The organism is Streptomyces sp. NPDC058157, from assembly GCF_042884105.1.
GTDB lineage: Bacteria > Actinomycetota > Actinomycetes > Streptomycetales > Streptomycetaceae > Streptomyces.
In genome coordinates this window covers 1-57,671 of sequence record NZ_JBHVUQ010000016.1, presented here as the reverse complement: position 1 = coordinate 57,671, position 57,671 = coordinate 1, and the positions used below count along the sequence as shown (strand labels likewise).

At 75.8% G+C, this 57,671-nt stretch carries 25 protein-coding genes and 2 pseudogenes (1 of these 27 running past the window's edge); 16 read left to right on the top strand and 11 right to left on the bottom strand.

Going from position 1 to position 57,671, the window contains the following annotated elements; translation table 11 throughout:
* The 5 genes and pseudogenes from ACFVXK_RS06540 to ACFVXK_RS06520 form a co-directional block, all read right to left on the bottom strand.
* Window positions 1-4,702: the 5' portion of an SDR family NAD(P)-dependent oxidoreductase gene (locus ACFVXK_RS06540; RefSeq protein ID WP_389610402.1), read on the bottom strand. 7,079 nt of this gene lie to the left of the window's left edge; only the first 4,702 of its 11,781 coding nucleotides appear in the window; its start codon is at window positions 4,700-4,702; its stop codon lies beyond the left edge, outside the window.
* 138 nt (window positions 4,703-4,840) lie between these two features.
* Complete coding sequence (locus ACFVXK_RS06535; protein WP_389610401.1) at window positions 4,841-15,475, bottom strand: SDR family NAD(P)-dependent oxidoreductase; 10,635 nt, start codon at window positions 15,473-15,475, stop codon at window positions 4,841-4,843.
* Between the two features lie 127 nt (window positions 15,476-15,602).
* Window positions 15,603-20,504: pseudogene (locus ACFVXK_RS06530) on the bottom strand (type I polyketide synthase); the annotation flags it as partial.
* A gap of 51 nt (window positions 20,505-20,555) precedes the next feature.
* Complete coding sequence (locus ACFVXK_RS06525) at window positions 20,556-34,169, bottom strand: type I polyketide synthase (protein WP_389610400.1); 13,614 nt, start codon at window positions 34,167-34,169, stop codon at window positions 20,556-20,558.
* A 98-nt stretch (window positions 34,170-34,267) separates the two neighbouring features.
* The gene (locus tag ACFVXK_RS06520) at window positions 34,268-36,025 is read right to left on the bottom strand and encodes an acyl-CoA dehydrogenase (protein ID WP_389610399.1); all 1,758 of its coding nucleotides are present in this window, start codon (window positions 36,023-36,025) and stop codon (window positions 34,268-34,270) included.
* Window positions 36,026-36,385: 360 nt separating this feature from the next.
* On the opposite strand from ACFVXK_RS06520, the gene lpdA reads away from it, so the two are divergent.
* Both lpdA and ACFVXK_RS06510 read left to right on the top strand, forming a co-directional pair.
* The gene (lpdA, locus tag ACFVXK_RS06515) at window positions 36,386-37,777 is read left to right on the top strand and encodes a dihydrolipoyl dehydrogenase (protein ID WP_389610398.1); all 1,392 of its coding nucleotides are present in this window, start codon (window positions 36,386-36,388) and stop codon (window positions 37,775-37,777) included.
* Window positions 37,778-37,934: 157 nt separating this feature from the next.
* Window positions 37,935-38,501 (top strand): DUF1772 domain-containing protein, encoded by a 567-nt coding sequence (locus ACFVXK_RS06510; RefSeq protein ID WP_389610397.1) that lies wholly within the window; start codon window positions 37,935-37,937, stop codon window positions 38,499-38,501.
* 19 nt (window positions 38,502-38,520) lie between these two features.
* Here the strand turns inward: ACFVXK_RS06510 and ACFVXK_RS06505 are convergent, their stop codons facing one another.
* On the bottom strand, window positions 38,521-39,018 hold the full coding sequence (locus ACFVXK_RS06505; protein ID WP_389610396.1) for a DUF1772 domain-containing protein: 498 nt from the start codon (window positions 39,016-39,018) through the stop codon (window positions 38,521-38,523).
* A 188-nt stretch (window positions 39,019-39,206) separates the two neighbouring features.
* Between ACFVXK_RS06505 and gdhA the strand changes: the two genes are divergently transcribed.
* Window positions 39,207-40,556 (top strand): NADP-specific glutamate dehydrogenase, encoded by a 1,350-nt coding sequence (gdhA, locus tag ACFVXK_RS06500; RefSeq protein WP_389610395.1) that lies wholly within the window; start codon window positions 39,207-39,209, stop codon window positions 40,554-40,556.
* Between the two features lie 69 nt (window positions 40,557-40,625).
* Here gdhA and ACFVXK_RS06495 read toward each other — a convergent pair whose 3' ends face one another.
* On the bottom strand, window positions 40,626-41,294 hold the full coding sequence (locus tag ACFVXK_RS06495; RefSeq protein ID WP_389610394.1) for a hypothetical protein: 669 nt from the start codon (window positions 41,292-41,294) through the stop codon (window positions 40,626-40,628).
* Window positions 41,295-41,454: 160 nt separating this feature from the next.
* Here ACFVXK_RS06495 and ACFVXK_RS06490 point away from each other — a divergent pair, with 160 nt between their 5' ends.
* The 3 genes from ACFVXK_RS06490 to ACFVXK_RS06480 all read left to right on the top strand — a co-directional run bounded on the left by ACFVXK_RS06490 (window position 41,455) and on the right by ACFVXK_RS06480 (window position 44,554).
* Window positions 41,455-42,810 carry an AMP-binding protein gene (locus ACFVXK_RS06490; RefSeq protein ID WP_389610393.1) on the top strand — a complete coding sequence of 452 codons (1,356 nt, stop codon included), beginning with the start codon at window positions 41,455-41,457 and terminating at the stop codon, window positions 42,808-42,810.
* The gene (locus ACFVXK_RS06485) at window positions 42,807-43,556 is read left to right on the top strand and encodes a thioesterase II family protein (protein WP_389610392.1); all 750 of its coding nucleotides are present in this window, start codon (window positions 42,807-42,809) and stop codon (window positions 43,554-43,556) included. The genes ACFVXK_RS06490 and ACFVXK_RS06485 overlap by 4 nt, the downstream gene beginning before the upstream one ends.
* Window positions 43,557-43,630: 74 nt before the next feature.
* Window positions 43,631-44,554 (top strand): DMT family transporter, encoded by a 924-nt coding sequence (locus ACFVXK_RS06480; RefSeq protein ID WP_389610391.1) that lies wholly within the window; start codon window positions 43,631-43,633, stop codon window positions 44,552-44,554.
* Window positions 44,555-44,579: 25 nt separating this feature from the next.
* Here ACFVXK_RS06480 and ACFVXK_RS06475 read toward each other — a convergent pair whose 3' ends face one another.
* Complete coding sequence (locus ACFVXK_RS06475; RefSeq protein WP_389610390.1) at window positions 44,580-45,179, bottom strand: DinB family protein; 600 nt, start codon at window positions 45,177-45,179, stop codon at window positions 44,580-44,582.
* 98 nt (window positions 45,180-45,277) lie between these two features.
* Between ACFVXK_RS06475 and ACFVXK_RS06470 the strand changes: the two genes are divergently transcribed.
* Window positions 45,278-45,673, top strand: a complete 396-nt coding sequence (locus ACFVXK_RS06470; protein ID WP_389610389.1) for a VOC family protein — start codon at window positions 45,278-45,280, stop codon at window positions 45,671-45,673.
* 45 nt (window positions 45,674-45,718) lie between these two features.
* On the opposite strand, the gene ACFVXK_RS06465 is transcribed toward ACFVXK_RS06470, so the two are convergent.
* Window positions 45,719-46,180, bottom strand: coding sequence for a hypothetical protein (locus ACFVXK_RS06465; RefSeq protein ID WP_389610388.1), 462 nt, complete (start codon window positions 46,178-46,180; stop codon window positions 45,719-45,721).
* A 157-nt stretch (window positions 46,181-46,337) separates the two neighbouring features.
* Here ACFVXK_RS06465 and ACFVXK_RS06460 point away from each other — a divergent pair, with 157 nt between their 5' ends.
* Window positions 46,338-47,624 carry a sensor histidine kinase gene (locus tag ACFVXK_RS06460; protein WP_389610387.1) on the top strand — a complete coding sequence of 429 codons (1,287 nt, stop codon included), beginning with the start codon at window positions 46,338-46,340 and terminating at the stop codon, window positions 47,622-47,624.
* On the top strand, window positions 47,615-48,262 hold the full coding sequence (locus ACFVXK_RS06455; protein WP_389610386.1) for a LuxR C-terminal-related transcriptional regulator: 648 nt from the start codon (window positions 47,615-47,617) through the stop codon (window positions 48,260-48,262). Before ACFVXK_RS06460 ends, ACFVXK_RS06455 begins: the two co-directional genes overlap by 10 nt.
* Before the next feature lie 74 nt (window positions 48,263-48,336).
* Here the strand turns inward: ACFVXK_RS06455 and ACFVXK_RS06450 are convergent, their stop codons facing one another.
* Together ACFVXK_RS06450 and ACFVXK_RS06445 are read right to left on the bottom strand one after the other, a co-directional pair.
* Window positions 48,337-48,900: a hypothetical protein gene (locus ACFVXK_RS06450; RefSeq protein WP_389610385.1), complete on the bottom strand. Its 564-nt coding sequence runs from the start codon at window positions 48,898-48,900 to the stop codon at window positions 48,337-48,339.
* A 59-nt stretch (window positions 48,901-48,959) separates the two neighbouring features.
* Entirely contained in the window at window positions 48,960-49,820 is an 861-nt protein-coding gene (locus ACFVXK_RS06445; RefSeq protein WP_389610384.1) for a LuxR C-terminal-related transcriptional regulator, read from the bottom strand.
* A gap of 304 nt (window positions 49,821-50,124) precedes the next feature.
* On the opposite strand from ACFVXK_RS06445, the gene ACFVXK_RS06440 reads away from it, so the two are divergent.
* From ACFVXK_RS06440 to ACFVXK_RS06410, 7 genes and pseudogenes are all read left to right on the top strand, one after another.
* Window positions 50,125-50,382 (top strand): hypothetical protein, encoded by a 258-nt coding sequence (locus ACFVXK_RS06440; protein WP_389610383.1) that lies wholly within the window; start codon window positions 50,125-50,127, stop codon window positions 50,380-50,382.
* Between the two features lie 75 nt (window positions 50,383-50,457).
* A complete protein-coding gene (locus tag ACFVXK_RS06435) occupies window positions 50,458-51,312 on the top strand; it encodes a thioesterase II family protein (RefSeq protein ID WP_389610382.1) in 855 nt (284 codons plus the stop codon).
* A 43-nt stretch (window positions 51,313-51,355) separates the two neighbouring features.
* The gene (locus tag ACFVXK_RS06430) at window positions 51,356-52,270 is read left to right on the top strand and encodes an isocitrate lyase/phosphoenolpyruvate mutase family protein (RefSeq protein ID WP_389610381.1); all 915 of its coding nucleotides are present in this window, start codon (window positions 51,356-51,358) and stop codon (window positions 52,268-52,270) included.
* Window positions 52,267-53,469 carry a 3-oxoacyl-ACP synthase gene (locus tag ACFVXK_RS06425; protein ID WP_389610380.1) on the top strand — a complete coding sequence of 401 codons (1,203 nt, stop codon included), beginning with the start codon at window positions 52,267-52,269 and terminating at the stop codon, window positions 53,467-53,469. The genes ACFVXK_RS06430 and ACFVXK_RS06425 overlap by 4 nt, the downstream gene beginning before the upstream one ends.
* Window positions 53,466-55,748 (top strand): iron-containing redox enzyme family protein, encoded by a 2,283-nt coding sequence (locus ACFVXK_RS06420; RefSeq protein WP_389610379.1) that lies wholly within the window; start codon window positions 53,466-53,468, stop codon window positions 55,746-55,748. Before ACFVXK_RS06425 ends, ACFVXK_RS06420 begins: the two co-directional genes overlap by 4 nt.
* A gap of 11 nt (window positions 55,749-55,759) precedes the next feature.
* Window positions 55,760-56,950: an acyl-CoA dehydrogenase family protein gene (locus ACFVXK_RS06415; protein ID WP_389610378.1), complete on the top strand. Its 1,191-nt coding sequence runs from the start codon at window positions 55,760-55,762 to the stop codon at window positions 56,948-56,950.
* Between the two features lie 53 nt (window positions 56,951-57,003).
* Window positions 57,004-57,671: pseudogene (locus tag ACFVXK_RS06410) on the top strand (hypothetical protein); the annotation flags it as partial.

Sequence of the window (57,671 nt, the reverse complement as noted above, 5' to 3'; positions counted from 1 at the left end):
GGGTGTCGCCCATACCGCCGACCCCGGCCCACAGGCCCCAGGCCAGCGAAAGTCCCGGCAGTCCGGCCGCCCGGCGCTCGGCCATGAGGGCGTCGAGGTAGCTGTTCGCGGCCGCGTAGCCGGCCTGCCCCGCACCGCCGAAGACACCGGCGACGGAGGAGAAGACCACGAAGGCGGAGAGCCCGGCGTCCCGGGTCAGCTCGTGCAGGTGGTGGGCCGCGTCCGCCTTGGGCCGCAGGACGGCGGTCACGCGCTCGGGGGTCAGCGCCCCGATCACCCCGTCGTCCAGTACCCCGGCGGAGTGCAGGACGGCGGTCAGGGGCCGGTCGAGGGAGTCCAGGAGCGTGGACAGCGCCTCGCGGTCGGCGGCGTCGCAGCCGGCGATCCGGACCCGGGCGCCCAACTCCGCCAGTTCCGAAGCGAGTTCGGTGGCGCCGGGGGCATCCTGGCCGCGTCGGCTGGTGAGCAGCAGGTCGCGCACGCCGTGCTCGGTGACCAGGTGGCGGGCGAACAGGGCGCCCAGTCCGCCCGTGCCGCCGGTGATCAGCACGGTGCCGTCCCCGAACGCGGCTTCCCCGGCCGGGGCGGTGGAGGCCCGGGCCAGGCGCGGTACGAGGACCCGGCCGTCCCGCAGGGCGAGCTGCTCCTCACCGGCCGCCAGCGCGGCGGAGATCCGCTCCCAGGCGGCCTCGACGTCGGCGGCCTCGACCAGGGCGAACCGGCCGGGGTTCTCGGCCTGCGCGGACCGCACCAGCCCCCACACCGCAGCCGTGGCCGGGTCCTGCCGCTCGGCGGTGAACACCAGGCGGGACCCGGCGAACCGCTCCTCGGCCAGCCAGGACCGCACCAGCCTCAGGGCCTCGGCGACGGCGGAGTGCACCTCGCCGGCCGGGGTAGGCGTGACCACGTACGGGGGGACGCCGTCCCCCTCCTCGTCCAGCCAGGCCCAGTCACCGCGGCTGCTCTCCCCGAGCACGGGCTCGACCCACTCCACCCGGAACAGGGCGTCGCGCAGGGAGCCGTCCTCCAGCTGCTCGGCGGTGACGGCGCGCAGGGCGAGGGACTCGACGGCGGCGACGGGGGCGCCCGTCTGGTCGGCGAGGGTCAGCGTGACGGAGTCCGTCCCGGCGGGGGCGATGCGCACGCGCAGGGCGGTGGCCCCGGCAGCGTGCAGGGACACCCCGGTCCAGGCGAAGGGCAGGCGTGCTCCGCCGTCGCCGGTGACGAAGGATCCCAGCCCGATGCCGTGCAGGGCGGCGTCCAGCAGGGCCGGGTGCAGGCCGTAACGGCCCGCGTCGGCGGTGGCCTCCTCGGGCAGGGCGACCTCGGCGTAGACCTCCCCGCCCAGCTTCCAGGCGGCTTTCAGCCCCTGGAAGACCGGTCCGTAGGCGAGTCCGGCCGTGCCGAGGGCCTCGTACAGGCCGTCCGTGCCGAGCGCTTCGGCCCCGGCCGGCGGCCAGACCGCCAGGCCCTCCCCCGCGGCCGACCCGCCGGGGGAGAGCGTGCCTTCGGCGTGCCGGGTCCACGGTTCGGCGGTGTCGGCGTCCTCCGGACGGGAGAACAGGCTCAACGCGCGCCGCCCCTGCCCGTCCGGCTCGGAGACCGACAGCCGCAGCTGGACCCCGCCGTCCTCGGGCAGCACCAGGGGCGCGGCCAGGGTCAGTTCGTCGAGGCTGCCGCAGCCGGCCTCGTCACCGGCCCGTACGGCCAGTTCCACGAGGGCCGCGCCGGGCACGACCGCCCGGTCCAGCACCCGGTGGTCCGCCAGCCAGCCGTGCGAGCGCAGCGACAGCCGGGCGGTGAACAGGAAGCCCCCGGAGTCGGCCAGGGAGATCGCGGTACCGAGTAGCGGGTGCCCGGCCAGGCTGAGCCCCAGCTCCGCGGCGGCCGCACCGGCCCCCAGCGCGCCCGGGGTGCCGGCGGACTTCAGCCAGTACCGCTCGCGCTGGAAGGCGTACGTCGGCAGGCCCGTCACCGCCGGGCGGGTGTCGGCGTGGAAGCGTTCCCAGTCCACCCGTACGCCCCGCACGTGCAGCTGGGCGACGGCGTGCACCAGCGACCACACCTCGGGCCGGTCCCGGCGCAGCGACGGGACCAGCGCGGCCCCGGACTCGGCGGTCAGGCAGGCGCGGGCCATCAGGCTCTGCATGGCGAGCGGCCCGACCTCCAGGTACGTGGTCACCCCCTCGGACTCCAGGGTGCGGACGGCGTCGACGAAGCGCACGGCCTCGCGGACGTGCCGCACCCAGTACTCGGGGTCGCACATCCGGTCGGCGTCCATCAGCTCGCCGGTCAGCGCGTCGACCATCGGGACGCGCGGCGCCCGGAAGGTGAGCGAGCGGGCGACCTCCCGGAAGGCGTCGAGCATCGGGTCCATGTGCGGGGAGTGGAAGGCGTGCCCGACGGTCAGCCGCTTGATCCGGTACCCCTCGGCCTTCCAGCGGTCGCCGAGCCCGGCGATCAGGTCCTCGTCACCGGAGACCACGAACGCCTCCGGCCCGTTGACCAGCGCGACGCAGACGCGGCCGCCGAGCTCGTCCAGGGCCTCCCGCACGACCTGCTCGGGGGCCTCGACGGCGACCATGCCGCCGCCCGCGGGCAGCTCGTTCATCAGGCGGCTGCGCGCGGTCACCAGGGTCGCGGCGTCGGCGAGGGAGAGCACGCCGGTGACGTGGACGGCCGCCGAGTCGCCGATCGAGCCGCCCGAGACCAGGTCGGGGCGGATCCCCCAGTGCTCCAGCAGCCGGTACAGGGCGACTTCGAGGGCGAAGATGGCCGGCGAGGAGTACAGGGTGCGGTCGATGAGCGCGGCCTCGGGGGTGCCTTCGGCGGCGAAGACGATCTCGCGGATCGGCCGGTCCAGGTGCCGGTCGAGTTCGGCGCAGACCTCGTCGAAGGCGGCGGCGAACACCGGGAACGCCTCGTAGAGCTCGCGGCCCATGCCGGGACGCTGGCTGCCCTGGAAGGTGAACAGGAAGGCCGTACGGCCCTTCTCGGCCGTGCCCCGCACCAGCCCGGGCGCGGCTCCGGCGCCCCCGGCCAGCGCGTCGAGGGCGCCGAGCAGCTCCGCGCGGTCGTCGGCGACGACGGCGGCCCGGTGCTCCCAGGTGGAGCGGGAGGCGGCCAGCGAGTACGCGAGGTCGACGGGGGCGGCCTCCGCCGCCTCCGGGGACTCCCGCAGGAACGCGGCCAGCCGCCCGGCCTGGGCCCGCAGGGCCTCGGGGGTGCGGCCGGAGACGAGGAACGGGAGGGTGGCGGGCGGGACGACGGGAGCGGCGGCGGCCTGCGGGTGCGGCTCGCCGCCCTCGGGCTCCGCGTCGGCGGGGGCGGCTTCGGGAGCGGCTGCGGGGGCCTGCTCCAGGATGATGTGCGCGTTGGTGCCGCTGATGCCGAACGAGGAGACGCCCGCGCGGCGCGGCCGCCCGGTCTCGGGCCAGGCCCGGTCCTCGGTCAGCAGCTCCACCGCGCCCGCCGACCAGTCGATGTGGCTGGACGGGGCGTCCACGTGCAGGGTGCGCGGGAGCGAGCCGTGGCGCATGGCCTGCACCATCTTGATGACGCCCGCGACACCGGCGGCGGCCTGGGTGTGCCCGATGTTGGACTTCACCGAGCCCAGCCACAGCGGTGCGGCGTCCGCCGCCCGGTCCTGGCCGTAGGTGGCGAGGAGGGCCTGGGCTTCGATGGGGTCGCCGAGCTTCGTCCCGGTGCCGTGGGCTTCGACGGCGTCGACGTCGGCGGTGGTCAGGCCCGCGCTGTCGAGGGCCTGGCGGATGACGCGCTGCTGGGAGGGCCCGTTGGGGGCGGTCAGCCCGTTGCTCGCGCCGTCCTGGTTGACGGCGGAGCCGCGGACGACGGCCAGCACGCGGTGCCCGTTCGCCACCGCGTCCGAGAGGCGTTCCACGAGGAGCATGCCGACGCCTTCGCCCCAGCCGGTGCCGTCCGCGCCCTCGGCGAAGGACTTGCAGCGGCCGTCCGCGGACAGGCCCCGCTGCCGGCTGAACTCCACGAAGGTCGCGGGCGTCGCCATGACGGTGACCCCGCCCGCGAGGGCCATCGTGCACTCCCCGCGCCGCAGCGCCTGCGCCGCCAGGTGCAGGGCGACGAGGGAGGAGGAGCAGGCGGTGTCGACCGTCACCGCCGGGCCCTCCAGGCCCAGGGTGTACGAGACGCGGCCGGAGGCGATGCTGCCCGCGCTGCCGTTGCCGAGGTAGCCCTCCAGCTCCTCGGGCACCTCCGCCACGCTCGTCCCGTAGTCGTGGTACATCAGCCCGGCGAAGACGCCGACCCGCTGCCCCTTCACCGACAGCGGGTCGATGCCCGCCCGTTCGAACGCCTCCCACGAGGTCTCCAGCAGCAGCCGGTGCTGCGGGTCCATCGCTTGCGCCTCACGCGGGGACACCCCGAAGAACCCCGCGTCGAACTCCGCGGCGCCGTCGAGGAAACCGCCCTCCCGGGTGTACGAGGTCCCCCGCCGCTCCGGGTCCTCGTCGTACAGCGCCTCCACGTCCCAGCCCCGGTCGGAGGGGAAGGCGCTGATGCCGTCCCGGCCGCCCGACACCAGCTCCCACAGGTCCTCCGGCGTCCGCACCCCGCCGGGGTAGCGGCAGCTCATCCCGACGATGGCGATCGGCTCGGTGGCCTCCGCCTCCACCTCGCGAAGCCGTCGAGTCGTCTGACGCAGGTCGGCGGTGACCCGCTTCAGGTAGTCAACGAGCTTCGTTTCGTCCGACATCGGTGTATCGCCTTTCGGGGAATCTCTGTGCTTCGGAGCTTCGGATCGGTGCGGGAGGAACGGGGGCGGGACGCGGGGAGGGGGAAGGGGCGGCGGGGACGGTCGTGGCTACAGGGATCCGAATTCCTTGTCGATCAGGTCGAAGAGTTCGTCGGTGGTGGCCGATTCGATCTCACGCTCCTCGGACGCGGCACGAGCGGCGCTCGTGGCGTCCACGGGCTGGGACACCGCCGCGCCGGAGGCGCCGAGCCGCTCCAGGAGGGCGCGCAGCCGGGCCTCCGCCTTCCCGCGCAGCACGTCGTCCTGCGCGAGGGAGGCCAGGACGGGCTCCAGGGAGTCCAGCCGTTCGGCGAGCGCGTGCTCCGCGTACGCGTCGACCAGCTCGGCCCGCAGGTACCCGGCGAGCGCGGCCGGCGTCGGGTAGTCGAACACCACCGTCGCGGGCAGGGCCAGACCCGTCACCGGGCCCAGCCCGTTGCGCAGTTCGAGCGCGGTGAGGGAGTCGAAGCCCAGCTCGCGGAACTGCCGTTCGCCGTCCACCGCCGAGGCCCGCGCGTGCCCGAGGACCAGCGCCACCTGAGCGCACACGAGGTCCAGCAGCACGGTGTCCCGCTCCTCGGCGGGCAGCGCCAGCAGCCGCTCGCGCAGCGACGGCCCGGCGGTGGCCGTGGCCCCGGCGGGCTCCGCCGCGCGGGCGACGGCCCGGCGGGCCGGTCCGGCGGTCAGGGTGCGCAGGAGGGCGGGGACCTGGTCGCGGGTGCGCAGGGTGCGCAGGTCGAGGGGGACGGGGACGAGGAGGGGCTCGTCGGTGCCGAGGGCGGCGTCGAAGAGGGCGAGTCCCTGGTCGACGGTGAGCACCTGGACGCCGGAGCGGCCGATGCGTTCGACGTCCTCGTCGGTGAGGGTGTCGCCCATGCCGCCGACCCCGGCCCACAGGCCCCAGGCGAGGGACAGGCCGGGCAGTCCGGCCGCCCGGCGCTCGGCCATGAGGGCGTCGAGGTGGCTGTTCGCGGCCGCGTAGGCGCCCTGGCCGGCACTGCCGAAGACACCGGCGACGGAGGAGAAGACCACGAACGCCGACAGGTCGGCGCCCGCGTCCCGGGTCAGCTCGTGCAGGTTGACCACCGCGTCCGCCTTGGGCCGCATGACCGCGGCCACCCGCTCGGGGGTCAGCGCCCCGATCACCCCGTCGTCCAGCACCCCGGCGGAGTGCAGGACACCGGTCAGGGGCCGGTCGAGGGAGCCCAGGAGCGCGGACAGCGCCTCGCGGTCGGCGGCGTCGCAGCCGGCGATCCGGACCCGCGCCCCCAACTGTTCGAGGTCTGCGGCGAGTTCGGTGGCGCCGGGGGCATCCTGGCCGCGTCGGCTGGTCAGCAGCAGGTCGCGTACCCCGTGTTCGGTGACCAGGTGGCGGGCGAACAGGGCGCCCAGCCCGCCCGTTCCACCGGTGACCAGGACCGTGCCGTCCCCGAACGCGGGCCCCGAGGCCGGGGTGGCCGCGGCCCGTGCCAGCCGCGGTACGAGGACCAGGCCGTCCCGGAGGGCGAACTGCGCCTCGTCCGTGCCGAGGGCCCGCGGCAGCAGGTTCCAGCCCGAGTCCACGTCCGCCGCCTCCACGAGCACGAACCGGCCCGGGTTCTCGGCCTGCGCCGAACGCACCAGACCCCACACCGCCGCCGTGTCCGGGGTCCGCCGCGTGGCGGTGAACACCAGCCGGGACGCGGCGTACCGGGCGTCGGCCGACCAGAGCTGGAGCACCTCCAGCGCCCCGGCCACCGTCCCCGGCACGGGCAGCACCACCACGTCGGGCACCGACCGGCCCGCGTCCACCGCCGCCCGCAGCCCGGCCAGGTCCGGGTACGCGGCGAACGCGACGCCCGCACCCTCCAGACCCCGCCCGGCGGGCGACCCCTCGGCGTCGACCACCGCCCAGTCGAGGACCGACTCGACGGCCTCGGCGCAGGAGGACTCCGCCCACTCCAGGCGGAACAGCGCGTCCCGCAGCGCGGCGTCCCCGAACTGCTCCGCCGACACGGCGCGCAGCGCGAGCGCCTCGACGGCCGCGACGGGCGCCCCGGCCGGGTCGGTGAGCGTCAGCGTCACGGAGTCCGGGCCGGCGGGGGCGATCCGCACCCGCAGGGCGCAGGCCCCGGCCGCGTACAGGGACACCCCGGTCCAGACGAAGGGCAGCCGCGCCCCGTTCCCGTCGGAGAGGAACGCGCCCAGGCCGATGCCGTGCAGGGCGGCGTCGAGGAGGGCGGGGTGGATGCCGTAGCGGGCGGCGTCGGTGGCGGCCTCCGCGGGGAGGGCGACCTCGGCGTAGACCTCCCCGCCCAGCGTCCAGGCGGCGTCGAGCCCCTGGAACACCGGCCCGTAGTCGAGGCCCACCTCGGACATGGCGGTGTACAGCCCCTCCACGTCCAGGGGTTCGGCCCCGGCCGGCGGCCACTCGGCCGGGCCGCCCTCGGGGGAGCGGGCGGCGAAGGACAGGGTCCCGTCGGCGTGCCGCGTCCAGGGCTCCCCGGCGGGGGCGTCCTCGGCCCGCGAGTAGACCCGTACGGACCGCCGCTCCTGCGCGTCGGGCCCGCCGACCACCACCCTGACCTGGACCCCGCCGTCCTCGGGCAGCACCAGGGGGGCCTCCAGGGTCAGTTCGTCCAGCGCGTTGCAGCCGGCCTCGTCGCCGGCCCGCACGGCCAGCTCGACCAGCGCGGCGCCCGGTACGACGGCCTGCCCCATGACCCGGTGGTCGTCCAGCCAGCGGTGGGTGCGCAGGGACAGCCGGGCGGTGAGCAGGAACTCCTCGGACTCGGGCAGTGTGACCGCGGCCCCGAGCAGCGGGTGGTCCGCCGCGTCGAGCCCGGCCTGCCCGGCGTCGGCGGAGGCCTCGGCCGTGTCGTGGATCCAGAAGGTCTCGTGCTGGAAGGCGTAGCCGGGGAGGCCGACACGGGTGACGTCCGCCCCGGTGAAGAAGGCGGCGCGGTCGGCGGTGCCGCCGCCGGTGAGGAGGTGGGCGAGGGCGGTGACGGCGGACTCGGCCTCGTCGCGGCCCCGGCGGAGGGTGGGGACGAGAGCGGTGCTCTCGTGGGTGAGGCAGGGGCGGGCCATGGCGGTCAGGACGGCGTCGGGTCCCAGCTCCAGGAGGGTGGTGGCGCCTTCGGCTTCCAGGGTGCGGATCGCGTCGTGGAAGCGGACGGCTTCACGGACGTGGCTGACCCAGTAGTCGGGGTGGGCGATCTCGTCGGTGACGAGGCCGCCGGTGAGGGCGGAGACGAACGGGATGGCCGGCTGGTGGAAGTCCAGGCCGGTGATGGCCGCGCGGAACTCCTCCAGCATCGGGTCCATCAGCGGGGAGTGGAAAGCGTGGCTGACCCGCAGGGCCTTCGCCTTCACGTCCTGCGCCGCGAGCAGTGCGACCACGCCCTCGACGGCCTCGCGGGCGCCCGAGAGGACGACGGTGTCCGGCCCGTTGACGGCGGCGATGGCCGCGCCGGGGACCAGCAGCGGGACGACCTGTTCCTCGCCCGCCTGGACGGAGACCATGATCCCGCCCTCGGGGAGGGCTTCCATGAGGCGTCCGCGTGCGTTGACGAGTACGGCTGCGTCCGCGAGCGACAGCACCCCGGCCACGTGCGCGGCGGCGATTTCGCCGACCGAGTGGCCGCCGACGAACTTCGGGGTGACGCCCCAGGACTCCACCAGCCGGTACAGCGCGACCTCGACGGCGAAGAGTGCGGGCTGGGTGGTTCCGGTGCGGTCCAGGGCGTCGGCGTCCTCGCCGAAGACGAGCTCCTTGAGCCCGCCGCCCAGTTCCGCGCATACGGCGTCGAAGGCGGCGGCGAACACCGGGAAGGCCTCGTAGAGCTCGCGGCCCATGCCGGTCCGCTGGCTGCCCTGGCCGGTGAACAGCACCGCGAGCCGTCCGCGTCCCGTCGTCGCCTGGCCGGTGACGACGGCCGGGTCCGGCTCGCCCGCGGCCAGCGCCGTCAGGCCCCGGACCAGCGTCTCGCGGTCCCGGCCCACGACCACCGCCCGGTGCTCCAGCTCGGACCGCCCCGTCAGGGAATACGCCACGTCGGCGACGTCGAGTTCGGGCCGCCGCTCCAGGTGGTCGGCCAGCCGGGCCGCCTGGGCGCGCAGGGCCTCCGGCGAACGGGCGGACAGCGCCGCCGGTACCGGTCCGCAGACCGGTCCGCCGCGACGCCTGGGGGCCGGTTCGGGGGCGGCCTCCAGGATGACGTGGGCGTTGGTGCCGCTGATGCCGAACGAGGAGACGCCCGCGCGGCGCGGCCGCCCGGTCTCGGGCCAGGGCCGGGTCTCGGTGACCAGTTCGACGGCTCCGGCCGACCAGTCGATGTGGCTGGACGGGGCGTCCACGTGCAGGGTGGGCGGCAGTACGCCGTGGCGCATCGCCTGCACCATCTTGATGACCCCCGCCGCACCGGCGGCGGCCTGGGTGTGCCCGATGTTGGACTTGACGGAGCCCAGCCACAGGGGCTCGTCGGTGTCCCGGTCCTGGCCGTAGGTGGCGAGGAGGGCCTGGGCTTCGATGGGGTCGCCGAGCTTGGTCCCCGTGCCGTGCGCCTCCACCGCGTCGACGTCGGCGGTGGTCAGGCCCGCGCTGTCGAGGGCTTGGCGGATGACGCGTTGCTGGGAGGGGCCGTTGGGGGCGGTGAGGCCGTTGCTGGCGCCGTCCTGGTTGACCGCGGAGCCGCGGACGACGGCCAGTACCGGATGCCCGTTCGCGACCGCGTCCGAGAGGCGTTCCACGAGGAGCATGCCGACGCCTTCGCCCCAGCCGGTGCCGTCCGCGCCCTCGGCGAAGGACTTGCAGCGGCCGTCCGCGGCGAGCCCGCGCTGCCGGCTGAAGTCCACGAAGGTCTCCGGGGTCGACATGACGGCCACGCCGCCCGCGAGGGCCATCGTGCACTCCCCGCGCCGTAGCGCCTGCACGGCCAGATGCAGGGCGACGAGGGAGGAGGAGCAGGCGGTGTCGACCGTCACCGCTGGGCCCTCCAGGCCCAGGGTGTACGAGACGCGGCCCGAGGCCACACTGCCCGCCCCCGCCGTGCCGCGGAAGCCCTCCAGGCCGTCCGGGATCGCCGAGAGCCGGGCGAGGTAGTCGTGGTACATCAGGCCGGTGAAGACGCCGGTCCGTGTGCCCCGGACGCGCTCCGGGTCGATCCCCGCGTCCTCGAAGGCCTCCCACGCCGTCTCCAGCAGCAGCCGCTGCTGCGGGTCCATCGCGAGGGCCTCGCGCGGGGAGACGCCGAAGAAGCCCGCGTCGAACTCCGCCGCGCCGTGCAGGAAGCCGCCCTGGTCGGCGTACGAGGTCCCCGGGTGGTCCGGGTCCGGGTCGAAGAGGTGGTCGAGGTCCCAGCCGCGGTTGTCGGGGAAGCCGGTGATGCCGTCCCGGCCCTCGGCGACCAGCCGCCACAGGTCCTCGGGGGTCTCGACGCCGCCCGGGTAGCGGCAGCTCATGCCGATGACGGCGATCGGCTCGTCGTCCGCAACCCCGGCCGCGGGCGCCTGCGCGTCCGGTACGCCGGAGTCCTCGCCGACCAGCTCGGTCCGCAGGAACTCGGCGAGGGCGGCCGGGTTGGGGTGGTCGAAGACCAGGGTGGCCGAGAGCCGGATCCCGGTCTGCGCGATCAGCGCGTTGCGGAACTCGACGGCGGTGAGGGAGTCGAAACCCAGCTCGCGGAAGGCCCGCTCGGGCTCCACGACGGCCGGGTCGTCGTGCCCCAGCACTGCCGCGGCCTGCGCACTGACCAGGTCGAACAGGAGGGACCGCTGCTCGGCGACCGCGAGGCCGGCCAGCCGGTCCGACCAGGCCGACCCGCCCGGTGCGGCGGAACCGGCGGAACCGGCGGCGGCCGCGGCGGTCCGGCGGCGCGGGGCGGGCACCAGGGCGCGCAGCAGGGCCGGGACACGGCTCTGGCGGCGCAGGGTGCGCAGGTCGAGGGGGACGGGGACGAGGAGGGGCTCGTCGGTGCCGAGGGCGGCGTCGAAGAGGGCGAGTCCCTGGTCGACGGCCAGGGGGCGGACGCCGGAGCGGCCGATGCGTTCGATGTCCTCGTCGGTGAGGGTGTCGCCCATGCCGCCGACACCCGCCCACAGGCCCCAGGCCAGCGAAAGTCCCGGCAGCCCGGCCGCCCGGCGCTCGGCCATGAGGGCGTCGAGGTAGCTGTTCGCGGCCGCGTAGCCAGCCTGCCCCGCACCGCCGAAGACACCGGCGGCCGAGGAGAAGACCACGAACGCGGAGAGGTCCGCGCCCGCGTCCAGGGTCAGCTCGTGCAGGTGGTGGGCCGCGTCCGCCTTGGGCCGCAGCACGTCGGACACGCGCTCGGCGGTCAGGGAGGAGACCACGCCGTCGTCGATGATCCCGGCGCAGTGGAGGACGGCGGTCAGGGGCCGGTCGAGGGAGTCCAGGAGCGCGGACAGCGCCTCGCGGTCGGCGGCGTCGCAGCCGGCGATCCGGACCCGGGCGCCCAACGCCGTCAGCTCCGAGGCGAGTTCGGTGGCGCCGGGGGCATCCTGGCCGCGTCGGCTGGTGAGCAGCAGGTCGCGCACGCCGTGCTCGGTGACCAGGTGGCGGGCGAACAGGGCACCCAGCCCGCCCGTGCCGCCGGTGATCAGCACGGTGCCGTCCCCGAACGCGGCTTCCCCGGCCGGGGTGGCGGCGGCCCGGGTGAGGCGGGGCACGAGGACCCGGCCGTCCCGGAGGGTGAGCTGCTCCTCACCGGCCGCCAGCGCGGCGGAGATCCGCTCCCAGGAGGCCTCGACGTCGGCGGCCTCGACCAGGGCGAACCGGCCGGGGTTCTCCGTCTGCGCGGAGCGCACCAGCCCCCACACGGCCGCCGTCGCCACGTCCTGCCGCTCGGCGGTGAACACCAGCCGGGAGGCGGCGTACCGCTCCTCGGCCAGCCAGGACCGCACCAGCCTCAGGGCCTCGGCGACGGCGGAGTGCACCTCGCCGCCCGGAGTGGGCGTGACCACGTACGCGGGGACGGTCTCCCCCTCCTCGCCCAGCCGCGCCCACGCCCCCGGCTCCCCGCCGCCGACGGTCGCCTCGGCCCACTCCACCCGGAACAGGGCGTCGCGCAGGGAGCCGTCTTCGAGCTGTTCGGCGGTGACGGCGCGCAGGGCGAGGGATTCGACGGTGGCGACGGGGGCGCCGGTCTGGTCGGCGAGGGTGAGGGTGACGGAGTCCGTCCCGGCGGGGGCGATGCGCACGCGCAGGGCCGCGGCCCCGGTGGCGTGGAGCGAGACCCCCGACCAGTTGAACGGAAGCCGGGCACGGCCGGGTTCCTCGGGGACGAAGGATCCGAGCCCGATGCCGTGCAGGGCGGCGTCCAGCAGGGCCGGGTGCAGGCCGAAGCGACCCGCGTCGGCGGTGGCCTCCTCGGGCAGGGCGACCTCGGCGTAGACCTCCTCCCCGAGCCCCCAGGCGGCCTTGAGCCCCTGGAAGGCGGGCCCGTAGCCGAAGCCCAGCCCGCCCAGCACCTCGTACAGCCCGTCGGTGTCGAGCGCGGTGGCTCCGGCGGGCGGCCAGGCCGTCAGCGGCGCATCCGGCGCATTCAGCGCAGCCGGCGCACCCGGAGCACCCGGCGCGTCCGGGCCGGCGACGACAGCACCGGCGGCGTGGCGGACCCACGGCTCGCCGGTGTCGGCGTCTTCCGGGCGGGAGAACAGGCTCAGCGCGCGCCGGCCGTGGGCGTCCGGCTCGGCCAGCATCAGCCGCAACTGCACCCCGCCGGACGGTGGGAGCACGAGCGGGGCCTCGATGGTCAGGTCGTCGAGCAGTCCGTGGCCGACCTCCTCACCGGCCCGTACGGCCAGCTCCACCATGGCCGCTCCGGGGAAGACGACCTGGCCGTGCACCTGGTGGTCGCGCAGCCACGGGTGGGAGTGGAGCGACAGCCGGCCGGTGAACAGCATCCCGAACGCACCGGGGAGGGTGACGGCGGCACCGAGGAGGGGGTGGTCGGCGGCGGCGACACCGGCCGAGGCCACGTCCCCGACCGAGCCGACGGAGGTGGACACCCAGAACGTCCGGTGCCGGAACGCGTACGTGGGCAGGTCCACGCGGGCGGCACGGGAACCGGCGAAGAACGCCGCACGATCGGCGACGGCCCCGGCGGTGAGCAGCCGCCCCAGGGCGGTGACGGCCGCCCCGGCCTCTTCGCGGCCCCGGCGGAGGGTGGGGACGAGAGCGGTGTTCTCGTCGGCGAGGCAGGGGCGGGCCATGGCCGTCAGGACGGCGTCCGGACCCAGCTCCAGCAGGGTGGTGGCGCCTTCGGCCTCCAGCGTCCGGACGGCGTCGTGGAAGCGGACGGCTTCACGGACGTGGCTCACCCAGTAGTCCGGGTGGGCGATCTCCTCCGTCACCATCCCGCCGGTCAGGGCGGAGACGAACGGGATGGCCGGTGGCCGGAAGTCCAGGCCGGCGATGGCGGCGCGGAACTCCTCCAGCATGGGGTCCATGAGCGGAGAGTGGAAGGCGTGGCTGACGCGCAGGGCCTTCGCCTTCACGTCCTGCGCCGCGAGCAGTGCGACCACGCCCTCGACGGCTTCCCGGGCGCCGGAGAGGACGACGGCCTCGGGCCCGTTGACGGCCGCGATGGCCGCGCCGGGGACCAGCAGCGGGGCGACCCGCTCCTCGGAGGCCTGGACGGAGACCATGACCCCGCCGTCCGGCAGGGCCTCCATGAGCCGTCCGCGGGCCCCGACCAGCACCGCCGCGTCCGCGAGCGACAGCACCCCGGCCACGTGCGCGGCGGCGATCTCACCCACCGAGTGCCCGCCGACGAAGCCCGGGACGACACCCCAGGACTCCACCAGCCGGTACAGCGCGACTTCGACGGCGAAGAGGGCGGGCTGCGTGGTCCCGGTGCGGTCCAGCACCTCCGCGTCCTCGCCGAAGACGACCTCCTTGAGCCCGCCGCCCAGCTCCGCGCACACCGCGTCGAAGGCGGCGGCGAACACCGGGAACGCCTCGTACAGCCCCCGGCCCATACCCGGCCGCTGGCTCCCCTGCCCCGTGAACAGCACCGCCGGCCCGCCTCCCGGCCCGGCCGGCGAGCCGCCGCCGTCGCGCTCCAGGGTGCGCAGACCGGCCAGGACCTCCGCACGGTCCCGCCCCACGACCACGGCGCGGTGCTCCAGAGCCGTACGCCCCGTCAGGGAGTACGCCACGTCGGCGACGTCGAGTTCGGGCCGCCGCTCCAGGTGGTCGGCCAGCCGGGCCGCCTGCGCCCGCAGGGCCTCCGGGGAACGGGCGGACAGCGCCACCGGTACCGGTCCGCAGACCGGTTCGCCGCCCGGCGCGGGAGCCGGTTCGGGGGCGGCCTCCAGGATGACGTGGGCGTTGGTCCCGCTGATGCCGAACGAGGAGACGCCCGCGCGCCGCGGCCGCCCCGTCTCCGGCCAGGGCCGCTGCTCCGCGAGCACCTCCACCGCGCCCGCCGACCAGTCCACCTCCGCCGACGGCGCGTCCACGTGCAGGGTGCGCGGGAGTACCCCGTGCCGCATGGCCTGCACCATCTTGATGATCCCCGCGACACCGGCGGCGGCCTGGGTGTGCCCGATGTTGGACTTCACCGACCCGAGCCACAGCGGTTCGCCGTCCCCCCGCCCCTGCCCGTAGGTGGCCAGCAGCGCCTGGGCCTCGATCGGGTCGCCCAGCCTGGTGCCCGTGCCGTGCGCCTCCACCGCGTCCACGTCGGCGGTGCCCAGCCCGGCGCTCTCCAGGGCCTGGCGGATGACCCGCTGCTGCGAGGGCCCGTTGGGGGCGGTCAGCCCGTTGCTCGCGCCGTCCTGGTTGACCGCCGAGCCGCGGACGACGGCCAGCACCGGATGCCCGTGGCGCACGGCGTCCGACAGCCGCTCCACCAGCAGCATGCCGACGCCCTCGGCGAAGCCCGTGCCGTCCGCGCCGTCCGCGAAGGACTTGCAGCGGCCGTCCGGGGCCAGCCCGCGCTGGCGGCTGAACTCCACGAACGTCGACGGGGTGGACATCACGGTCACCCCGCCCGCCAGGGCCAGCGCGCACTCCCCGCGCCGCAGCGCCTCGGCCGCCAGGTGCAGGGCCACCAGGGACGCCGAGCAGGCCGTGTCCACGGTCACCGCCGGGCCCTCCAGGCCCAGGACGTACGAGATGCGGCCCGACACCACGCTCGCCGCGCTGCCCGTCCCCACGTACCCGCCGAGGTCGTCGGCGGAGGCGGCGGCCAGCGTCCCGTAGTCCTGCCCGTTCGTGCCGATGAACACCCCGGTGGACGATCCGCGCAGCGGCGCCGCGTCCAGCCCGGCCCGCTCCACGGCCTCCCAGGCCGTCTCCAGCAGCAGCCGCTGCTGCGGGTCCATCGCGAGGGCCTCGCGCGGGGAGATGCCGAAGAAGGCGGCGTCGAACTCGGCCGCGCCGCGCAGGAACCCGCCCTCGCGGACGTACGAGGTGCCCGTCCGCTCGGGGTCCTCGTCGACGAGCCGGTCGAGGTCCCAGCCGCGGTCGGCGGGGAACGGGGTGATCCCGTCGGCCCCGGACTCCAGCAGCTCCCAGAACTCCTCCGGAGACTCCACCCCGCCCGGGAAACGGCAGCTCATCCCGACGATGGCGATCGGCTCGCCGGCGGCGGCCTCCACCTCCCGCAGGCGGTCGTTCGCCTTGTCCAGGTCGGAGGTGACGCGCTTCAGGTACTGGAGCAGCTTCGCTTCGTTGGAGGTCTGGGGCGTGTTGGACATGCTGGAAGGTCACCCGGTTCGTGTGGTGGTGCGTGGCGGGCAGGCGTGGTCAGGGAAGGGGGAGGGGGAGGGGGAGGGGACGGGGGAGGCGCGGGGAAGGCGCGGGGAGGACGGGGCCCGAACGGGGCTAGAGGGCGCCGTACTTCTGGTCGATGTAGGCGAACACGTCCCCGGCGTCGGCCTCGTCGAGCTCCAGGGCCGCGGGCTCCTCCTCCGCCCCGGCCGGGTCGATCTTCCCCAGCAGGACGCGCAGCCGGTCGGCGATCTCCGTACGGGCGTCGTCCGCGTCGTCCAGGGCGAGGGCCGCGCGTTCCAGCCGCTCCACGTCCGCGATCAGCGCGGCCGCCGGGTCCGCGGCCAGCTTCAGCTCGGAGAGGAGCTGTTCGGCGAGGGCGAGCGGCGTCGGGTGGTCGAAGACCATCGTGGGGCTGAGCCGCATCCCGGTGGCGGAGCCGAGCCGGTTGCGGAACTCGACGGCGGTCAGGGAGGCGAAGCCCAGCTCGCGGAAGGTGCGGTGCGGCTGGACCGTCCGCTTGTCCGCGTGGCCCAGGACGACCGCGGTGTGCACGCACACCAGGTCCACCAGGGCGGCCGTCCGCTTCTCGGGGTCCAGCGCGGCGATCCGCTCGCGCAGCCCGGCCCCGGCCGGCTCCCCGCCCGCCGCGCCGGCCCGCTCGGCCGCCAGGGCGTCCAGCACCCGGGCGGCCTCGGGGACGCCGCGGAGGAGGGCGCTCGGGCGGCCGGCGGTGAAGTCCCGGGTGAACCGCTCCCAGTCGAGGTCGCCGATCACGGCCGTCGGCGCGCCCGCGGCGACGGCCCGGGCGACCGCCGGGACCACGTGCTCGGGGCGCATCGGCACCACCCCGCCCCGGGCCAGCCGGTCGTCCACCTCCCCCGTGCCGTCGGTGGCCATGCCGCCGCCCGCCCAGGCGCCGAACGCGATCGACACGGCCGGGAGGCCGAGGCCCCGGCGCCGCTCGGCGAGCGCGTCCAGACCGGCGTTGGCGGCGGCGTAGTTGGCCTGCCCGGGCGAGCCCAGGGTGCCCGCGACGGAGGAGAACAGCACGAAGGCGTCCAGGTCCACGTCCCGGGTGAGCTCGTCCAGGTGGCGGGCCGCGAGGACCTTGGAGCGCAGGACCGGCTCGAACCGCTCCGGCGTCAGGGTCTCCACCAGGCCGTCGTCGAGGGTGCCCGCGGTGTGCAGGACCGCGGTCAGCGGCTCGTGGGCCGGGACGGCCGCGAGGAGCGCCTCCAGGGCGGCGCGGTCGGCCGCGTCGCAGGCGGCGATGGTGGTGGGCACGCCCAGCGCGGTGAGCTCCGTGAGGAGTTCGGGCGCTCCGGGGGCCTGGAGGCCGCGCCGGCTGGTCAGCAGGAGCCGGGAGGCGCCGTTCGCGGCGAGCCAGCGGGCGAAGCGGGCGCCGAGGGCGCCGGTCCCGCCGGTGACGAGCACGGTCCCGCGCGGCGTCCACGCCCCGGCGGGAGCGGCCGTACGGGTGAGGCGGCGCCCGAGGAGGCCCGAGGCCCGTACCGCGGCCTGGTCCTCGCCGCCGTCCGCCGCGAGCAGGGCGGCCAGCCGCTCCTGGGAGCGCGGGTCGGCGGGCTCGGCCGGCAGGTCCACCAGACCGCCCCACGACTGCGGGCACTCCAGCGCCGCGACCCGGCCCAGCCCCCACACCTGCGCCTGCCGGGCGTCGGCCGGCCGCTCGCCGGGCCCGGCCGCGACCGCGCCCCGGGTGACCGTCCACAGCGGGGCCGGTGAGGAGGCGTCACCGAGCGCCTGGAGCAGCAGCAGCGTCCCGGCGAGCCCGCCGGAGACGGCGGAGCCGTCCGTCCGGTCCCGGGTGTCGAGGGCGAGCAGCGACAGCACCCCGGCGAGGTCCGCGGCGTCCCGCTCCGCCTCCGCGAGGAAGGCCCGGTACTCCGCCCGGCCGGCGGGGTGCGCGGGCACGGTCCGCACGAGGGCCTCGGCCCCGTGCCGGGTCAGCGCCCCGACCACCGCGTCCGTCCAGGCGTCCGCCGTGTGCCCGGCGGGCACGGCCACCAGCCAGGTCCCCGTCAGGGCGGGCCGGGCCGGCTCGTCCGCGAGCCGGGTCCACGTCGCCTCGTACGTCCACTCCGCCGCGGCCGAACGCTCCCGTTCCCGGGCCCGCCAGGAGGTGAGCAGCGGGAGTGCGGCGCGCAACGCGTCCAGGGAGGCCTCGTCCCCGGCGTCGCCGAGCTCCAGCGCCGAGGCCAGGGAGGCGGCGTCGGCCTCCTCGACGGCGGCCCAGAAGCGGGCGTCGCCCGCGTCCCGGGCTGCCGGGAGGGCGGCCGTGGCGTCGAGCCAGTACGGGGCGCGCTGGAAGGCGTAGGTGGGGAGGTCGACGGCGGCGGCGGGCGTGCCGGTGAAGAAGGCGGCGCGGTCGGCGAGGCCGCCGGCGGTGAGGAGCTGGGCGAGGGCGGTGACGGCGGACTCGGCCTCGTCGCGGTCCCGGCGGAGGGCGGGGACGAGGACGGTGTTCTCGTCGGCGAGGCACGGGCGGGCCATGGCGGTCAGCACCCCGTCGGGCCCCAACTCCAGCAGGGTGGTGGCGCCTTGGGCCTTCAGCGTCCGGACGGCGTCGTGGAAGCGGACGGTGTCGCGGACGTGGCTGACCCAGTAGTCGGGGTGGGCGATCTCGTCGGTGACGAGGCCGCCGGTGAGGGCGGAGACGAACGGGATGGCCGGTGGCCGGAAGTCCAGGCCGGAGATGGCGGCGCGGAACTCCTCCAGCATGGGGTCCATGAGCGGGGAGTGGAAGGCGTGGCTGACCCGCAGGGCCTTGGACTTGACGCCCAGGGCGCTGAGCAGCGTGACGACCTCCTCGACGGCTTCCCGTGCACCGGAGAGGACGACGGCCTCGGGGCCGTTGACGGCGGCGACGGCCGCGCCGGGGACCAGCAGCGGGACGATCTGCTCCTCGGAGGCCTGGACGGAGACCATGACCCCGCCGTCCGGCAGGGCCTCCATGAGCCGTCCGCGGGCCCCGACCAGCACGGCCGCGTCCGCGAGCGACAGCACCCCGGCGACGTGCGCGGCGGCGATCTCGCCGACCGAGTGCCCGCCGACGAACTTCGGGGTGACGCCCCACGACTCGACGAGCCGGTACAGCGCGACCTCGACGGCGAACAGCGCGGGCTGCGTGGTCCCGGTGCGGTCCAGCGCGTCGGCGTCCTGCCCGAAGACGACCTCCTTGAGGCCCTCCCCGAGTTCCGCGCACACCGCGTCGAAGGCGGCGGCGAAGACCGGGAACGCCTCGTAGAGCTCGCGACCCATGCCGGTCCGCTGGCTGCCCTGGCCGGTGAACAGCACCGCGAGCCGCCCCCGCCCGGTCGCCTGCCCGGTGACCACGGCCGGGTCCGGCTCGCCCGCGGCCAGCGCCGTCAGGCCCCGGACCAGCGTCTCGCGGTCCCGGCCCACGACCACCGCCCGGTGCTCCAGCTCGGAGCGGCGGGTCAGCGCGTGCGCCACCTCGCCCGTGCCCAGCTCGGGGCGGCCCTCCAGGAACGACAGCAGCCGCCCGGCCTGCGCCCGCAGCGCCTCGGCCGAGCGCCCCGACAGCGCCACCGGGACCGGGACCGAGCCCGAGACCGAGACCGAGACCGGTTCCGCGACCGGCTTCACGGCCCCGTCCCCGGCGGGGGGCTCGGGGGCCTGCTCCAGGATCACGTGGGCGTTCGTGCCGCTCGCGCCGAAGGAGGAGACCCCCGCACGGCGGGCCCGGCCGGTCTCCGGCCACGGCCGCTCCCGCGTCAGCAGCTCCACCGCGCCCGCCGACCAGTCGATGCCGGAGGAGGGCACGTCGGCGTGCAGGGTGCGCGGCAGGACGCCGTGCCGCAGCGCCTGCACCATCTTGATCACCCCGCCGACGCCGGCGGCGGCCTGCGCGTGACCGATGTTGGACTTGAGCGAGCCCAGCCACAGCGGCAGGCCCGCCTCGCGGTCCTGGCCGTACGCGGCGAGCAGCGCCTGCGCCTCGATCGGGTCGCCCAGCGTGGTCCCCGTGCCGTGCGCCTCGACGGCGTCCACGTCGGCGGCGCCCAGCCCGGCGCTGTCGAGGGCCTGGCGGATGACGCGCCGCTGGGCCGGGCCGTTGGGGGCGGTGAGGCCGTTGCTGGCGCCGTCCTGGTTGACGGCGGAGCCGCGGACCACGGCCAGCACCCGGTGGCCGCTCCGCACGGCGTCCGACAGGCGCTCCACGAGCAGCATGCCGACGCCCTCGGCGAAGCCGGTGCCGTCCGCGCCCTCGGCGAAGGACTTGCAGCGGCCGTCGACGGCCAGCCCGCCCTGCTTCATGAAGTCGAGGAACATCACGGGGGTGGACATGACCGTCGCACCGCCCGCGAGGGCCATCGTGCACTCCCCGCGCCGCAGCGCCTGCACCGCCAGGTGCAGGGCCACCAGCGACGAGGAGCAGGCGGTGTCCACCGTCACCGCCGGGCCCTCCAGGCCCAGCGTGTAGGAGATCCGGCCCGTGGCCACGCTGCCCGCGCTGCCGTTGACCAGGTAGCCCCGGAGCTCCTCGGGGACCTCGCCGGCGCCCGTCCCGTAGTCGTGGTACATCAGCCCGGCGAAGACGCCGATCCGCTGCCCCTTCACCGACAGCGGGTCGATGCCCGCCCGTTCGAACGCCTCCCACGAGGTCTCCAGCAGCAGCCGCTGCTGGGGGTCCATGGCCTGCGCCTCGCGCGGGGAGATCCCGAAGAAGTCGGCGTCGAAACGGTCCGCGTCGTACAGGAACCCGCCCACCGGGTCGTGCCCGGTGGGCGCGTAGGCCGCGCCGACGTTCCAGCCGCGGTCGGCGGGGAAGGCCGACATCCCGTCCGCGCCGGAGGCGACGAGCTCCCAGAGCTCCTCGGGCGAGGTCACCCCGCCGGGGAAGCGGCAGCCCATCCCCACGATGGCGACCGGCTCGCCCGCGGCGGCCTCCGCCTCCCGCAGGCGCCGCCGGGTCTCCTGGAGGTCGGCGGTCGCCTTGCGGAGGTAACTGCGGAGCTTCTCCTCGGTGTCTGCCATCGCGGAGCCGATCCCCGTTCCTGTAGTAGCCGTCGTCCGGGCCGGCTACACGTCACTGTCGATCAGGGCGAACAGCTCGTCGTCGCTGGCGGATTCGATGCTCACCGGGGTGTCTGGATTCTCACTTGAATCGACCGGGAGGAACGGGCCGGAAGCGGTCGGGACCGCCGTGGGATCCGCTCCGGATCCGGCGTACTTCGCCGCCAGCTCCCGCAGCCGGGCCACGACCAGCGACCGCTCCCCTTCCGCACCGGAGGCGCAGGACAGCAGGTCATCGACCAGGCCGAGGCCGGCCAGCACCCGGTCGGCGGAGGGCCGCCGGCTGCGGGCCAGCTCCTCGCCCAGGTGCGCGGCCAGCGCCAGCGGTGTCGGGTGGTCGAAGGCGAGGGTCGCCGACAGCCGCAGCCCCGTGGCTCGATTCATGCGGTTGCGGAGCTCCACGGCGCTCAGCGAGTCGAACCCGAGGGCCTTGAAGGCCTGTTCCGGTTCGACCTGCGCCGCCGAGGCGTGCCCGAGGACGGCGGCGACCTGCCCGACGACCAGCTCCACGAGCCGCTCCGTCCGCTCGGCCTCCGGGAGCCCCGCCAGCCGGTCGGCCAGCGTGGGACCGGCCGTCTCCGCCGCGGCCCCGTCGCCGCCCTGCGCGGCCTGCCCGGCCGGCACCCCGTCGGCCGCCGCCCGGCGGGCCGGGACGCGCACCAGCCCGCGCAGCAGCGCCGGCAGGGTGCCGGCCGCCGCCCGCTCCCGCAGCGCCGCCGTCTCCAGCTTCAGGGCGAGCACCAGGGGCTCCGCGGCGTCGTGGGCGGCGTCGAAGAAGGCGAGGCCCTGCGCGGAGGACATCTCGGCGATCCCGGCCCGGCCGAGCCGGCGCACGGCCGTCTCGTCCAGGTGCCCCGTCATCGCGCTGCGTTCCGCCCAGAAGCCCCAGGCCACCGCCGTGCCGGGGAGGCCCGAGGCCCGCCGGTGCGCGGCGAGGGCGTCGAGGAAGACGTTCGCCGCCGCGTAGTGCGCCTGCCCGGAGGTGCCGAAGGTGCCCGCGGCCCCGGAGAACAGGACGAACTCCGCCAGGTCCAGGTCGCGGGTGAGCTCGTGCAGGTGCAGCGCCGCGTCCACCTTGGGGCGCAGCACGGCGTCCGCGCGCTCCCCGGTGAGGGAGGTCAGCACCCCGTCGTCGAGGACCCCGGCGGCGTGGATCACCGCCGTCAGCGGGCGCGGCGCCGGTACGGAGGCCAGCACGGCCGCCAGTGCGGCCCGGTCGGCGGTGTCGCAGGCCACGACGGTGGCCGTGGCCCCCGCCCCGGCGAGCTCGGCGACCAGTTCGCGGGCGCCGGGCGCGTCCGGGCCCGTCCGGGTGGTCAGCAGCAGGTGCCGGACCCCGTACGAGGCCACCAGGTGGCGGGCGACGAGCCGGCCGAGGGTGCCGGTGCCGCCGGTGATCAGGACGGTGCCGTCGGGGCCGTAGCCGGCGCCCGAGGCTCCGCCGGCCGGGCCGTCGAGCCGGGCCAGGCGGGCGGCCCGCACCGCGTCCCCGCGCACCGCGAGCTGCGGTTCGTCTCCGCCGGCCGCCGTGGCGAGGGCGGCGGACAGGGCGTCGGGGGAGGCCCCGGTGGTGTCCAGGAGGACGAACCGGCCCGGGTTCTCGGTCTGCGCGGAGCGCAGCAGCCCCCACACCGGGGCGTGCACGAGGTCCCGTACGGGCTCGTCCGCGGCGGCCGCCACGGCCCCGGCGGTGACGACCACCAGCCGGGCCCCGCCCAGCCGTTCCTCCGCCAGCCAGTCCTGCACCAGCCCGAGGACCCCGCGGAGCGCCGCCCGTACGGCGTCCGCCGTCACCGGCCCCTCCACGGCGGGCAGCGGCAGCAGCACCGCGTCCGGTACGGGCGCACCCGCGCCGAGCGCCTCCCGCAGGGCGGGCAGGCCGGAGTACCGGGCGGGCCGGGCGGCGCCGGTGGCGGCGACCGCCCCGGCCAGGGCCCCGGCGGCGTCCCCGCCCCCGTCCCCGCCCCCGTTCCCGTCCGAGTCACCGTCCCCGTTCCCGTCCCCGAGCAGCGCCCAGGCCGTGCCGGGCGCCGCCTGCGCGGGGCCGGACGGCGTCCAGTCCAGCCGGTACAGCGGGTCGGCGGTGCGCTCGTCGCGCAGCTGGGCGTCCGTCACCTCGCGCAGCACCAGGGAGTCCACGGAGGCGACGAGCCGCCCGTCCCGGTCGGTGAGGGTCACCTTCACCCCGTCCTGCCCGGTGGGGGTGAGGCGGGCCCGGACGGCGCCGGCCCCGGTGCGGGCCAGCCGTACGCCCGTCCAGGCGAAGGGCAGCCGGCGGCGCCCCCCGCCCTGCAGGAACGTGCCGTGCAGGGCCGCGTCGAACAGCGCCGGGTGCAGGCCGAACGCGCCCGCGCCACCGGGCAGTTCCGCCGGGAGCTCCACCTCGGCGAAGACCTCCTCGCCGCTGCGCCAGGCGGCGCGCAGCCCCCGGAAGGCGGGACCGTAGTGGTAGCCGGCCCCGTCGAAGGCCCCGTACAGGGCGTCGAGGTCCACCGGCTCGGCGTCGGCCGGCAGCCACCCCGTGTCGGGGGCTTCGCCGCCCTCCGCGTCCGGGGTGAGGACGCCGGCGGCGTGCCGCAGCCACGGCCCGTCCGGGTCCGCGCCGAGGCGCGAGTACACCCCGAGGGTGCGCCGGCCCTCCCCGTCGGGGGCGCCGACCGCCAGGTGCAGTTCCACGGAGCCCTGCTCGGGCAGCAGCAGCGGGTTCTCCAGGGTGAGTTCCTCCACGGCCGGGCAGCCCGCCTGCTCACCGGCGTGCAGCGCCAGCTCCACGAACGCCGTCCCCGGCAGCAGCAGCGTCCCGGAGACCCCGTGGTCGGCCAGCCAGCCGTGCGTACGGGTCGACAGCCGGCCGGTCAGGACCAGCCCGCCCGACTCCGGCAGGGCGCCGCGCGCGCCCAGCAGCGGGTGCCCGGCCGGGGCCAGGCCCAGCGCGGCGGCCGCCTCGGCGGGGGAGCCGCCGCGGGAGGTGTCCAGCCACAGCCGCTGCCGCTGGAACGGGTAGGTCGGCAGCCCGGCGTGCGCGGCCCCGGCGGCACCGGCCGGGAACAGGCTCGCCCGGTCGACGGCGCCGCCCTGCACGTGGAGTTCGGCCAGCGAGGCCAGCAGCCGGGCCCGGCCGCCCTCGCCCCGGCGCAGCGAGCCCACCGCGACGACGGGGGCGTCCGCGTCGGCGGCGGTGTCCTGCACCCCGGAGACCAGCACCGGGTGCGGGCTGACCTCGACGAAGAACCGGTGGCCGTGCTCCAGCAGCAGCCGGGTGGCCCGTTCGAACTGCACGGTGCCGCGCAGGTTCTCGTACCAGTAGTCGCCGGTCAGCCGGGTGGTGTCGACGGGCTCGCCGGTGACCGTCGAGTAGAACGGGACCTCGGCCGCCCGCGCGGTGACCGGGGCCAGCAGCCCGGCGAGCTCCTCGCGGATCTCCTCCACGTAGTGCGAGTGGGAGGCGTAGTCGACGGGGATGCGGCGGGCCCGCACACCGTCCCGTTCGCACGCCGCCAGCAGCTCCTCCAGGGCCCCGGTCTCACCCGCGACGACCGTCGACGCCGGGCCGTTGACCGTGGCCACCGCCAGCACCTCGGAGCGGTCCGCGATCAGCGCGGCCACCTCGGCGGCCGGGCGGGCCACCGACACCATGCCGCCGCGCCCGGCGATCGCGCCCAGGGCCCGGCTGCGCAGGGCCACCACCCGGGCGGCGTCCTCCAGCGAGAGCGCGCCCGCCACGCAGGCGGCGGCGATCTCCCCCTGCGAGTGGCCGACCACCGCGTCCGGGTGGACGCCGTGGGAGCGCCACAGCGCGGCCAGGGAGACCATCACCGCGAACAGCACGGGCTGGACCACGTCCACCCGCTCCGGTGACGGCGCCCCCTCGGCCCCGCGCAGCACCGCCGTCAGGGACCAGTCGGTGAAGGCGCCCAGCGCCTCCTCGCACTCCGCGATCCGCGCGGCGAACACCGCGGACTCCTCCAGCAGCCGCGCCGCCATGCCCGCCCACTGGGAGCCCTGCCCGGGGAAGACGAACACGGTCCCGCCGTCGGCGGCCTGACCGCGCAGCAGCCCGGGCGCGTCGTCGGCGCCCCCGGCCAGGGCCGCCAGCGCGCCCCGGATCCCCTCCGGGTCCGCGGCCGTGACCGCCGCCCGGTGCTCGAACGCGGTGCGCGCCGTCGCCAGCGCGTGCGCCACCTCGGACCCGTGCTGTCCCGGGTGCGCGTCGACGTGCGCCGACAGCCGGGCCGCCTGCTCGCGCAGGGCCGCCTCGGTGCGCCCGTACAGCAGCCACGGCACCCCGTCGCCCCCGACGGGCTCCGCCGGGGCGGCGGGCACGTACTGCTCCAGGACGGCGTGCGCGTTGGTGCCGCTGATGCCGAACGCCGACACCCCGGCCCGGCGCGGGCCCGCGCCCTCCGGCCAGGCGATGGTCCGCGCCAGCGGGCGGACCGCGCCCGAGGACCAGTCCACGTGCGAGGAGGGCGCGTCGTGGTGCAGGATCGCGGGCAGCAACCCGTGCTCCATCGCCAGCACCGTCTTGATCACCCCGGCCACGCCGGCCGCGGCCTGCGGGTGCGCGATGTTCGACTTCAGCGAGCCCACCCACAGCGGGCGGTCCGCGTCACGGCCCTGCCCGTACGTGGCGAGCAGCGCCTGCGCCTCGATCGGGTCGCCCAGCCTCGTGCCCGTGCCGTGCGCCTCGACCATGTCCACGTCCGCGGCGTCCAGGCCCGCGTTGGCCAGGGCCTGGCGGATCACCCGCTGCTGCGCGGGACCGCTGGGCGCCGCCAGCCCGTTGCTCGCGCCGTCCTGGTTCACCGCGCTGCCCCGGATCACGGCCAGCACCTTGTGCCCGTTGGCCTCCGCGTCGGAGAGCCGCTCCAGCACCACCATGCCGGCGCCCTCGCCCCAGCCGATGCCGTCGGCCGCGTCCGAGAACGGCTTGCAGCGGCTGTCGGGAGCCAGCCCGCGCTGCCGGCTGAACTCGATGAACATGCCCGGCGCCGCCATGACCGTGACCCCGCCCGCCAGCGCCAGCCGGCACTCGCCGTCCCGCAGCGCCTGCGCCGCCATGTGCACGGTCACCAGGGAGGACGAGCAGGCCGTGTCCACCGTGTACGAGGGGCCCTCCAGGCCCAGCACGTAGCTGATCCGGCCCGACACCACACTGGAGTGCTTGCCCGTCACCAGGTAGCCCTCGAAGCCCTCCGGCGCCTCGTGCAGCCGGGACCCGTAGTCCTGGTAGCACATGCCGGCGAACACGCCCGTCGGGCTGCCGTGCAGGGCCGACGGGTCGATGCCCGCCCGCTCCAGCGCCTCGTACGACACCTGGAGCAGCACCCGCTGCTGCGGGTCCATGGCCTGCGCCTCGCGCGGGGAGATCCCGAAGAAGCCCGGGTCGAAGTCGGCGGCGTCGTACAGGAAACCGCCCTCGCGGGAGTAGCTCTTGCCCGCCGCCTCCGGGTCCGGGTCGTACAGCTCCTCCAGGTCCCAGCCGCGGTCCTCGGGCAGCCCGGACACCGCGTCCCGTTCGCCCGCCAGGAGTTCCCAGAACTCCTCCGGGGTGCTCACCCCGCCCGGGAAGCGGCAGCCGATGCCGACGATCGCGATCGGGTCGTCGTCGTGCCGGGAGGCCGCCGCCACCGCCGGGGCCTGCCGCGCCGGCTCCGGCGCGGCTTCGTCCACCAGCAGGGTGCGCAGGTACGCGGCCAGCGCGTTCGGCGTCGGATGGTCGAACAGCAGCGTGGTCGGCAGCCGCAGCCCGGTGGCGGCGGTGAGGCGGTTGCGCATCTGGACGACCGTCAGGGAGTCGAAGCCGGCCTCCTTGAACGCCCGCCCCGGTACGACCGCCTCCGCCGAGGCGTGCCCGAGGACCACGGCGGCCTGCGCGCGCACCAGGTCCAGCACGGCCCGGTGCTGCTCGGCCGACGTCAGCCCGGCCAGGCCCACCGCCAGGTCCGGCCGGTCGTCCGCCGCCGCGCTCCGGGCGGCGGCCAGTGCCGTACGGGCCTCGGCGATCTCGGCGAGCAGCGGGCTCGGCCGGGCCGCCGTGTGGCGGGGGGCGAACACCTCCCAGTCGATGTCGGCGACCACCGGCGCCGCCCGCTCCCCGGCGACCGCAGGGGCCAGCGCACGCACCGCCTCCTCGGCGGGCATGCCCGGGAACCCGGCGCGCCGGGTGTGCTCCCCGGCCGCCCCGGCCATCCCGCCGCCGTCCCACACGCCCCAGGCCACCGAGGTGGCGGGCAGGCCCTGGGCGCGGCGCAGCCCGGCGAGCGCGTCGAGGGAGGCGTTGGCGGCCGCGTAGGCGGCCTGGCCGCCGTTGCCGACGACGCCCATGACGGAGGAGAACAGGACGAACGCGTCCAGCTCCAGGTCCGCGGTCAGCTCGTGCAGGTGCAGCGCGGCCGTCGCCTTCGGACGCAGCACGCCGGCCAGCGCGGCCGGGGTCAGCGACTCGACCACCGCGTCGCCGAGGGCGCCCGCCGTGTGCAGGACGGCGGTCAGCGGCTCGTCGGCCGGGACCGTCGCCAGGACCGCTTCCAGGGCCGCCCGGTCGGCGGCGTCACAGGCGTGGACGGCGGCCGCGACCCCGAGCCCCTCCAGTTCCGCGACGAGCTCGGCGGCGCCGGGCGCGTCGGGTCCCCGACGGCTGGTCAGCACGAGGCGGGCGGCGCCGTTCCCGGCGAGCCAGCGAGCGAAGCGGGCGCCCAGGGCGCCGGTGCCGCCGGTGACCAGGACCGTGCCGCGCGGCTTCCAGGAGCCGCCGTCACCCTCCGCCGTACGCACCAGGCGCCGGCCGAGGACACCCGAGGCCCGTACCGCGACCTGGTCCTCGCCCTCCCCGGCGGCCAGCACCCCGCTCAGCCGGCGCAGCGCCGGCCCGTCGAGCTCCTCCGGCAGGTCCACCAACCCGCCCCAGCGGTCCGGGTGTTCCAGCCCGACGACCGCACCGAACCCCCACAGCTGCGCCTGCTCCGGCACCGGCGCCGGATCCCCGGCCGCGGTGGCCACCGCCGAGCGGGTCGCCACCCACAGCGGAGCCTCCACCCCGGCCGTCCCGAGCGCCCGCACCAGTGCGAGGGTGCCCGCCAGCGCGGCCGGCACCTCCGGGTGCCCCGGGTGGCTCCCGGACGCCAGCCCCAGCAGGGACAGCACCCCCTCGGGCCGCCCGTGCTCCCCGAGGACCCCGGCCAGTTCCTCCGGGTCCGCGTCCGCGCCGACGGGCAGCAGGGCCACCTCGGCGCCGCGGCCCAGCAGTTCCTCCCGCACCCGGGCGGCGTCCGCTTCCCCGGCGCCCCCTTCGGGCACCGCCAGCAGCCACGTCCCGCGCAGCTCCGGCCGGGCCGCGTCCCGCACCGGACGCCAGGCCACCCCGTAGCGGCGGCCGTCCGCCGCGGACCGCTCACGGCCCTTCTCCCGCCACGCCGCCAGCAGCGGCAGCAGCTCCGCCACCCGGGCCGCGTCGCCCGCGCCGAGCGCCTCGCCCAGGGCCGGGCCGTCACCGCGGTCCACCGCGTCCCACAGCTCCGCCTCGCGCGGATCGGCGGAACCGGCGCCGTGCGCGGCGGGCGCCGCCTCGGGCCAGAACCGCTCGCGCCGGAACGCGTACGTGGGCAGCTCCACCCGGCCCGCCCCGCCGAACAGCGGGCTCCAGTCCACCGGGACCCCGCCGGTCTGCGCCTCGGCGAGCGAGAGCAGGAACCGGCCGGTGCCGCCCTCGCCCCGGCGCAGCGTCCCCAGCACCAGGGCCTCCGGCCCGTCACCGTCGGCGCCCGCGGACTCCACCGTCTCCTGGATCCCGGTGGTGATCACCGGATGCGGGCTGACCTCGACGAACACGTCGTGGCCGGTGCCCAGCAGCAGCCGCGTGGCCTCCTCGAAGCGCACGGTGCCGCGCAGGTTCTCGTACCAGTACTCACCCGTCAGACGGGTGGTGTCGATCGGCTCCCCGGTGACGGTGGAGCAGAACGGGATCTCCGAGGCACGGGGGGCCACGGGGGCCAGCAGCCGGGCCAGTTCCTCCCGGATCTCCTCCACGTGGTGGGAGTGCGAGGCGTAGTCGACCGGGACCCGGCGCGCCCGGATCCCGTCCCGCCCGGCCGACTCCATCAGCTCGTCCAGCGCCGCCGAGTCACCCGAGACCACCGTCGACAGCGGCCCGTTGACGGCGGCCACGCCGATCCGCCCCTCCCACCGCGCGACCAGTTCCCGGGCCCCGGCCACGGGCAGCGGCAGGAACACCATCCCGCCGCGCCCGGCCAGGGCGCCCAGGGCCCGGCTGCGCAGGGCCACGACCAGGGCGGCGTCCTCCAGCGAGAGCGCGCCCGCCACGCAGGCGGCGGCGATCTCCCCCTGCGAGTGGCCGACCACCGCGTCCGGGTGCACCCCGTGCGCCCGCCACAGGGCCGCGAGGGAGACCATCACCGCGAACAGCACGGGCTGGACCACGTCCACCCGCTCCAGCCAGGCCCCCTCGGTGTCGCGCAGGACCTCCGCCAGGGACCAGTCGGTGTGCGGGGCGAGCGCCTCACCGCACTCGGCGATCCGGGCGGCGAACACCGGCGACTCGTCCATCAGCCGCGCGGCCATGCCGAGCCACTGCGAACCCTGCCCCGGGAAGACGAACACCGTCCGCCGCCCGGCCGCGGCCCGCCCGGTCACCACCCGCGCGTCGGCCTCGCCCCGGGCCAGCGCGTCCAGGGCCGCCAGCAGCTCCGCCCGGTCCGCGCCGACCACCACGGCCCGGTGCTCCAGCGCGGCGCGCGAGGAGACCAGCGAGGCCCCCACCTCGGCGAGCCCCAGCCCGGGGGAGGCCGCCACGTGGTCGCGCAGCCGGGCCGCCTGCTCCCGCAGCGCGTCCCCGCCGTGCGCCGACACCGGCCAGGCCACGGCGGCGGGCGCTTCCGGGGCCCCGGGGGTCTCGGGGGATCCGGCGGCCTGGGGGGCCTGGGGGGCCTGCTCCAGGATCAGGTGCGCGTTGGTCCCGCTGATGCCGAACGAGGACACCGCCGCCCGGCGCGCGCCACCGGTCGCGGGCCATTCCACGGCCTCGGTCAGCAGCTCCACCCCGCCCGCCGACCAGTCCACGTGCGGGGTCGGCTCGTCCACGTGCAGGGTCTTGGGCAGCACCCCGTGGCGCAGGGCCTCCACCATCTTGATCACCCCGGCCACACCGGCCGCCGCCTGCGCGTGCCCGATGTTCGACTTGAGGGAGCCCAGCCGCAGCGGCTCACCGCCCGCGCGGGCCCGCCCGTACGTGGCGAGCAGCGCCTGCGCCTCGATCGGGTCGCCCAGCTTCGTGCCGGTGCCGTGCGCCTCGACGGCGTCGACCTCGGCGGCGGTCAGGCCCGCGTCGGCCAGGGCCCGGCGGATGACGCGCTGCTGGGAGGGGCCGTTGGGGGCGGTGAGGCCGTTGCTGGCGCCGTCCTGGTTCACCGCCGAGCCGCGGACGACGGCCAGCACGCGGTGTCCGTTCGCCACCGCGTCCGACAGCCGCTCCAGCACCACCAGGCCGACGCCCTCGGCCCAGCCGGTGCCGTCGGCGGCCGCCGCGAACGCCTTGCAGCGGCCGTCCGCCGACAGCCCGCGCTGCCGGCTGAACTCCACGAACATGCCCGGCGTGGACAGCACCGTCGCCCCGCCCGCCAGGGCCATCGACACCTCGCCGCGGCGCACCGCCTGCGCCGCGAGGTGCAGCGCGACGAGGGAGGACGAGCAGGCGGTGTCGACGGTGAGGGCCGCGCCCTCGAAGCCGTACGTGTAGGAGATGCGGCCCGAGGCGACGCTCGGCGTGCCGCCGGTCAGGGCGTAGCCCTCGGAGCCGTCCGACACCTCGTGCAGCCGGGAGCCGTACTCCTGCGCCGTCGCCCCGACGTAGACGCCGGTGTTGCTGCCGCGCAGGGTGGACACGTCGATCCCGGCGCGCTCCAGGGCCTCCCAGGACACCTCCAGCAGCAGCCGCTGCTGGGGCTCCATCGCGGCGGCCTCGCGGGGGGAGATGCCGAAGGCGGCGGCGTCGAAGCGGGTGGCGTCGTAGAGGAAGCCGCCCGAACGGGTGTACGTGGTGCCGGGGTCGGCCGGGTCCTCGGAGTAGAGGCCCTCCAGGTCCCAGCCGCGGTCGGCGGGGAAGCCGGAGACGGCGTCCGTGCCCTCGGAGACCAGGTTCCACAGGTCCTCGGGGGAGTTGACGCCGCCGGGCAGCCGGCAGGCCATGCCGACGATCACGACCGGGTCCTCGTCGGCCTCCGGGCCGGCGGCGGCCCCGGGCGCGGTGACCGGGGTGGTCTCCGCGGCGGCGAACAGCTCCTCGGCGAGGTGCCGGCCGACGGCGGCGGAGGTCGGGTGGTCGAAGAGGAGCGTGGCGGGCAGGGCCAGCCCGGTCTCGGACGCGAGGGAGCCGCGCAGCTCGACGGCGGTCAGGGAGTCCAGCCCGAGGGACTTGAAGCTGTGCGCGGGGTCGATCCGGTGCGGGCTCGCGTACTCCAGCAGCGCGGCGGCGTGCACCCGCACCAACTCGGTGAGCTCGCGCACCCGCTCGGCCGGGGCGAGGGGCGCGAGCCGGTCGCGCAACGGGTGCGCGGCGGCCACGGCCTGGGGGAGGGGGAGGGCCCGCGGGCCCTCACCGGCGGCCTGCGCCGGGCCGGGGCCCGGGGCCTGGGCGGTGGCCGACGGAACCGCCGCGGCGGCCTGCGCCGGGCTGGGTCCCGAGGCCTGAACGGCGGCCGGCGGTACCGCACCGGCGTCCGGTGCCGGGGCGGGGCCCGGGGCCTGAGCGGTGGCCTGCGGGCCCTCGCCGGCGTCCGCCGCCGGGAGCGGTGCCGGGGCCTGCGCGAGTGCCGGGACGGCACCCGGCTCCCGGGCCCCGGCCGGAGCCTGGGCGTGGGAGAGGGGGGCAGGCGCCCCGCCGGCGTCCGGCGCCGCGGCCTGGGCCTGCGCCCGGGCGGCCCGGGCCGTCTCCGCGTCCCGCGCCGGCGCAGTCGGGGGGTCGGGGAGCCAGTGGCGTTCGCGCTGGAAGGCGTACGTCGGCAGGTCGCGGGCCGGCGGGCCGGCGGGGAGGCCGAGCGGGAGTGCGGCGAGGGCGCCGTGGGCGTACAGGCCCGCGGTCGCGGTGAGCAGCGACCGCGCCTCGTCGCCCTGGCGCCGCAGGGCGGGCACCAGGACGGCGCCCGCCTCGTCGGCGAGGCAGGCGCGGGCCATCGCGGTCAGCACCCCGTCGGGCCCCAGCTCCAGGAAGGCGGTGGCGCCTTCGGCCTCCAGCGTCCGGACGGCGTCGTGGAAGCGGACGGCTTCGCGGACGTGGTCCACCCAGTAGCCGGGGCCGGCGATCTCGTCGGTGACCAGGCCGCCGGTGAGGGCGGAGACGAAGGGGATCCCGGGGCGGTGGAACTCCAGGCCCGCGAGGGCGGTGCGGAACTCCTCCAGCATCGGGTCCATCAGCGGGGAGTGGAAGGCGTGGCTGACGCGCAGGGACTTGGACTTCACGTCCAGCTCCGCCAGCCGCCCGATCACCCCCGAGACCGCCTCGCGGGAGCCGGACACCACCACGGCCTGCGGGCCGTTGACGGCGGCGATCGCCGTACCCGGCACCAGCAGCGGGGCCACCCGCTCCTCGCCCGCCTGGACGGAGACCATCACCCCGCCCTCCGGGAGCGCCTCCATCAGCCGCCCGCGCGCGCGGACCAGTACGGCCGCGTCCTCCAGCGACAGCACCCCCGCCACGTGCGCGGCGGCGATCTCGCCCACCGAGTGCCCGCCGACGAACTCCGGGACCACACCCCAGGACTCGACGAGCCGGTACAGCGCCACCTCGACCGCGAAGAGGGCCGGCTGCGCGGTCCCCGTCCGGTTCAGGGCCTCGGCGTCCTCCCCGAAGACCACCTCCTTCAGCCCGCCGCCCAGCGCCGCGCACACCGCGTCGAAGGCCTGCGCGAACACCGGGAACGCCTCGTACAGCCCCCGGCCCATGCCGGTCCGCTGGCTGCCCTGCCCGGTGAACAGGACGGCCAGGCCCCCGGCGTCCGCCGCCGCCCGGCCGCGCACCAGCCCCGCCGCCCGCTGGTCCCGGGCCAGCGCCTCCAGCCCCCGGGCCAGCTCCTCGCGGTCGGCGGCGACGACCACCGCCCGGTGCTCGAAGGCCGTACGGGTGCCGGCCAGGGCCCGGCTCAGCCCGGCCGGTCCGGTACCGGCCGCCGTGTCCCCGTCCAGCCAGGCGCGCAGCCGCAGGGCCTGCCCGCGCAGCGCCTCCGGCGTGGCGGCGGAGACCGCGTACGGGAGCGGGTGCGCGGCCGGGGCCTCCGGCGCGGCCCCCGCCGCCTCGCGCGGGGCCTCCTCCAGCACCACGTGGCAGTTGGTCCCGCCCATCCCGAACGAGCTGACGCCGGCCACGAGCGGCCGGTCCGGCTCCGCCCACGGCCGCGGCCCGGTGACCACCTCCAGCCGCAGCTCCTCCAGCGGGATCGCCGGGTTCGGCGTCTCGAAGTGCAGGCTCGGCGGCAGCGTGCGCCGGCCCAGGCTCAGCAGGGTCTTGATCAGGCCCGCGATGCCGGCGGCGCCCTCCAGGTGCCCGATGTTCGTCTTCACCGAGCCGACGAGCAGCGGCCGCCCCGCCGGCCGGCCGGCCCCGAGGACCGCGCCCAGCGCGGCCGCCTCCACCGGGTCGCCGACCGGCGTCCCCGTACCGTGCAGCTCCACGTACTGGACGCCGAGCGGGTCGACCCCGGCCCGCTCGTAGGCCCGGCGGAGCACGTCCTCCTGGCCCTCCCGGCTGGGCGCGGTGAGGCCCTCGCCGCCGCCGTCGTTGTTGACGGCGCTGCCCGCGATCACGCCGAGCACCCGGTCGCCGTCGGCCAGCGCCCGCGCGAGCGGCTTGAGGACGACGACCCCGCCGCCCTCGCCGCGGACGAACCCGTTGGCGCGGGCGTCGAAGGTGGAGCAGCGCCCGTCGGGGGACAGGCCGCCGAACTCGGCCGCCTGGACGGTGCTCTCGGTGGCGAGCGCCAGGTTGACCCCGCCGACGACGGCCACGCTCGACTCGCCCGTGCGCAGGCTCTCGCAGGCCAGGTGCACGGCGACGAGCGAGGAGGACTGGCCGGTGTCCACGGTGATGCTCGGGCCGCGCAGCCCCAGCAGGTACGACAGCCGGTTGGCGAGGACGCTGCGGTGCAGGCCCGTGATGGTGTGCCGGCCGATCGCCGCCGGGCCGCGCCGGTGGGAGAGGGTGGCGTAGTCGTCCCACATGGCGCCGACGAACACCCCCGCGTGCTCCCCGCGCAGCGCCGACGGCACGATCCCGGCGTGCTCCAGCGCCTCCCAGGCCAGCTCCAGGACGAGGCGCTGCTGCGGGTCCATCGCGGCGGCCTCGCGCGGGGAGATCCCGAAGAACGCCGCGTCGAAGGCGTCCACCCGCTCCAGGTACCCGCCCCGGCGGCCGTCCGCACGGCCGGGCGCGGCGGGGTCCCGGCGGTCCGCGGGGACGGGCGTGACGGCGTCCACCCCGTCCCCGAGCAGCCGCCACAGCGCCTCGGGGTCGGGGGCCTGTGGCAGACGGCAGGACAGGCCGATGACCGCGATCCGGCTGTCGGCGGGTGCCGCACCGCCGTTCGGGAGGGAACCGGGCGTGTGCTCAGCCATCTCAGCCATCGTCTTCTTTTCACCCATCCGTAGTGCGCGAGGTCGTGCGGGGGTGATGCTGCGCACCGCGGGTGGAGGGGGACTCAAGAGCGGCTGAATCAGGCCGGGTCCGGGGCCCCCGTCGTCCCGGACAGCGCGCCCACGTAGTCCTCTCCCGCGATCGGCGCCCCGACCAGCGCGTGCGGGACGCCGAGGGCGTCCGCGAGCTCCTCGGCGTGCGGCTCCAGCCGGGCGCAGAGCCGGTCCAGCAGGGCCGGGATCCCGCGTACCTCGTCCGCGTCCAGCAGCCCCTCGGCCAGGTACCAGCCGTCGTGCGCGGCGAGTTCCTCCAGCGCGTGCACCGCCAGCAGGTCCCGCAGGATCCCCGCCGCCTCCGGCCCGGTCACCGGATCGGATCCGGCCACCTCCCGCACCGCCTCGCGCACGGTGCCCAGCACCAGCCGGGCCGCATGGGTCTCGGCCAGCCGCTCGGCCAGGTCGTACAGGCCGTTCCAGGCGTCGAAGGGGGCCAGTCCCTCCTCGGTGGCCTTGCGCAGCCCGTCGGCCAGCTCCTGGTGGAGGATCCGTTCGCGGACCGCCGCCAGGGTCTCCCAGGTGGCGGGGTCGAGCAGGTCGCGGGAGCCGGCGGCGGGCGCCTCGTCGGCGGGCGGGGTGTAGGCGGTGCCGGCCAGCAGCGCCTGCGCCCCGTCCAGGAGCAGCATCTGGTTGTCGGCGGCGGCCGCGTTCAGGGAGTGCGCGAACCCCTGGTAGTCGAGGAACCGGTTCGCGGACAGGAAGCCGAGGGCGCCGCTCGCCGTCCGTGCGCGGGCGCTGACCCGTTCGGCGATCCGGTCGGTGACCACCTTCATCAGGAAGGTGGTGCGCACCGACCGGGGGGTCAGGGCGGGCGCCTCGGACGTGGCGGTCGCGGCGGCCACCAGCTGGGTCACGTACGCCCCGGACAGCGCGCCGAACAGGGCCCGCTGCTGGTTGCGGTAGCGGATCACCGGCTGGTCGGCGGCGAACCGGCCGCCGGTGTGCCGCCGGTGGGCGTGGCGCACGGCGACCGCGGCGCTCGCGCCGGCCGTCGCCGCGAGGGCCACGACGGCGGCCTCCCAGGCGAACCGGATCAGGCTGAGGGTGCGGCGGGCCCGGATCGCCGGGCTGCCGAAGGGGTCGGTGAAGCCGCCGTCGGCGGTGAGCACGGCGTTGTCGCGCAGCCAGAACCGGTAGGGGACGCGCACCCCGTCGAAGGAGACGGCCGCGGCGTCCAGCGGCAGCACCGGCGTCGGCGCCAGCGGCCGCACGTCCACGCCGGGCAGCGGCCCGTCCGCGTCGCGCAGCGGCACCAGGAAGCAGAACTCCCCGCACTCGGCGCCGTCGACGACCAGCTGGGCCAGGACCACCGCGAGCCGGGGCACGCCCTCGGCGGCCACGGCGGGCGGGAACTTCACCGCGGCCGGCTCCGGGGTGCGCAGCACGAACTCCTCGCGGGCGGCGTCGTACTCGGCGACGGTCCGCACGGACGCGTTGCTGTTGCCGTGGCCCAGCTCGGTCATCAGGAGCGCCCCGACCTGCTCGGTGGCCGCCAGCTCCGCCAGCACGTCCGCCAGGTCCTCGCGGCCCGCCCCGAACTCGAGGACCGCTCCGGTCGTCATGCAGTGGTGCAGGAACATCGCGTAGAAGAGGGCCGGATCCGCCACGGCCGACCAGGCGAGGAGCGGGAACAGCCGCTCCCGGTCCTGGACCAGGGGCACCCCCGAACCACCTTCGCGCACACGGGCGTTGACCTGCCGCAACCGTTCGTACGTCAGCGCGAACCGCTCGTCCCAGCCGCCGGTATCCGGCCGGGGGCGGAAGACATCGGCCGAAAACACCTCCTCCAGGAACGTCTGCCGCTCTTGCGGGAACGCGCCTCCCCGGAGGACGTCCGACCACGCCTGAGAGAACCGACCGCGCACTGTTTACCCCACCCCGTGCCATGGAACCAATCGAAACGACCGGGAACGTAACAAGGAACTTCCCAGCTCAGGCCCGTTCTCAGGCGGAGCGGGAGCCACCCCGGAGCCGTCCGAGAGCGCCCCGGGACGGTCCCTCGACGCAGCCTTGAGAGGCGCTGGACCCGCAACCTGGTACCGCACCCCCAAAACGGGCGCGGGCGGCGGGAGATGAGAGCATGCCGGGAAGGCTGGTCATGCGCTGGTCATGTGCTAGGAGACTGAAAGGTGTCATCAGCAATGGAGAATTCCGCCGACGGCGTGTACGACGTGGTCATCCTCGGTGGCGGTAGCGGGGGCTACTCCTGCGCTCTGCGCGCGACCCAGCTCGGCCTGGACGTCGTCCTCATCGAGAAGGGCAAGCTGGGCGGCACCTGCCTGCACAACGGCTGCATCCCCACCAAGGCCCTGCTGCACGCCGGCGAGGTCGCCGACGAGCTGCGCCGCGCCGAGTCCTACGGCGTCCAGGCCACCTTCGGCGGCGTCGACATAGCCGGGGTCCACGCGTACAAGGACGGCGTCATCGCCGGCCTCTACAAGGGCCTCCAGGGCACCCTCAAGGCCCGCAAGAACCTCACCCTGGTCGAGGGCGAGGGCCGCCTGGTCTCCCCGACCGAGGTCGAGGTCGGCGGCGTCCGCTACCAGGGCCGCCACGTCGTCCTCGCCACCGGCTCCCAGCCCCGCTCGCTGCCGGGGCTCGCCATCGACGGCAACCGGGTCATCTCCTCCGACCACGCCCTGTTCCTCGACCGGATCCCCGAGTCGGCGATCATCCTCGGCGGCGGGGTCATCGGCGTCGAGTTCGCCTCCGCCTGGAAGTCCTTCGGCGTGGACGTCACGGTCGTCGAGGGCCTGCCCCACCTGGTGCCCGCCGAGGACGTGGACATCTCCAAGTCCCTGGAGCGCGCCTTCCGCAAGCGGAAGATCAAGTTCGAGCTGGGTTCGCGCTTCTCCGGCGTCGAGTACACCGAGTCGGGCGTCCGGGTCTCCCTGGAGAACGGCAAGCAGATCGAGGCCGAGCTGCTGCTCGTCGCCGTCGGCCGCGGCCCGGTCTCGCAGGGCCTCGGCTACGAGGAGACGGGCGTCGCCGTCGAGCGCGGCCACGTCGTCGTGGACGAGCTGCTGCGCACCAACCTGCCGACCGTCTCCGCCGTCGGCGACCTGATCCCGACCCTCCAGCTGGCCCACGTCGGCTTCGCCGAGGGCATCCTGGTCGCCGAGCGCGTCGCGGGCCTGCCCGTGACCCCGATCGACTACGACGGCGTCGCCCGCGTCACCTACTGCGAGCCGGAGATCGCCTCCGTCGGCCTCACCGAGGCGAAGGCCAAGGAGCTCTACGGCGAGGACAAGGTCGTCGTCAGCAAGTTCAACGCCGGCAGCACCGGCAAGAGCAAGATCCTCAAGACGGCCGGCGACGTCAAGCTCGTCCAGGTCGCCGACGGCCCGGTGGTCGGCCTGCACATGATCGGCTCGCGCATGAGCGAGCAGATCGGCGAGGCCCAGCTCATCTTCAACTGGCAGGCCCTGCCGTCGGAGGTGGCGAGCCTCATCCACGCCCACCCGACCCAGACCGAGGCCCTGGGCGAGGCCCACCTGGCCCTCGCGGGCAAGCCGCTGCACGTCCACGGCTGATATCCGCCGGCGGACGGGCCGGGGTCAACTCCCCGGCCCGTCCGGTGTTTTCGGGGCGAACCGCTGGTACGCGGGCCGTACGGATGCCAGGATCACAGCGCGCGCGGGCACGGGCCCGCCGGTATCCAGCCACCCGGCCACAGGTGAGGACGTACCCATGAACCCGGAACACGGCGCGAACCCGGAACACGGCATCCCCGGCGGCGGGGCGAAGTCCGCCGCCGACCGCGCGGCCGGCCCCCTGCTCGGCCTCTCCACCGTCCTCGTCGGCCTCATGGCGGGGCTGTTCTTCGCCTTCGACGTCTCGGTGATGCCCGGCCTGGCCGCGGGCGACGACCGCACCTACGTCACCGCGATGCAGCACTTCAACGCCGCCATCGACGGCAACGGCCTCTTCGGCGGCGTCTTCGTCCTCGCGCTGCTCGCCACCGCCGCCGCGGCCCTCGTCGAGTACCGCCGGGGCAGACGCGGCCCCGCCGTCTGGGCGGGCGCGGCCGCCCTCGCCTACCTCGCCGTCCTGGTGATCACGTTCGCCGTGAACATCCCGCTGAACAACGAGCTCGCCGACGCGGGCGACGCGGCCAAGATGACCGGCTTCGCGGTGGTCGGCAAGTTCAAGGGCACCTGGGTCACCACGAACATCCTGCGCACCCTGCTCTGCACCGCCGCCCTCACCGCCCTCGTCCGCGCCCTCCTCCTCCACGGCCGCGCCACCCCGCGCTGACCCCCTCCCACGGCTCCGGCTACGGCTGCCCGTTCAGGACCAGCGCCCACACCAGCAGCCCGAACGACACCGCGCACAGCACCGTGCGCCCCGTGTTCGCCCGGACCCACGGGTCCTCGAACGCGCGGCGCACGGCCGCCGGGTCGGCCATGGCCTCCACCGGGCCGGCCTGCGCCAGGGCGTTGTTCAGCGGGATGTTCACCCGGGCGGTGACCACCACCGCCGGCAGGTAGGCGGCGAACGCCCCCGCCAGCGGCACCGTCGCTCCGCCCCCCGCGTCCCCCGCCAGCTGCAGGACCAGGGCGAGCCCGCCGAACACCAGCGCACCCACATAGCCCAACAGGAACCAGCCGTTGAGGATGGCCACGTTGATCCGCTGCATCGTCTCGACGACCGTGCGGTCCGACGAGGCCCGCAGCCCCGGCATCACCGCCACCGAGAAGCCGTAGAAGAGGCCGCTGACCAGCCCCGTGGTGATCGTCGCCGCGACCAGCGCCGCGAACCGTGCCGTTTCCATGCAGGTGTCCCCCTCGTGTCCCGCTGCCGCGCGCCGGTCCGATCCTACGGTCGCGAACGCGCCACGCACCGTGACGGGCGCGGACTTCCGCCCAGCAGGCGAGACGGCACCTCCTCAGGTACCCGGTGTCCGGGTACCCTCCCGCCTGGGCCCGCACGCCCGCCCCTGACGCTGGAGAGGAATCAGACGTGACCGACCCGAAGCAGAGGCTGGATGTACTGAGGGCCGACATCGAGCGTCGCAACCCCGCCCAGCCCGAGTTCCACCAGGCCGTACGCGAGGTCCTGGACACCCTCGCGCCCGTGTTCGCGGCGCGCCCCGAGTACGCCGAGGCCGGCCTCGTCGAGCGGCTCGTGGAGCCCGAGCGGCAGATCATCTTCCGGGTGCCGTGGACGGACGACCGCGGCCGGGTCCACGTGAACCGCGGCTACCGGGTGGAGTTCAACAGCGCCCTCGGCCCGTACAAGGGCGGCCTGCGCTTCCACCCGTCGGTGGACATCGGCGTGGTGAAGTTCCTCGGCTTCGAGCAGATCTTCAAGAACGCCCTGACCGGTCTGGGCATCGGCGGCGGCAAGGGCGGCAGCGACTTCGACCCGCACGGCAAGTCGGACGCCGAGGTCATGCGCTTCTGCCAGTCCTTCATGACCGAGCTCTACCGCCACATCGGCGAGCACACCGACGTCCCGGCCGGTGACATCGGCGTCGGCGGCCGCGAGATCGGCTACCTGTTCGGCCAGTACCGCCGCATCACCAACCGCTGGGAGGCCGGCGTCCTGACCGGCAAGGGCCAGGGCTGGGGCGGCTCCGAGATCCGCCCCGAGGCCACCGGCTACGGCAGCGTCCTGTTCGCGAGCGAGATGCTGGCGGTCAAGGGGGTCTCCCTCGACGGCCTCACCGCCGTGGTCTCCGGCTCCGGCAACGTCGCCATCTACACGATCGAGAAGCTCCAGCAGCTCGGCGCCAACCCGCTGACCTGCTCGGACTCCCAGGGCTACGTGGTCGACGACAAGGGCATCGACCTCGCCCTGCTCCGCCAGATCAAGGAGGTCGAGCGCGGCCGCGTCAGCGAGTACGCCGCCCGCCGCGGCCCCTCCGCCCGCTTCGTGCCCGGCGGCCGCGTCTGGGAGGTCCCGGCGGACGTGGCCTTCCCGTCGGCGACCCAGAACGAGCTGGGGGCCGACGACGCCCGCACGCTCATCGCGAACGGCGTCAAGGCGGTCTCCGAGGGCGCCAACATGCCCACCACCCCCGAGGCGGTCCACCTCTTCCAGGCCGCGGGCGTCGCCTTCGGCCCGGGCAAGGCCGCCAACGCGGGCGGTGTGGCGGTCAGCGCGCTGGAGATGTCCCAGAACGCGGGCCGCTCGGCCTGGTCCCGGGAGCGCGTCGAGGACGAGCTCGCGGGCATCATGCGCGAGATCCACCGCGTCGCCCACGAGACGGCCGCCCGCTACGACGCCCCCGGCGACTACGTCACGGGCGCGAACATCGCGGGCTTCGAGCGCGTCGCGGACGCGATGCTGGCCCAGGGCGTCATCTGACCCCCGCCCTCCCACGCCCTTCCACCGGGCCCGCACCCCGCACCGGGGTGCGGGCCCGGTCCGGTCCGGTCAGCAGGTGTGGAACGTACAGACGCGCACGTCGACGACGCCCGGCAGCCGCCGCACCTCCTCCATGAGCCGGTCCTGCGTCTGCGCCTCCGGGAAGTGGTCCGGCATCTCCACGACGAGCACGAGCCGGCCCGGTTCCATCTCCACCATCCCGGCGTCCAGCGCACCGAACTCCCGCAGCCCCTCCTTGCGCAGGTTCAGCTCCCGGTCGTGGAAGCGGTCCATGGAGTCCATCGTCGCGTGGAGGGAGGGCGGCGGCTCGTTGTCCGGGTCGGGTCCCTGAAGGGCCGACAGCACCCCGGCCGACGCGAGCACGACCGCGAGCGGCACGCCCACCGCGAACCCCGCGCCGGGGCGGTTGCCGGGCTGGACGAAGGCGGCGGTGAGCAGGAGCAGCGCGCCCGGGAGGAACACGAACATGCCGATGATCGTGCCGATCAACGACCAGGCCAGGACGCCCCACCCGATGAGGAGACAGGCGCGGGCGAAGGCCTTCGGCCGGCCCAGGGTCAGGAACGGGACGACGGCCATGACCGCCGTACTCGCACAGACGTCGAACAGGAACCCGTCCGTCATCCAGATCCACCAGGCCGCGGCCGCCACGTGGGCCACCAGCGCGGCCACGGCCCAGCCCCGCTGCCGCGCGGACACCTGCTGATGCTCGACCATCACGGAACCCCCTGTTTGAACGTGTTCAGTTGAACAGGTTCAAGATACGCCACGATCCTCCCGCCCGCACCCGTCCACCACCGCGGAACCACCCCCGTCCGGCCGGGAGTCCGCCGCCGCCACGTAACCTGGCCTCCCACCACCCCCAGGGAGTTACCGCGTGCTGACCGCACTGGACGGGACCCACGGCGACCGCGCCGACGCCCTCACCGTCGCCGGCCGTACCGCCTCGTACGAGCAACTGCTCGGCGCCGCCCGCGCCGTGGCCGCCGACGTCGCCGGCGCCCCCGCCTTCGCCGTCATGGCGACCGCCTCGCTCGAAACCGTCGCCGCCGCCGTCGGCGGACTCCTCGCCGGGGTGCCCTTCGTGCCGCTGCCCCCCGACGCCGGCCCGGCCGAGCGCGAGCACATCCTGCGCGACTCCGGCGCCGTCCCGACCACCGTCGACTTCGCCCGCCGCTCCGACGCCGCCACACCCGGCCCCGCGGACCCCCGGGACCCGGCGCTCATCCTCTACACCTCCGGCACCACCGGCCCCCCGAAGGGCGTGGTCCTCACCGCCGACGCCCTCGCCGCCGACCTCGACGCCCTCGCCGCCGCCTGGCAGTGGACCGCCGAGGACACCCTCGTGCACGGGCTCCCGCTGTTCCACGTCCACGGCCTCGTCCTCGGCGTCCTCGGCGCCCTGCGCACCGGAAGCCGTCTCGTGCACACCGGCCGCCCGACCCCGCAGGCCTACGCCGAAGCGGGCGGCAGCCTGTACTTCGGGGTGCCGACCGTCTGGTCCCGCATCGCCGCCGACCCCGGGGCCGCCGCCGCCCTGTCCGGCGCCCGCCTGCTCGTCTCCGGCAGCGCCGCCCTGCCCGCCCCCGTCTTCCGGGACCTGGAGCGCCTCACCGGCCACCGCCCCGTCGAGCGGTACGGGATGACCGAGACCCTGATCACCGTCAGCGGCCGGGCCGGCGGCGAGGTCCGCCCCGGCACCGTCGGCACCCCGCTCCCCGGCATCCGCACCCGCATCGCCGCCGAGCCGGGCGCCGACATCGGCGAACTCCAGCTGACCGGGCCCACGTTGTTCGCCGGGTACCTGGGCCGCCCGGAGGCGACCGCGGCCGCGTACACCGAGGACGGCTGGTTCCGGACGGGCGACATCGCGGCCGTCGACCCCGAGGACGGGGTCCACCGCATCGTGGGCCGGGCCTCCATCGACATGATCAAGTCGGGCGGCTACCGGATCGGCGCGGGCGAGATCGAGAACGCCCTGCTCGACCACCCCAAGGTCAGCGAGGCCGCCGTCGTCGGCGTCCCCGACACCGACCTCGGGCAGCGGATCGTGGCCTTCGTCGTCGCCGAGGGCGTCACCGGCGCCGAACTGACCGAGTTCGTCGCCGCGCACCTGTCCGTGCACAAGCGCCCCCGCGAGGTCCGCTTCGTCGCGTCCATCCCGCGCAACGCGATGGGCAAGCCGCAGAAGAAGCTCCTCCTGACCGACGAAGCCCCCGGGGCAGCCCGGTGACCACTCCCTGGATCCGCCGCTTCCACCCCCCGGCCGACCCGCACGCGGTCCCGGTCCTGGTCGTCCTCCCGCACGCCGGCGGCAACGCCTCCTACTACTTCCCGCTCTCCCGCGACCTCGCCGGGCACGCCGAGGTCCTCACCATCCAGTACCCCGGCCGCCAGGAACGGCTCGCGGAGCCCGGCCCCGACACCATCGCCGGACTCGCCGACGGGGTGGAACGGGCCCTGGAACCCTGGCGGGAACGGCCCCTCGTGCTGTTCGGGCACAGCATGGGCGCGGTCCTCGCCTACGAACTCACCCGCCGCCTGGAGGCCTCCGGCGCCGGCCCGCGCGGCCTGATCCTCTCCGGCCGCCGCTCCCCGCTCGTGCCCCGGCAGGACGACCTCCACACCCTGGACGACGAGGCCCTGCTCGCCCACGTCCAGGCACTGTCCGGCACCGACGCGGGCCTGCTGGCCGACCCGGACTTCCGGGCGCTGATCCTCCCGGCCCTGCGCAGCGACTACCACGCCGTCGGGACCTACCGCCACGCACCGGGACCGCCGCTGCGCACCCCCGTCAGCGTGCTCTGCGGGGAGTCCGACCCACGGACGAGCGTGGCCGAGGCCATGGGCTGGCGGGAGCTGACGCAGGGCGCCTTCACCTTCCGGGGGTTCCCCGGCGGGCACTTCTACCTGGCCGCCGAACACGGGGCGGTGACGGCCGCGATCGCCGAGGACCTCAGGGGGTTCACGGCTCGCTGACAGAGTCCTGACATAGGGCGATCGTGCGGGAAAGGCCGTAGGCAAGGCCGAAACGCCTCAATACATTGACGCGCATGGACCAAACCTCCGGCGAGTCCGGCATCGACCGGCGCGCCCTCGTGGCCGCCTCCGTCACCGTCGCCCTGTGGGCCTCCGCATTCGTCTCCATCCGCGCCTCGGCCGAGCACTACGGCCCCGGCGCGCTCGCGCTGGGCCGCCTCCTGACGGCGTCGGTCGCGCTGGGCACCGTCCTGCTGGTCAAGCGGACACCGCTGCCGCCCCGTCAGGCCTGGCCCGGGATCCTGGCGTCCGGGGTGCTGTGGTTCGGGCTGTACATGGTCACGCTGAACTGGGGCGAGCAGGGCGTCGACGCCGGCACCGCCGCCATGGTCGTCAACATCGGCCCGATCGTCATCGCCCTGCTCAGCGGCTGGCTGCTGAAGGAGGGCTTCCCGCCGATGCTGCTGGCCGGCATGGGCGTCTCCTTCGCCGGGGCGGTGGTCGTGGGCATGTCCACCTCCAAGGGCGGCGGTTCCTCCCTCACCGGGGTACTGCTCTGCCTGGTCGCGGCGCTCGCCTACGGGGCCGGAGTGGTCGCGCAGAAGCCCGCCCTGCGGCACGCGGACCCGATCCAGGTCACCACGTACGGCTGCTTCGTGGGCACGGCCTGCACCCTGCCGTTCGCCGGCCAGCTCCTCACGCAGCTGCCCCGGGCGCCCCTGCCGGCCACCCTCAACATGGTCTACCTGGGCCTCTTCCCGACCGCCCTGGCCTTCACCACCTGGACCTACGCCCTGTCGCGCACGACGGCGGGCCGGATGGGCGCGACGACGTACGCGGTCCCGGCGGTCGTCGTCCTCATCGCCTGGTTCGCCCTGGACGAGATCCCGGCCTGGCTCACCCTCCTGGGCGGCGCGATCTGCCTCACGGGCGTGGCCGTCTCCCGCAGGCGCGGCGCCCGCGGCCGGGCACCCCGGATCGCGGTGGCGGCGAAGTAGCCCGGTCAGGACGGCATCCGGGAGGTCAGCCGTCGCCGAACCGGCGGGCGACGCGCTCCAGGCGGCTGTGGTGCCCCTCCCACCAGGCCCGGTCGTCCGTCGGCAGGCTGTTCTTCCCCTGCGCGAGGCCGGCGGACCCGTCGACGAGCTCGCGCACGATGTCGGCGTGGCCGGCATGGCGCTGGGTGTCGGAGACGACGCGCACCAGGGCGTGATGCAGCGTCACCGCGCCGCGCTCCTGCGGCCACCACGGGACGCGGCCCGTCGCGTCGAGCGGCAGCGAGGCGATCGTGGCGCCGGAATGCTCCCAGGCCCGCCGGTAGAGCGCGACGACGTCCTCGCGCGACTCGTCCTCGGTGGCCCACATGTCCGCGTTGGGCTCCGCGTCCTGCGTGTACCACCAGGCGGGCGGCTCGGCGCCGAAGAACGGGCGGCCGAAGGTGTCGCCGAGGTAGCCCAGCTCGACGCCGGCGACGTGCTTGACCAGCCCCAGCAGGTTCGTCCCCGTGGGGGTGAGCGGACGGCGGACGGCGTGGTCCGAGAGGCCCTCCAGCTTCCAGACCAGGGCGTCCCGGCCCTCCTGCAGGGAGCGGAGGAGCTCGGCCTTGGGATCGGGTGCGGTCATGCCGGCGAGTCTGCCACCGGGCACTGACAGCCGGGCTGTCACATCCGTCCGCCGGCGCCCGTCAGGGAAGCGACACCGGGCAACGGAAGGACAACGCGATGCTGACCCACCTCATGTACGTCACCCTCTACGTCACCGACCAGGACCGCGCGCTGCGGTTCTACACGGAGCAGCTGGGCCTGGAGAAGCGCATCGACCACCCCGGACCGGACGGGCGCTTCCTCACGGTCGCCGCACCCGGCAGCCCGGTCGAGGTCATCCTGTGGGCGCACGGTTCGGCCGCAGGGCAGCCGGCCGAGGTGCAGCCGGGCGGCACGCCCGGGCCGCTCGTCCTGGAGTCGGACGACCTGCGGGCGGACTTCGAGGTCTTCCGCGAGCGCGGGGTGACCTTCGCCGGGCCGGAGCCGGAGGACTACGGCTTCGGCGTCCGCGCCGAGGCGACGGACCCGGACGGCAACCGCATCTCGCTGCGCCAGCGGGCGGCCCGCCGGTGAAGGGAGCGCGGCCGGCGCCACCCCCGCGCCCCCGCCCCCCCCCGCTCACCGACCCTTCGGGAACGCCGTGCGCAGGGCCGGGGTGCGCATCGTGAGGGCGATGCGCAGGACCGGCAGGACGCAGACCGTCTGGAGGATCGCGTACCACCACGGGCAGACGCCCGGGATCAGGTCCACGCCGGCGATCGCGAGGGGGCAGACCAGCGAGACGGTGCGCAGGCGGTCGTAGGCGCGGCGGGAGCCGTCGGCGGTGGAGAGGGTCAGGCGGTGGAGGAGTACCGCGATGAAGGGGAGCAGGATCGCCCGGGTCCACATGAACGGGTTCACCATGTGGCCCGTGCTCGCCACCGCGACGACCGCGACGAGGGCGGCCGTGGCGAGGACGCCGTAGACCTTGACGGCGGTGCGCGTCGTGGCGAAAGCGGTCCGGGCGGCGGGGGTGTCGAGGAGGGCCGGGTCGGCGTTCTTCGGGTTCGGGCCGGTCTTCGTGTTCGCGTCGGTTTCCATGGCCATGACGCTACGGAGCGGCCGGACGGCCCGGTATCGGCCTGGACCCACAGGGGGGTGGGTCCAGGCCCACTCCCCTCCCCAGCTGGGCTGTTGCGGGCTCCGGACGGTGCACAGTGGTGACATCGAACCGTGAACGGAAAGCCGAGGGGGAGCCGTGGGGACGTCGGGAGTCATCGGAGGGGAACGGCACTGGGCCGTGCGGGCCGGGGTCGGGTTCTGGCGGGGGGCCGTCGCCGCCGGGGTCTGCATGTCGGTGCCCGTGGTGTGGGCCGCCGCCGTCGGGCTGGCCGTCCTGTGCGGGGCGGAGCACCCCTGGTCGTGGATCGGGCCCGCCGTCATCGTGTGCGCCGGCACCCTGGCGCTGGCGCAGGGCGTCTGCCGGGCCGTGCGGTCGCTCGTCGCGCGGTGGACCGGTACCGCGATACCCGGCGGGTACCGGGAGGCCGGGCCGGTGATGCAGCTGTCCACCGGCTACTGGTGGAACGGCTTCAGCTACGAACGCAGCCGCCGCGACGCCGTGATGGACCAGCGGATGCGGCTGTGGTGGAGCGACCCCGCCACCTGGCGCGACCTGCGCTTCGCCGTCGTCGCCCCCTTCACCGCCGGGCTGGTGTGCGTCCTCCCGCCGGCCGCGCTCGCCGTGGCGGTCCTCGGGCTGGCCGGTGCCGGGCCGGCCGGGTCCGGGACGGCCGCCCGGCTGACCGGGGCCGTCGCGCTGGTGGTGGCCGTCGGACTCGCCCCGTACGCCTGGCGGTCCCTGCGCCGGGTCGCCGTCCGCTTCCTCGGCCCCTCCTCCGCGATGCTGCTCGCCGAACGCGTGGACGAGCTGACCTCCCAGCGCGCCGACGCCACCGTCGCGCAGGCCGCCGAGATCCGCCGCATCGAGCGGGACCTCCACGACGGCGCGCAGGCCCGGCTCGTCGCCCTCGGCCTCTCCCTGGCCACCGCCGAGGCGCTGATGGACCGGGACCCCGAGCAGGCCAAGGCGCTGATGCGGGAGGCGCGGGCCGGGGCCACCGCCTCGCTGACCGAACTCCGCGAGCTCATCCGGGGGATCAGCCCGCCGGTGCTCAGCGAGCGCGGGCTCGTCGACGCGGTGCGCGCGCTCGCGCTGGACGTCCCGCTCGACGTGGCCGTCCGGGCCGGCGGCCCGCTGCGCCTGGACCCGCCGATCGAGGCCGCCCTCTACTTCGGCGTCGCCGAGCTCCTCACCAACGCGGCCAAGCACGCCGGGGCGCACCGTGCGCACGTCTCCCTCGTACGGGACGAGACGGGCGTCGTCGTGGAGGTCGAGGACGACGGCCGCGGCGGAGCCGACGCCCGGCCCGGCGGCGGGCTCGCCGGTCTGCGCCGCCGACTGGCCGTCTTCGACGGCACGTTGGCGATCACCAGTCCCCACGGCGGGCCGACCCGTGTCAGGATGGCCGTGCCATGCGAATAGCCGTAGCCGAAGACCTGTACCTCCTGCGCGACGGGATGGTCCGCCTGATCGAGGCGTTCGGGCACGAGGTGGTGGCCACGGCCGCCACCGGCCCCGAGACCCTCGACGTCCTGCGGACGCACCGCCCGGACGTGTCCGTCGTCGACGTCCGCATGCCCCCGACGCAGTCGGACGAGGGCCTGCGCGCCGCCCTCACCGCCCGCGCCGAGATCCCCGGGCTGCCCGTCCTGATCCTCTCCCAGCACGTCGAGCAGCTCTACGCCCGCGAACTGCTGGCCGACGGCACCGGCGGCGTCGGCTACCTGCTGAAGGAGAGCGTGTTCGACGCGGAGCAGTTCATCGGCTCCCTGGAACGGGTCGCGGCGGGCGGCACCGCCATGGACCCGGCCGTCATCGCGAAGCTGCTGTCGGGCAGCGCCCCCGACCGCGGGCTGGAGCGCCTCACCGAACGCGAGCGCTCCGTACTGGCCCTGATGGCGGAGGGCCTGTCCAACCACGCCATCGCCCGCCGCCTGTTCCTCAGCGAGGGCGCGATCAGCAAGTACACGACCTCCCTGTTCGGCAAGCTCGGCATCACGGACGACGACGACACCAACCGCCGCGTCCGCGCGGTCCTCGCCTACCTGAACGCCTCGTAGCCGCCGCTACTTCTCCACGGCGTAGCGCAGCTGCGCGAAGCCGCCCAGGCTGGGGGCCTGCCGTCGCCCCATCGCTACCAGTGGCGCCAGACCTCCGCCGGAGCGATGTCCCAGGAGGTGCCCGCGATGTCCGCCGTGTGGAAGAACAGGGCCCAGGTGACGACGGAGTCGCCGGCGCGCTGCGCGCCCAGTTCGAGCTCGCACCCGTCCAAGTACAGGTCGCCGCCGAGGCTGGCCCGGAGCCCCGCGCCGTGTCGGTCGGCGTACGCCTCCGCCTCCCGGGCGAGTTCCGACGGCACGCGGCCGATCAGGCGCATCCCCGCGTGGGTGACCTGCGGGCCGAGGAGGCCGTCGACCAGCACGCACGTCAGGCCCACGCCCTCGACGAAGTAGCACTTCACCGCGGGCCGGCCCCAGCGGGACTCCGGCTTGCCGAACGCGACCCGCCACTCGGACCGGCTCGTCCGCTGCCAGGTACCGAGGTGGCTCTGCTCCGCCGTGTAGCCGTGCGCCGCCATGGTGGCGACGGCCTCGTCCCGCTCCGTCCCGAAGGTCAGCGGGCCGACGGTCCGGCGTGGGGAGTACGCCCACTGGTCCCGCTCGGAGTCGTCCAGCACCGTCCAGTAGTCCGTGTTCACCGCTTGATCATCGTTCACGGGTGGCGGTGCCGCGTCCCCGCCCCGGTCTCCTCCCCCCGTCAGACCACGAACGTGGCCTCGTTGCGGCCCAGGAGGTAACCGAGCTGTAATCGGTTGTGTGCGCCGAGTTCCTGCTTGATGGCCGCGATATGGGCCTGGAGGGAACGTTCGCTGATCCCTATGCGACGCGCGATCGCCTTGTCCGAGTAACCTTCCACCAGCAGCCGGCTGATCGACTCGCGGATCGCCGGGACCACCTCGTCGGCCGCCTTCGCGGCGTGCAGGGGGACGAAGGGAAAGGGTTTCGCCCGGTCCCAGGCCTTGTCGAACGTGTCGCGGAGAAATCGTACGATAGTCGGTTCGGTAATCGAGATCGCCGTGGTACGTTCCTCGTTCGCGGAAATGAAGGCGACGTCGTCCACGATGATCAGCCGGTCGAAGAATTCTTCGAGCGTCCGGACTTGCGCCCCATATTCCGTCACCGCGCGGACGTATTCCTTCGTCGCCTCGTCGAATCTCGTGGTGTGCTGATACAGGGTCCGCATCGCGATCCCCGCGGAGATTTGCCGGCGTACGGATTCCAGCGCGTCCTTCAGCACCGCGCTCGGCCGCGCCCCGTCGGGCTGGGCGGTGAGGATGTCCCGCCGGACCGCGCCCAGGGCCTCGTTGATCGCCGTCGAGATGCTGCCCAGGCCGTGCAGGTACCGCACGCCGGGCCCGACCACCTCCTCGGCCGGGGGGGCCGCCTCGGCGGTGGCCGCCGGGGCGGGGAGCGCCGCCTGCTGCGCGGCCTCCTGCGCCAGCAGGCCCAGGTGCGTTGCGAGTTCCCGCAAGAAGGCCTGCGGCTCCCCCGCCGTGGCCTTGCACAGCTCCTCAGGTGCACCGCTCTGTGCGGTTTTGACGTATTTGACTACGTCCACTACCCACCCCTGTCTGTCCGGTATGGAGCTGTTTGCGGCGGTTGAGACCCCGTGGGTTCCCGCAATGCGTAAACCGGAGCCATCGTAGGTCTAGTTCCTCTCGAGCGGGCAGGGGAGATTTGGTCTCACCGCAGGAACGAACACACCGAGAAGGCGCACCGGAGATCGAGACCACCCGGATACCGCCTCGGTTTGGCGTTCCTGGAATGTCCGAACACGAAACGACTCGAGGGGACTGGGCAAAATGGGGAAGAACCGCATGGTGACTCGTCCGGCCAACCGTGTTTCGGGAATCCGCGGACGCGTGGTTCTCGCGACGGCCGGCGTGGCCCTCGGGCTCGGCACGGCGGTCGCCGGCTTCGCCGCCCAGGCCGCCCACGACGGCTCCCCCGCCGGTTCCGTCACCCACCTGCGCTCCGGCGACGTCGGCTGGAACCTGGTGAACCCGCACGTCGTCGCCGGTGAGAACGGTGAGGCGGGCGACGTCGGGTGGAACAACCCGCAGCCCGCCACCACCCCGGCGCCCACCCCGAGCTCCTCCGACGACGTTGGCTGGAACTGATCGCCCACCGGCGCCCCGTCCTGCACTGCGTCCCCTCCCGCCACTGACCCACCGGCAAAGGAATGGCTGATCCTCGTGGTTGCCTCACCCTGGTTCCTGACCTCCGAGACCGCCGCGGGACTTGACTCCGACGCCGTCCGTGTCTACTGCTTTCCGCACGCCGGCGGGAACCCCCGCACCTTCCTCGGATGGCAGCCCGCCCTGGACGGCCACGCCCTGGTCGCGGCCGTCTGCCCGCCCGGCCGGGCGCACCGCTTCCGCGAGCCGGCCCCGGTCTCCCTCGCCGCCCTCGCCGACGGCGCCGCCGCCGCCATCGCGCTCGCCGAGGACCGCCCCGGCATCCGGGCCCGGGCCCTGCCGCCCTTCCTCCTCTTCGGCCACAGCTTCGGCGCCGCCCTGGCCTTCGAGGTGGCCCGCCGCCTCGACGGCGTACACGGCTTCGCCGGACTCGTCGCCTCCGGGTGCGCGGCCCCCTCCCTGCTGCCCACCCCCCGCGTCGTGGAGACGGCCCGCCTGGAGGGACGCGCCTTCGCCGAGGCCGTCGGCTTCTTCGGCGGCCTGCCGCCCGAGGTGGTGCGGGACGAGGCCCTGCAGGAGCTCCTCCTGCCGCACCTCAAGGCCGACTTCCGCATGGTCGCCGCCCACCGCCACCACCCGGGCCCGCCGCTGACCGTCCCGGTCACCCTCCTCAACGGCACCGACGACCCCCACGTCGGCCCCGCCGCGCTCGACCCCTGGTCCCGGGAGTGCGCCACCCCGCCCGAGCGCCAGTGGACGGCCGGCGGCCACTTCTACTTCGAGGACCGGCCGGACGCCGCGACCTCCCTCCTGAGCTCCCTCGCACACGCGGCGGCGGCCGCCGCGAAGGTGACGAAGCCGGCCGCCTCCGGATCAACCGCCCCCGGTGCTGAGTACGTTGAGCTGATCTGACAGCCCCGCCCCCCGTACGAAGCCACCCCTGCGAGGACCCCTCATGAACCGCACCCGCCCCAGCGCCGACCCCGCCGCCCGACTCCGGCGCGGCGAAGCCTTCCGCGCCCTGCACACCGGCCCGGCCCCCTTCGTCGTCCCCAACCCCTGGGACGCCGGCACCGCCCGCATCCTGGCCTCCTTCGGCTTCGCCGCCCTCGCCACCACCGGAGCGGGCCTCGCCCACAGCCTCGGCCGCCCCGACGGCGCCAACCGGCTCACCCGCGCGGAGCTCCTCGCCAACGCCACCGCCATCGTCGACGCCACCGGACTCCCCGTCACCGCCGACCTCGAAAGCGGCTTCGGCGAGCGCCCCGAGGACGTCGCCGAGACCATCCGCCTCGCCGCGGAGGCCGGCCTGGCCGGCGGCTCGATCGAGGACGCCACCGGCCGCGACGCGGACCCGCTGCGCCCCCTGGACGAGGCCGTCGAGCGGGTCGCGGCCGCCGTGGAGGCCGCGAAGGGGCTCGACTTCCCCTTCACCGTCACCGCCCGCGCCGAGAACTTCTTCCTGGGCCGCCCCGACCTCGACGACACCATCCGCCGCCTCCGGGCGTACGAGGCCGCGGGCGCCGACGTGCTCTACGCCCCGGCCCTGCCCGACGCCGAGGCGATCCGCGCCGTCTGCGCCGCCGTCTCCGCGCCCGTCAACGTCCTGATGACCGGCGCCCTGAAGCTCTCCGTCGCCGAACTCGGCGCCCTCGGCGTCCGCCGGATCAGCACCGGCTCCGCCCTCTCCCGCGCCGCGCTCGGCGCCCTCACCCGCGCCGCCCGCGAGATCACCGGGTCCGGCACCTTCGGCTTCGGCCTGGACGCCCTCCCGTACGCCGAGGCCAACGCGCTGCTGGCCGCCGAGCCCGGCGCCCCCGCCCCGAACGCCCCGTCCGCCGCCGACCGAGAGAGCGATCCGGCACCGTGAGCCTTCCGCACGCGACACCCACCGCGCCCGTCGCACCCACCGCGCCCGTTGCGCCCCTTGCGCCCGCCGGCCCGGGGGCCCGACCGGCCCCCGCCGCGGCCGTCCACCTGTCCGCGCCCCGCTACGTCCTCGGCGAGCTCCGCGCCGACCACACCACCATCGAGGGCCTGCGCGAGCGGGCCCGCCGGTTCGGCATGCCGCCCCGCGCCGAACTGTGGGGCTGGGGCTCGGTCCACCGCACGGCCAAGTCCCTGGAGACCCTGGCCGCCGAGACCGCCCGCGCCACCCTCGACGGCGCGGGCGCCGCCCCCGCCGACGTGGACTGCCTGATCCTGTGCTCCACCCGCTTCCCCGGCGGCCCCCGCACCCACGGCACGTTCGTCGAGAACGTCATGGCCGCCACCGGGCTCGGCGCCGCCGCCTTCACCGGCCTCACCCTCGGCCGCTGCGCCAACCTCCTCGCCGGCATCCGCACCGCGCAGGCGTACGTGGCCTCCGGCATGCACCGCACGGTCATGGTCGTCACCGCCGACCGGGTCACCGACGAGTCCGTCCGCATGGAGAACTTCGCCCTCTTCAGCGACGGCGCCGCCTCCTGCCTGATCAGCGCGGATCCGCTCGGCCCCGACGCCTACGAGGTCGTCGCGGGCGCCGGCGCACAGGACCCGGCCGGACTCGACTGGTCCAACGAGATCAGCTCCGACCTGGCCCGCGAGGTCAACCGGCGGATCCTCGACGAGGCCGCCATGAAGACCGGTGACGTCCTCGGCGTGCTCCACGCCAACCTCTACAAGCCGCTGGTCGTCCTCAAGGAGCGCCAGGCCGGCTTCACCCGCGAGCAGCTGTTCCTCGACAACATCCCCCGCGTCGGCCACTGCTTCGCCGCCGACCCCCTGATCAACCTGGTCGACCGCGCCCGCGCCGGGGCCCTGACGCCCCACGGGCACTACCTGCTGGCGTCGAGCGTCCCGGGCGTACGGATCGCCGTCCTCCTCCGAGCCCTCCCGACCCCCACCCACCCCACCGCCCCCGAGGCCGAGTCCGCCGCCGAAACCGCTCCTCCTCGCGGCGCGCCCGGCACCGCGCCCGCCCCCGAGGCCGCCGCCCCGCCCGGCGGAGCGCCCCGCCCCGCACCCGCCGCCCCGCCTCGCGGAGCGCCCCGTACCCCCTCCCACGCCACCGAAGGGTCTCCGGCATGAGCGCGCCCCTCACCCCCGACGAGGGCACCTCCCTCGACATGGCGCGCAACTTCTACGCGCCCGCCTTCACCCTGCCCGACCTGACCACCTCCCTGCCCTCCGGCCCCTTCGAGGCCTCCCCGCAGGGCGCCGCCGAGGCCGCGCGGATCACCGCCGGGGCGCCCGCCGACCTGTTCCGGCGCCTGATCGCCGACCAGGAGAGCGAGGCCGTCCTGCTCGCCGCCCGCCGCGTCCTCGCCGCCTTCCTGACCCCGGGCGACGAGGACCCCGCCCCGGGGCCCGACGCCGACGCCGACGCGGACGCCGTCGCCGTCCACGTCCTGGCCGCCCGCGCCGAACTCGCCGCCGTCCTCGGCCCGCTGCGCACCCACCCCGACCCCCGGATCCGCGCCGCCGTGCTGCGCCAGCGCGCCCCCCTCGCCCTGACCGGCGGCTGCTGGCTCGACACCCTCTCCCAGGCCGCCACCCAGCCCGCCGAGATCGTCGGCCGCCTCTTCGGCCAGCACTGGCTGCTCCAGGGCGAGGGCACCTTCGAGGCCGGGCTGCTCGGCCGCCGCCGCCGGGCCCTCGTCGGCCACGGGATCCATCTCCCCGGCGTGGAGTCCGCCGCCTTCCTCGACGCGGCCGGAGCCCGCCCGCTCACCGCCCTGCACGGCGCCTTCCACCTGGCCCTGTCCCGGCTGCCCGCCTCCTTCCTCCCCGAGGTCGTCGGCGTCCACTACGCCGCCCACGCCCTCGGCCTCGACGAACTCCTCCTCGGCACCGAACCGATGCTCGCCGAGGCCGACGTACGGCCCGTGCTCGCCGCCTACCTCGCCTTCACCGAGGACTCCCCGACCGGCCCCGCCGACCGCCGCCGCGCCCTGGCCGCCGTACGCCTCCTGCTGCGCCTGGAGCGCGAGCACACCGCCGCCCTCGCCGAACTCGCCGCCTGGCACGACGGACTGTCGCTGGACGCGAAGGTCGCCCGGATCGTCGAACGGCACGCCCCGCACGCCGGCCGCCAGCACGGCGCCGTGCGCCTCGGCACCCGGCGGCTCACCGACTGGCTCGACACCGGCGACCTCGACGCCGCCGCCTTCGTCCGCGAACTGCGCGGCTCCCGCCAGCTGAGGCCCGCCCGCGACGGCGGCCCCTGCCGCTTCCTGAAGGCCGTCAAGTTCGGCGGCCCCATGTTCGGCATCTTCGACGAAGCCGAGGCCGCCGTCCTCACCGCCTGGGCCCGGGCCGTCGCCGACGGCGAACCCGCCGGCGCGGACCTCACCCCCCTCACCGCAGGGGACGCCCCCGCCCGCGTCTGGAGCGGGCGGCTCGCCGCCGCCGACCCCGCCGACATCCTGGTGGGCGAACCCGAAGGCCCCCAGGACCACCGCCGGTTCTTCCACCGGCTCGTCAACTTCGAGCACCACCCCAGCGTGCTGCCGCTCGCCCGCGCCCGCGCCGAGGCCGGCCTCGCCGAGGCCGAGGTCCTCTTCGAGCACGGCGCCGAAGGCCTGCTCACCGACGCCTCCTGGTTCCCGTACACCCCCGAGGCCCTGCTGGAGCGGGTCGAACGGATCTACCGGGACAAGCTCGTGGACCCGTACGAGCCGCTCACCGAGATCCCCTCCCGCGACGAGGTGGTCTTCGAACAGTCCACGTACGCCCTCGGCAGCCTCATCGACGGCGCCTGGGCGCACCGCGTCGGCAACCTCGGCCGCCGCGGCCGGCGCAGCGACGACATGATCTTCTCCATCTACGCGGACGAGATGGGCCGCGGCGACATGGCCAAGAACCACATCACGCTCATCCACAAGGTCCTGGCCAGCATGGACATGGACCTCCCGCACATCCGGCAGGAGGCCTTCCTGCACCAGGGCGAACTGCCGGACCACCTGTACGGCTTCTCGATCCACCAGCTCTGCCTGTCGCTGTTCCCCGACAGCCTCTACGAAGAGATCCTCGGCTACAACCTGGGCATCGAGATGTTCGGCCTCGGCGCGATGCGGATGCACGAGATCCAGAAGCTGCGCCGGCACGGCCTCGACGCCTCCTACGAGGAGGCCCACCTGTCCATCGACAACTTCTCCGCGGGCCACGCCCGCCAGTCCGCCGACCTCGTCGTCGCCCACCTCGACGAGGTCCGCCACCTCTCCGGCGAGGAGGCCGTGCGGCGCGCATGGCGGCGGATCTGGCGCGGCTACGCCTCCTTCGCCTTCTTCATCGAACACGCCCTGGTCAAGCGGGTGCGCGCGGCGGCGGCCGAGGACGCCGGCGCCCCCGCCGAGCTGGTCATCTGAGGAGCCGGACCATGGAACCCACCACGAGCTTCGACCCCGAGGTGCTCGCGCTCCCCTTCTACGAGGACTCCCACCGCCGCCTCGCCGCGGCGGCCGGGACCTGGTGCGACGGCAACCGCGTCCTGTGGGAGGAGGCCCGCGCCCTCGCCCCGGACGACGCCGGACGCCGCCTCGTGCGCGCCCTCGGCACGGCGGGCTGGCTCGCCGAACTGGACCCGCGGGGCGTCCCCGTGGACGACTTCCGGGCGGTGTGCCTGCGCCGCGAGGCCCTCGCCTACGCCGAGGACCTGGCCGACTTCGCGTTCTCCATCCAGGCGCTGGCCGCCACCCCGCTGCTGCGCTTCGGCAGCGAGGCGCAGCGCCGCCGGTACCTGCCGGGGATGGCCGCCGGAACCCTGATCGGGGCGTTCGCGGTGTCCGAGAAGGAGGCCGGCTCCGACCTGGCCTCGGTCGGGCTGGAGGCGGTGCGCGAGCGGGACGGCTCGTACCGGCTGGGCGGCCGCAAGGCGTGGATCGCCAACGGCACCATCGCGGACGTGTTCGTGGTCATCGCCCGCACGGGGGAGGGACCGGGCCCGCTGGGGCTGTCGGCGTTCCTGGTGCCGGCCGGCACGCCCGGGCTGCGGGTCGAGCGGGTCGACGCCATCGCCCCGCGCTCCTTCGCCCACCTCGCCTTCGAGGACTGCCGGCTGCCGGCCGACGCGGTGCTCGGGCGGCCGGGGAAGGGGTTCGTGGTCGCCGTGGACCTGCTGGAGCGGTTCCGCACCACGGTCGGCGCGGCCGCCCTCGGCTTCGCCCGGCGCGCCTTCGACACCGCGCTCGCGCACGTGCTGGCGCGGGAGGCGTACGGGGCCGTGCTGTTCGACCTCCAGCTGGTCAAGGCCCGGCTCGCCGACATGGAGGTCCAGCTGAACGCGGCCTCGCTGCTGGTGGCCCGGGCCGCCTGGGAGACCGACCGGGGCAGCCGCCGCTTCGCCCGGCACTCCAGCATCGCCAAGGTCCACGCCACCGAGGCCGCGCAGGAGGTCGTGGACTCGGCGGTGCAGCTGCTGGGCGCGGCGGGCATCGTCCGGGACTCCGTCACCGAGCGGCTGTACCGGCAGATCCGTTCCCTGCGCATCTACGAGGGCACGTCGGAGGTGCTGCGGATGGCCATCGCCGGCTCCCTGGACATGCGCAGGGCGGCCCGAGTGGCCGCCTGATCATCGAGCACGACCCGCCCCACCCGTAAGACCGTTCAACGAGGAGTTCAGTGGTGACCAGCACCGTCCAGCCCACCCCCGTCGAGGCCGTGCGCCTCGCGGACCCCTACCCGTACTACGCGCGCCTGGTCGCCGAGCGCCCGTTCGCCTTCGACGAGGCGCTCGGGGCGTGGGTGGCCGCCGACGCGGCCGCGGTGCGCGCGGTGCTGGGCAGCGGCGCGCTGCGGGTGCGGCCCGTGGCGGAGCCGGTGCCGGCCGGGATCGCGGGGACGGCGGCGGGGGAGGTCTTCGGCGAGCTCGTACGGATGACGGACGGTGCGGCGGCGGCCCGGCTCAAGGGGGTCGTGGCCGGGGCCCTGGCCCGCGCCGACCTCGGGCGGGCCGGCGCGCTGGCGGCCCGGTACACCCGGGAGGCGCTGGCGGGGGGCGGCGAAGTCCCGTACGAGGAGCTGATGTTCGGGGTTCCGGCCCGGGTGGTGGCCGCCCTGTCGGGCCTCACGGACGGCGCCGACCGCGAGGCGGCCCGCGCGATCGGCGACTTCGTCCGCTGCATCCCCGCCTCCGCGACGGGGGACGACCACCGCGCGGCGGCGACGGCGGCCACCCGCCTCCGCGACCTCCTGGCCCCACCCCTCGCCGCGGCCTCGGCCACCCCGTCCGGGACGCCCACCGCGCCGGAGACCTCGCCCGGCCCCCGGCCGTGCACGGACCGGGGGACACC

Excerpts from the sequence above, each read along its gene's own strand:
- ACFVXK_RS06455 (WP_389610386.1), top strand. The coding sequence starts at position 47,615 with ATGCGAATAGCCGTAGCCGAAGACCTGTACCTCCTGCGCGACGGGATG.
- ACFVXK_RS06415 (WP_389610378.1), top strand. The coding sequence starts at position 55,760 with ATGGAACCCACCACGAGCTTCGACCCCGAGGTGCTCGCGCTCCCCTTC.
- ACFVXK_RS06420 (WP_389610379.1), top strand. The coding sequence starts at position 53,466 with ATGAGCGCGCCCCTCACCCCCGACGAGGGCACCTCCCTCGACATGGCG.
- ACFVXK_RS06430 (WP_389610381.1), top strand. The coding sequence starts at position 51,356 with ATGAACCGCACCCGCCCCAGCGCCGACCCCGCCGCCCGACTCCGGCGC.
- ACFVXK_RS06525 (WP_389610400.1), bottom strand. The coding sequence starts at position 34,169 with ATGGCTGAGCACACGCCCGGTTCCCTCCCGAACGGCGGTGCGGCACCC.
- ACFVXK_RS06465 (WP_389610388.1), bottom strand. The coding sequence starts at position 46,180 with ATGGAAACCGACGCGAACACGAAGACCGGCCCGAACCCGAAGAACGCC.
- ACFVXK_RS06535 (WP_389610401.1), bottom strand. The coding sequence starts at position 15,475 with ATGTCCAACACGCCCCAGACCTCCAACGAAGCGAAGCTGCTCCAGTAC.
- ACFVXK_RS06475 (WP_389610390.1), bottom strand. The coding sequence starts at position 45,179 with ATGACCGCACCCGATCCCAAGGCCGAGCTCCTCCGCTCCCTGCAGGAG.
- ACFVXK_RS06495 (WP_389610394.1), bottom strand. The coding sequence starts at position 41,294 with ATGGTCGAGCATCAGCAGGTGTCCGCGCGGCAGCGGGGCTGGGCCGTG.
- lpdA (WP_389610398.1), top strand. The coding sequence starts at position 36,386 with ATGGAGAATTCCGCCGACGGCGTGTACGACGTGGTCATCCTCGGTGGC.
- ACFVXK_RS06470 (WP_389610389.1), top strand. The coding sequence starts at position 45,278 with ATGCTGACCCACCTCATGTACGTCACCCTCTACGTCACCGACCAGGAC.
- ACFVXK_RS06505 (WP_389610396.1), bottom strand. The coding sequence starts at position 39,018 with ATGGAAACGGCACGGTTCGCGGCGCTGGTCGCGGCGACGATCACCACG.
- ACFVXK_RS06510 (WP_389610397.1), top strand. The coding sequence starts at position 37,935 with ATGAACCCGGAACACGGCGCGAACCCGGAACACGGCATCCCCGGCGGC.
- ACFVXK_RS06480 (WP_389610391.1), top strand. The coding sequence starts at position 43,631 with ATGGACCAAACCTCCGGCGAGTCCGGCATCGACCGGCGCGCCCTCGTG.